This is a genomic window from Gelidibacter algens (assembly GCF_001678675.1).
In the GTDB taxonomy this organism is placed as follows: Bacteria; Bacteroidota; Bacteroidia; order Flavobacteriales; family Flavobacteriaceae; genus Gelidibacter; species Gelidibacter algens.
Window position 1 is genome coordinate 57,672 of record NZ_LZRN01000009.1, and the last position, 57,671, is coordinate 115,342.

Here is a 57,671-nt window from a genome sequence, read left to right on the forward strand (position 1 = left end):
ATATGGGACTCAGTTAGCATACAGCAAAAAAGCAGTCATTAAACCTCTCAAAACCCCTTATATCGACACCCAAAAAGATACTATTATTGGAGAAGTCCGCCATCTTCAGGTTTTTATTTCACCACAACGTGCGGCCAACACTTTAGAATTTTACGCAGAAGCATCCAACCAGTTTTTATCCTTTAATATCAACGGCTTGGAAATTGATAAAAATAAGGGCGACCATTTCGTTTTTAATGACCGAATCAAAAACAGATTGTTCAGTTATATGGTCACCGATCATAAAGCGATCGAATTGAATTTTACGGTTCCGGCAGCGCAAAAGACCACTTTTGAAATTTTTGAAGTTTCTTTTGACTTGTTGGACAATACCTTATTTCGAATCACTAAACGTCCAAACACGATGATTCCGAAACCCTTCGTCTTAAATGACGCCATCATCATAAAAAAAACCATGTCTTTTGAATAAACATATCAGCATTATTGGTTGTGGCTGGTTGGGATTGCCCCTTGCCTCAACATTGGTCAAAAATGGCCATACCGTGAAAGGCTCCACCACATCTGTGGACAAATTAGATCTTTTGAAACACGAAGGGATCCATCCATTTGTAGTGACCATTTCCGAAGAATACATCGAAGGAAATATTTCAGAATGTCTGAAAGGTTCCGAAATTCTGATTATCAACATTCCGCCAGGACTTAGGAAACATCCAAATGCTGATCTTGTAAAAAAAATGCAGCTGCTTTGTACCCATATCGAAAACTCTGAAATCAAGAACGTGCTCTATGTGAGCTCCACGTCTGTTTATGAAGAAACTATTGAAATGCCCATCATCACCGAAGATAGTCCTACAAATGGGCAATCGTCCTCATCAAAGCAATTGATTGCTGCTGAACAGATTTTTAAAATCAATCCTAATTTTAAAACTACCATCTTGAGGTTTGGCGGATTGATTGGTGATGATCGTTATCCGGCAAAATTTCTATCTGGCAAAAAAGACGTCAAAGACCCTAAGGGTCCAGTCAATTTAATCCATCAAAACGATTGTATTGGCATTATCAAAGCCATTCTCGAAAACGAACAATGGCAAACTGATTTTAACGCTGCAGCACCTCAGCATCCTACAAGGGAACATTACTACAACGCGGTTTGTGAAGCAAAGAATTTACCGCTTCCACAATTTGACCATGGAACTCCAAGCAAAGGAAAAATCATTTCAAGTGAAAAAGTGGAACACCTATTGAATTATGAGTTTCTGTATAAACTGTAACAATTAGCAAGCTTTTAAGAGTTTATTTTATTAATTTTTATAGATTTGGCGCAATTAATTTAATAATGTCCTGAGAAAAAGACACTGAATATCTAATTTAAAAATGAAAAAACTAATACTACTCGTGGTTGTGATGAGCTCCTTAAGCATCACTGCACAAACAAAAACAGAACTGCAAAAGCATTTTGAAAGCTATTATAAGCAAATGAAAAAACAAGGTGATATACAAGGCGTCATCAATGCCATGACTCACTTAGATGTGCTTGCACCAACACAAGCCAGAAAAGATACGTTAGCCTATATCTATGTTTCTGAAGGTAGAAATATGGAAGCTTTAAATACTATTGGTATTGAAAAAAGTGGTACAGATTCTGATTTGAATACTGAAATCAAAGCCATCGCTTTAAACGCTGTGGGTGAACGTAAGCGTGCTCTGGAATTTTACAATGTGCTTTTCAGCAAAAAACCGACACCAGCAATTGCTTATGAAATGGCTGACTTGATGTTGCAAACTGGCGATTTAACCGGAGCTAAAGAAAAAGTAGAATATGGTCTTGCTAATGCTACTGATGACATGAGACGTACCTATTATGAAACACAACAGCCTTATCAAACCTCATTAAAAGCTGGATTTTTATATTTAAAAGCGATTGTTACCTATAGTGAAGATAAAGATGCCAATCAAGAAATTGCCTTGGCAACTCTAAACCGAGCGTTAGCCATTGATCCTAATTTCAACATGGCCAAAATTAGTAAAGACGCCTTATTGACTCGTAAAAAAGGAACCGATTAAGTGTCATCTGGTTTTAAATAAAAAGACAGCCTATTTAAATTATAGGCTGCTTTTTTTATTATCATTGAACGGTTCCGGCTTTCTACCAAATTCTAACCCGCTTTTCAGGTGCCAAATACATTGGATCACCTTCTTTAATATCAAAAGCTTTGTAGAATGCATCCACATTTTTTAAAGGTTGTGTGGCTCTTTGAATACCAGGAGAATGCGGATCTGCTTTAATCTGCGTTCTTAAAGCATCTTCTCTGGTTAAGGTTCTCCAAACGGTTGCCCAACTCATAAAGAAACGCTGTTCTGGAGTATATCCGTCAATGTTTTCAGGACGTCCGTGTTTCTCAAAATGTAACTGTAAACCGTCATAAGCACCAAGCACACCACCAAGATCGCCAATGTTTTCACCTAAGGTAAATTTACCGTTGATGTACACACTGTCCATCACTTCAATATTGCTATACTGTTCTGCCAAAGCATCACCACGTTTGGTGAATTCTTCCAAATCTTTTTCTGTCCACCAGTTTTTCAAGTTTCCGTCGCCATCAAAACGCGCTCCAGAATCATCAAATGCATGAGAGATTTCATGACCAATTACAGCGCCAATTCCACCATAATTTACAGCAGCATCTGCTGTATAGTTATAGAAAGGCGGTTGTAGAATGGCAGCAGGGAATACAATCTCGTTGTTACGCGGATTGAAATAGGCGTTTACCGTTTGTGGTGGCATGCCCCATTCTGACTTATCTACTTTCTCATTGATTTCAGAAAAGTTTTTCTCTCTAGCCCAATTACCAACAGCCATCATATTTTCTGCATAACTGTTGCCCTCTTTAATTTGAAGTTTTGAGTAATCTTCCCATTCATCAGGATAAGCAATCTTTACTGTAAATTTAGCCAACTTCTCAATCGCTTTTTTCTTGGTTTCTTCAGTCATCCAATCCAACTTCGTAATTCTGTTTTGGAAAGCTTTGATCACATCAGCAATCATTTCTTCAGCTTTAGCTTTGGCTTCTGGCGGAAATTTTGCTTCCACATATAATTTGCCAATAGCCTCACCAAGAGAACCATCAACTGTACCTAGAGCACGCTCTTGAGCTGGGCGTTGTTTTTGAGCACCATTCAAGGTTTTAGCATAAAAGTCCCAGTTTGCTTTTTCAATTTCTGTGGTCAAATAGTTGGCATTCCCATTTAAAGTATTCCAAACCATCAAGGTTTTGATATCTTCAATAGGTGTTTGCTTCAGGAAGTTTTGCAATGCGGCCATATATTTAGGCTGCATGATATTTACGGTTTCAATCGTTTTATCAATACCCAAATCATCCACCATTTTTTTCCAATCGACAGCTGGCGTCATTTTTTGTAAATCGGCAAAAGGCATCGGGTTGTTATAATTACGTGCATCTCTCATGGCCACTTTATCCAAACGTGGTTCAGCCAATTTGGTTTCCATTTCTAGTACTTTCTTAGCAGCTGCTTTTGCTTTTGCTTCATCGTAATCAATAAACTGAAGCATTCTGGCAATATGATCCACATATTTTTGTCTGATTTCCTTTGACTTGGCATCTTGATCCAAATAGTAATCTCTTTGTAATCCAAGTCCGCCAGGAAATACCCAAGTCATGTTCATGCTACTATCATTGAGGTTTGGAGACGCTCCAATACCTGCAAAAGGCGCCCCAACTCCATCAACTGTGGCGTAAACAGTTTGCATGTCTTTCAGGTTTTTAATGCCCTCAATAGCGCTCAGTAAAGGTTTAAGTGGTTCAATACCGGCGTTATCTCTAGCCAGAGTATCCAATTCACTTTCAAAAAGCAACAAGGCTTTCTTTTGGTCGGTACCATCGGCGTAAGTACCCAACTCTTTTGAAGTTTTTACAATGTCAAGCACATCTTGACGGGTTGCTTTGCGCAATACCCCAAAACCGCCCCAACGAGTTTCATCATCAGGAATGGTTGTGTTTTTCTCCCAATTGCCATTCACGAATTTGTAAAAATCGTCCTTCGGACTTACTAGAGTGTCCATGTTTTCAAGGACAATTCCAGGTAATTTTTTCTTGTGCCATTGCAGTATCATTTTTAGGTTCTTCCTTACAGCCCACAAGGGTTGTAACGGCCAAACCAGTAACTGCCAATACATACTTAAGATTGGTGTTCATAGTGTTTAAAAAATTTTAGTTTGCCTAATTTAGGTACTTATGTGTAGCTTACCTGTTCAATTTGTTACATGTTAACAAAACATTAGGAGAATATTTGGGTTATAATTGCCGTTTCTTTTGTTTCTAGTTTCTAGTTTCTAGTTCAAGGAGGAGATTAAAACACTAAAGGCGTAATGCTGCCCCTTAAATCTCCTTCATACATCTAAACTCCTACTCTGTTCTCACGGGAATCTGAATTTGCTGTGCTTCTTTTTCAAACTTTTTATTCATTTGCAGTTTGAGATTCACATCTGCTAAAAGCAATTCTTTGATGGCTTCCAACAACACTTTTTTCTTAATGTTATCAAGATTGGAAAGGTCTTGCAATCTTAGGAGAGTGGTTTCTAGGACCGTCATTCTCGATCTGATGGCTGGGGTAACCACTATTGGAGGCTGCTGCGTGTTTAATTCTGTGATGAACGTTTGCATGATTTCTTTCTCAACTCTAAAAAAAGACAAGTTACCGCTTTTTAGGAGTTCAATTTGAGTTTGCAGTTCTTGGTAATTTTGCCAATCTAAAATAGCCTCTGCACTTTCAGGACTCAAAATATAGTCAGTATACTCTAATTTTTCAATATCCTCGGCTTTTATCGTATAGGACTTTTCTTGATTTTCGGAAATATTTTCTACAGATTCTGGTTCAGATTTACAGCCGATAAAAATTAAGACACTTAGTAACAACAGCTGTTTCATAACACAGGAACAATTAGGAATAAGAATTAAAGTTCAAAGGTAAATAAAAATTTTATTGAAATGAGGCATCCTTTAGGTTGAGGAATCGAGTTCTTTGCCCTTCTGTTTGAATGGAATTTCGAAAATCGAAAACTGATGGTTTAATTCATTACTTCTGGAAAGCTATATCAGTTTGAGATAGCGGTATTTTTTTCAGATAATAAAAATTAATATTCAACCTATCGCACGCATTTTTTATTCTTGCTTTGTCTTTACAATTATTTTTATGAAAGCCTCCAATAGAAAAATCACGTTTAAGGTCCTTTTTGGGTATATCGCACTCGGCATTTTAGCTGCAGTTTCAGGGTGGCTGGTGTTTTCTGAGCTGCGCAATTTCACATCGTCGCAAACTGATGACCTCAAAGAGCGGGATAAACTTATCAGAATTAGCGGTTTTGTGGCCGACATTTATGAAAACGAAAGCCTATCCAGAGCAGCACTGCAACTCAATACTGAAGAACAATTCAACGCCTATCTTTTACAGAATGATAGTTTGATCACCACCATTGACACGCTGAGCAATTTGGTCAATAACGAGTATCAAAAGGCACTATTGGATAGCGTTAAGGTAATTTTTGCGAAAAAACAACGCGATTTAAACGAATTGCGCCGCCTTAAAGACAACAACAGTTCTGAAAACGCCATTGAACAGACCATTACTAAACTAAAAACCATAGATCCTATTTTGGGAAAATTAACCCTAGAGGATTATGTAGAGAATCCAAAAACAGCCGATCCCAAAACCAAAGAAATATTAGAACGCGTTATTACACGCCTAAATGAAGCAAGGGCCAAGGATTCTGTCAACAAAGTTGATCAAAAGCAGATTGATTCCATTGTGACCTCATCACGCGACATGCTCAATAAAATTCAGAGAGAGGCCGCTGTACAAAAACAATCTTTGATGCTTCAAGAGCGTGAACTGGCTGAAAATGATTTGATCACCTCCAGACAATTACGAAACCTCCTCCGCACTTTGGAGCGTGAAATGGTGGCGTCTTCCCAAAGTATTATTGTACAACGTCAAGACGTTCTGGACAGGAGTACCGGCATAATTTACTTGGCAGCCTTAGTCAGCTTTATTTTAGTGGTGATTTTTTCAGTGGTCATTTTAAACGATTTTTGGAAAAGCCAGCAATACCGTGAAAAACTTGAAGCATCCAATGCCTATACCAATTCCCTATTAAAGAGCAGGGAGCAATTGATCAATATGGTAAGCCACGATTTGAGATCACCGTTGAGTACCATTACTGGTTACAGCGAATTGCTTCATAAAACAGCCCAAAACGCAAAAGAGGGCAATTACTTGGACCATATTAAAAATGCATCTGGTTATATGAGCCAATTGGTAGATGACCTTTTGGAATTCTCAAAACTGGAAGATGGTCATATTACAGTAGAAAGCATTCCCTTTAATCTTCGCTCTATTTTGGACGAAACAAGTTCGAATATTGAAGCGATTTATACAGATAAACCTATTGCGTTATACATTAAACACGACCCAAAGCTAGACCGGACTATTGTTTCAGACCCCTTCAGGATCAAGCAAGTTCTATATAACCTAATAGGAAACGCTTATAAGTTTACGGAGCAGGGGAGCATTACCATTAGCACCCAACTGCATTCCGTCAACAATAAACATACGGTGAGCATTATGGTATCAGATACGGGTATTGGGATCAGCAAGGAGAAACAGGAAGATATATTTAATGCGTTTACCCAAGTCAACAAAACCAGCACTTCAAAACATTCAGGATTTGGATTAGGCTTGGCCATTTCAAAAAAATTGGTGCATATTTTGAAAGGGAAATTGTTCTTAAAGAGCATCCCTGGAAAGGGGAGTACTTTTGAAATGTCATTCCCAGTTAAACTTTCTGATGTCATCTTGGAGACGAGCCCAATAGTTTCAGAAACTCCACTTTTTAAATTGAAAGCTGTTATTGTAGATGACGATGCCTCTTTACGACAGTTGATTACAGATGTTTTGGAGCAACATCACATTACCACTTATACTTTTGAAGATGCCAAAGCTGCACTTTCAGCAATGGAGACAGTGCCCTTTGATGTGATCATTACAGATATCCAACTCCCAAAAATGAACGGTTTTCATTTTATGGAAACTGTAAAAAAGAGTCCATTTTATAAAGAGCAGCCTATTATTGCGATGACTGGCAGAACCGATATCGGTGCCGAAAACTACATTGAAAGCGGCTTTTCAAAAGTGGTTTTTAAACCGTTTACCGCGCACATTTGGTTTGATATTTTGAGTGAGCTATTTCCTGAAAGCATCATAAAACCTGAACAAAATACGAATAAAAATACCTCCTACCGCTGTGATTATTTTGACACCAATTCTATTGCAGGATTTTTAAACCATGATGAAGAGGCATTGAAATCACTGCTCGATATATTTTTGGAAGACACCAAAAAACACATGGCCGAGTTAAAAACAGCACATCAGCAAAAGGACCTTAAAACCATCACCGATTTGAGCCATAGAATGCTGACCATGTTTAAACAACTTAATGCAACCACGGTAGTGCCGCATTTAGAAGTATTAGAGAATACCACCGTTGTGGACAACGCTATTTTTGAAGACTTAGAATTAGAGCTCCACACTTTTTGCAAAGCCATGGACGCCTATATTACTCCAAATTATATTCCTTGAGTTTGTTATAAAGCGTTTTTCGTGAAAAATTAAGAAGTTTTGCAGCTTTCGTTTTGTTGTTGTTGACCTCATGAAGGGCTTTGACAATCAATTCCTTTTCGTTTGTTTTGGCGGAAAAAGAATGTGTTTGGCCTTCTTTTGTAGGGGCGGACAATTCGCGAGGCAGCACCTCTTTTTGGATGACCTCTCCAGTGGTCAATAATGTGGCGCGTTTGATGACGTTTGAAAGTTCACGCAAATTTCCTGGCCAAGAGTAGTTTTGGAAAATTTTAAGGACTTCAGGTGAAAACCCGATAATGGATTTATTGAGCTGCTGATTTGCATTATCCAGAAAGAAATCGGCATAGAGGATCAAATCATCCCTACGTTCCTGCAAATTAGGAACTTTAATTGAAAACTCATTCAGTCTATGGTAAAGATCTTCCCTGAAATCACCTTGCTCAACGGCATTCAACAAATCTTCATTAGTGGCGGTCAACAACCTGATGTCAACTTCAATTTCGTCATTGCTTCCAATAGGTTTGATACGTCTTTCCTGAAGTGCCCGTAACAACTGTATTTGATTTTCATAGGTTAAATTTCCTACTTCATCCAAAAAAAGTGTCCCGTGATTGGCTGCTTCAAAGTGGCCAATTTTATCGTTGATGGCGCCTGTAAAAGAGCCTTTTTTATGTCCGAAAAACTCACTGGCAGCAATTTCTTTCGGAATGGCACCACAATCTACCGCTATAAAAGGCTGTTGCTTTCTTGAACTTTTTAAATGAATAGCTTTGGCTACCACTTCTTTACCGGTGCCGCTTTCACCAAAAATCAAAACAGACATATCTGTAGGTGCGACAAGGTTAATATGATCGTCTAGAACTTTGGAAGCGGCACTAATACCTTTTACAACATTAGAAGCCGATTTTGATGGCGTGGCAACAGCAGGATTTGTTGAAGCTGTGGGTTTGGCTTCCTCCTTATGTTCCTGAAGTGCATTTTTTACAACCTGTAGCACTTCTTCAGGATTAAATGGTTTTGAAATATAGTCAAAAGCACCCTGCTTCATGGCCTTTACGGCTGTAGACACCTCAGCATAACCTGTCATCAAAACCACAGGAATGGACGTATCCTTACTTTTAATATGGTTCAATAAGTCAATTCCATCACCATCAGGAAGCCTGAGATCTGTAAATACTAAATCGAACGGTGCATCTTTGAATTTTAATTTAGCATCTTCCAGTGTATAGGACAAGATCACTGAGTGCTGGTGACGTTCTAAAAAACGTTTCAACATCTCAGAAAAGCTAACATCATCTTCAACCAAAAGAATGGTACTCATGGGTTACTCATTTTTACAAAAATATTAAGTTAAACTCAGTAAACCCTCTAAAAAAAACAATAAAAAAAGGACGTCTTTAAAAAACGTCCTTTTTTCTGCTAAAATGTGGATGACTATTTCTTTTCGATCCAGTTTCCATCTTTATCAGCATATACAGTTGATGCCGCTCCATCAACAGTAATATCCAATTTATATTCTTGCTTAGCATTCACGTAAGCTTTATCTAGAGTGGCGGTCTGAAAATCTGCTGCTAAGGCATCTTTTACGGCTTGTGGAAGCTCTTCAATTTTGACTTCTTTAAATTCTTCCTGAGCTGTCATTATAACTCCATCTGCTTGGTTCAATGTCATTGCTGACGTTGCAAATGTTGACAATCCTCCTAGCACTATTGCTGCTGTTAAAACTACTTTTTTCATAATTTTTGAATTTTTGAATTCTTGTTAATTGTATGTTGTGAAAATATTGAGAGTGAAACCCTAATCTTTTTTGATCCAGTTTCCATCTTTATCAGCGTGCACTGCATAGGCCTTTCCATCAACAGTAATTTCTAATTTATATATTTCCTTAGCGTTTACGGAAGCTTTATCAAGAGTGGCTGCCTTAAAATCTTTTGCTAACGCATCTTTCACGGCTTGTGGAAGCTCTTCAACTTTAACTTCTTTAAATTCTTCCTGAGCTGTCATGATAACTTTATCTGTTTGGTTCATCGCAAATGCTGATGATGCAAACGTTGATAATCCTCCTAATACTATTGCTGCTGTTAAAACTACTTTTTTCATAATATAATTATTTAATGTTTATTTGTTAATAGGTTGCGCTACTAGTTAAAGTAAAACCTTATTTTTTTTCAATCCAGTTACCTTCCTTATCAGCATATACTGTTGATGCTGTTCCGTCAATGGTAACGTCCAATTTGTATTCTTGCTCCGCATTTACGTAAGCTTTATCAAGAGTGGCGGTCTCAAAGTCTGATGCCAATGCATCTTTCACTGCTTGTGGAAGTGCTTCTAACTTGATTTCTTTATATTCTTCTTGTGCAATTATTTCAATTTTCTCTGTTTGGTTCATCGCAAATGCTGATGCTGCAAATGTTGATAATCCTCCTAATATGATTGCTGCTGTTAAAACTACTTTTTTCAAAATATAATTATTTAATGTTTATTAGTTATTTCTTGTGTTGTTTTACTAATTAGGTATTTAGTATGGAACCTTATTCTTTAACAATCCAGTTTCCATATTCTTTTTCTTTAACAATCCAGTTTCCGTCCTTGTCAGCATATACCTTGTCAGCGTATACATTGGATGTTACTTCTTGAACGGTAATGTCCAATTTGTATTCTTGCTTAGCATTTACATAAGCTTTGTCTAGAGTGGCGGTCACAAAATCTGAGGCCAATGCATCTGTAACGGCTTTAGGAAGTTCTGATGTTTTGATTTCCTTATACTCTTCCTGTACTGCTATTGCGATTTCATCCAATTGGTTCATTACAAATGATGTTGCATGTGTTGATAATCCCACAAATATCATCGCTGCTGTAAAAACTACTTTTTCCATAATCTTGCACTTGATTAATTTTAAAATATATTTATTATTATACGTTTTTCTAATGTGTTAAAAGAAATAAACATGCCATTGAGATAATTAAAACGATATTAAGTATTATAAGATTGATCTTCAGGATATTAAAAATTTATTCTGATTCTTTGAATTTTTATAGAGTGTGTAAATATTCCATTTCTAGGGTACATACCGGGTAAAGATTATACGATTATCCATTAAAAGAGCGGTTTTTGAAAATTGTCACGTTATGAAAATGGAGACGGTCATTCTGCCAAATTCTATTTCCTTCAGAAAAAAACTTTGTATTTTTGCAGCTAAATCAAACAACAATGGCTCAAAAGATTTTAATTATTGGTGCATGTGGTCAAATTGGCTCAGAACTAACCTATAAATTACGCAGTATTCATGGTGATGAAAATGTGATTGCATCTGACATCAACTATAATAATCTCGACGTAGTCAATTCAGGTCTTTTTGAAATTGTTGATGCCCAAGATTATGGCTCTATCTTACTTTGTGTAGAAAAACACCAGATAGACACCATCTACTTAATGGCTGCCATGTTGAGCGCCACTGGCGAAAAATATCCTATGAAAGCTTGGGATTTGAATATGGACTCCTTATTTCATGTCTTGAATCTGGCAAAAGCCAAATTTATAAGCAAGGTATTTTGGCCCTCCAGCATTGCTGTTTTTGGACCAACAACACCTAAAGATGATACGCCACAACATACCATTATGGCGCCTACCACAGTTTACGGCATTACCAAACAGGTGGGAGAACGGTGGTGTGAATATTACTTTGACAAATATGGTGTAGACGTGCGCAGTATACGCTATCCCGGAATTATCAGTTGGAAAACAATGCCAGGAGGTGGCACTACGGATTATGCCGTAGAAATTTTTCACAAGGCGATCACTGATGGACGGTATGAGAGTTTCCTTTCTGAAGACACACAACTCCCTATGATGTATATGGATGACGCTATTGATGCGACCATTCAGCTTATGAATGCGCCAGCCAACAAGCTGACGATACGGTCTTCTTATAATTTGGCCTCCCTTAGTTTTACACCTAAAGATATTGCCAATGAAATTCAGAAGCATGTCAAGGATTTTATCATTTCGTACAACCCTGATTTCAGACAGCAAATTGCAGATACTTGGCCAAAATCTATTGATGATAGCGTAGCCAAGAAAGATTGGAATTGGAGCCCTAAGTTTAACCTTAAAAAGATGAGTGATGTCATGATGACTGAATTAGGCAAGAAATACGCGACTTCAGAAAAATAAGTCTTCAAAAAGATGCTATTCTCAGGTTTGAGATAGTTGCCCATGTTGCTTTTAAATAATGGCAAAAAGAAATCATAAAAAAAGGTTATACCAAAACGGGTAACCTTTTTTGTGTTTTCAAAGGCTCATTCAAACATACTTAAAAAATCAGGAGAAGGTTGCAGAAGCTTGAAATAAAATAAGATTAACCTGATTAGCAGTTTATTAACACTTATTAAGAGAATCCTATTAGAAAGTTAATGCTATCCCAAATAAGAATTCTTTAAGATAATATGGTGCCTGTTGCTTGTATCTTAGTAATCAACTTAAAAATCAAAACATATGAAAACCTCATTAGAAGAAGCCAGAGAACAAACACATAAAGACACTGTCAACGTTTTGCAAAACATTATAGAAAAGAATTATGATGCTGAAAAAGGTTATAAGAAGGCGATGACGGACGCAAAAACACCAGCCTTAAAAAACTTTTTAAAAGAACAAGCGTTGCAAAGAAGTCATTTTGCTACTGCAATTGACAAAGAACTGCGTCAGTTAGGGGAAGCGCCAAAAGAAAGTGGAAGCGTTACAGGATCATTGCACCGTGCATGGATTGATATCAAAAGTTCACTCACCGGTGATGATGATGAAGCCGTACTTGAAGAAGTGATCCGTGGTGAGAAAGCAAGTGTTGATGAATATCAAGATGTGATAAAAAACAACACATTGGAGCCGCACATCAATAGTGTGTTGGAATCACAATTAAGAGACATTCAAAGGACATTGGGCCGTGTAAAAACGCTTGAAGATATTGCCTAATTTTTGATTCATATAAATTATTAGAAAGCCTCCTTTTAGGGAGGTTTTTTTATGTTATAAAAGGTCTCAGCAGTACTCGCATTTTTTATAATTTGAGCTACTAAAACTCACCTTATCCTTAATATATAGGAATATCAAAATAGCGAGACTAAAATTTTCTTGAGGGTTTGACTACTAATAACACGTAGTATAAAAAAACACTCGGTATCATTACCAGCTCCCGCCTCCGCCTCCGCCAAAACCTCCTCCCGAAGAGCCACCTCCTGATGACCCACTACTACTGGGCGAACTGACCATTGTTGATGTGGCAGTAGACATTGTGTTTGCAAAAGAATTGGTGAAACTGCTCATCGTAAAATTAGTATGCGCCGCTGAACTATACCAACTGGGTGGTGGTATGTTTAACGCATCAAATTTATTAGCCCACTTGTCAAATAGGCCGAAGGCAAGCGCATAACCCATGGTCGTCTCAAAATAGGAAGGATCTTCAATAATGAGCATTTTCAATTTATTGATTTCTGCCACTTTTATAAACTGCTTAAATCCCTTCAATTCAGAAAAGGCTGCGTTCCCTTTTGGATTCTTTTTAACCATAAACCTATTCATAATAAGCAAAAGAACATTTAAAATGACTAGGGCGAACGTCGCAATAAATCCCCAGACAAACAACAGCACAGGTACCAATACAATGGTCACTAAAATAATGCTCCCATAAGTGATATTCCGCACACGTTTGGAACCTCCTTCATAATAAGGCTGCGCCTGCTTCTTTAAAACACTGCGTGCGCTGCTCATCTTGGTATAGAATTTATCTTTTAAACTACTGATAAGCACTTCAGTATCATCTGGGCTAATAGAACTCCCAAACAATCCGCTAAAGATGGTCCTTTCATAACTTGAGGCCTCATCAGGCAAGGCCTTTAGTGCTACCAGCTTCGTGTCAGAAGATGAGAACCATCCTTTTTTTGGAATCTCTTCAATTCTTAAAATCCCTTTCGAACCCCAATATGGAATCAAGGAAATTAGATCAGACGTGTCATCTGCATCATTCATTAAAAATCCCGCCATGGCAGGATCCATCCCTTTGGGTGGAAAATAACTAGTACTACTAATCACTTCATCATCCTTACCATAACTTTTCCAAGTCATATAAAATCCTCCAAGGAGCGCAAGCAATACAAACACCCACCCATAATCCGTCCAAAAAGGCCAAAGGGGTTTTATTTCAGCAATAGCATTCGGCGGCAGATTAATGAGAATGGTCACACTTTGCCCTTCCTCAGACTCAAAGCCGGGTTGGCTCTTACCTTCCACGACGCCATTCGCGATGGTAACGTCAAAGTTTCGACTCAAATCGGTCGTCGCACTTAATCCAGAATACACAAACACATCACTAGTATCCGCCGCTATTGAAGTTGGTAGATGTACGCTAAACACAATACTATTAAAAGTTGCCCGCCAGTTACTAGGCTTCAAATTCCAATAGAATTTAACCCCATCAGCTTCATATAAAAAGGCATTCCATACCCGGTATCTGATTTTATAATGTTGCGCACCTGTAATGGACTTGTCGGCATCCCCTATTTTTATTTGAAAGGTTTCACTTAACTTTTGTTCAAAGTTAGAAGGTGTTATAAACGTGCGTCCAGGCACCTCAACATTGCTGATCATAATTTTTCGAGTCTCCTGCTTCACTTCTTCGGTTACTACATCATAACTGGTTTGGATATCCCTATAAATTCCGTGCTTTGGAAATGCAAAGGTAAGATCATAGCTTTCCACCACATCAAAATAACCTTCCTCATGGATGGTAATATCTACAGCGTACTTATCAACCGTAAAGTCTTGAGCATACCCAAAACTAAGGCTCAAAAAAGCAAGGAGTAAAATTGGTATATGTTTCATTAGCCCATAAATTGGAGGAGATGGCGCATCACAAATTAATCAATGGAAGGGTTTAAGTAGTGAAATAGACACGGTATTTACGAAAAATCAACTTTCACGTTCTCTCTGCTGCCAGCATCCGCTTCAAAAAAGTCAAAGTGCTGATAACGTAGCATTCCAGCAAACAAGGCACCCGGTAGACTTTCACCATACGTATTATTTTCCCTTACCGTACCATTATAATAACGGCGACTCCGTTCAAGGTTTTCTTCAATTTCGCTTAGTTTGGCCTGTAAATCGAGGAAGTTGGTATTCGCTTTCAAATCAGGATAGGCCTCACCCAAGGCAAAAATGCTCCTTAAACTATGCTGCAATTGGCTCTCTGCTTTTATCTGCGCATTGATATCGCCCTCTGGCACTTGCATTGCGGTATTGCGCGCCTGAATGACTTTTTCTAAAGTTTCCTTTTCGTGCGTGGCATAGCCTTTTACGGTTTCTACTAAGTTTGGAATCAAATCATAGCGCCGCTTGAGCGCCACATCAATATTGCCCCAGGCATCCTTTACCAAATTTCTGTTTTTGGCAAAGCGGTTGAACGCACTTACCATCAAAACGCCAAGAAGGACAATAATGCCCAAAAGAATATAAATAATCATAAACTGTTGATTTTTAAGATGAACCTGCTTTTAAAATAGGAAATTCATTCATTATAACACCCCAAGATAGTCATTTTTGGAGTATCTTTATCAAGCAATCAAGCGTTCTATTGTCTATCAAAATCATACCTAAAAAACGGTTCGATCACGATACATCCCTACACCGACAAAGCAGCGCATAGTTTTCATCTTCAAACTAATCATTATGTTACAACCCACCTCACCCGGTGTTTATGTGGAAGAAGTTTCCACCACCACCCCAATTGTTGTTCAAGTAAATGGCAGCATTCCTGCCTTTGTGGGCATTACGGCACTTATTCCTCCAATTGGCTTCAACACCCCTTTACGGATAACTTCACTTTTGGAATACGAAGCTCATTTTGGCAAAGCAAAATATCCCAATAATTTTCAGATTGAACTGGTCAATAATTCTGGCACCCTAAAAATAAAACAGATCTCTCAAGAACCCGCGGCGCAACAAGCCATACTCTTTTATGCCATGCAACTCTATTTTATGAATGGTGGTGGCCCGTGTTATATCGTTCCAATTGAAACACCCATCAAGGCGCATTACATCCTAGGCATTGATGCGCTGGCCGCTGTTGATGAAGTCAGCTTGCTGGTTTTGCCAGATGCATGTTTGCTACTCAATACAGCAGACTACCATGAGATCTGTAATAGTGCATTGCAACATTGTGGTAGCATTACCAACCGTTTTGCTATTTTAGATGTGCTTGACACCGCTAATGGTGTAAGGCAGTTTCGGAATCAGGTGGTGACCAATTTAAGAGATGGCGCTGCGTATACACCACATTTAAAAACCAACTTCAGTTTTGACTATGATGAAAATGAAGTGCTAGTAACAATTGACGCTGCAGCTCCCGTGAATATGAGTACGCTTGCCAGCAGTAGCAATTTGCATTACCGTTTTTTAAAAACAGCTTTGGAAAATAGTCCAAAAGTGACCTTGCCACCAAGTGCTGCCTTAGCAGGTATTTATGTGCGCACAGATAAAGAACGAGGCGTTTGGAAAGCCCCAGCCAATGCAAGTATCATCGGTATTACGGGAATTACAAGAGCGATAGCAGAGGACGAACAGACCACTTTGAATGTAGATCCTATTTCTGGAAAATCAATCAATGCCATTAGGAGTTTTCCTGGAAGGGGCATATTGGTTTGGGGCGCTCGCACTTTGGCCGGTAATGATAATGAGTATCGTTATGTTTCAGTACGAAGGTTTTTAAACGTTGTAGAGGCATCCGTTTACAAGGCTTCTCGTTTTGTTGCGTTTGAAGTTAATGAGCAATCCACATGGAACCGTTTAAAAGTGATGACAGAAAACTATCTTCAAACCTTATGGCGGGCAGGAGCACTACAAGGAACCTCAGCAGAAAAGGCCTATTTTGTACAGGTCGGATTGGGATCAACGATGACGGAACAGGACATTTCAGACGGAAACGTGATCATCCAGATTGGTTTGGCTGTTGTAAGATCTGCGGAATTTGTGATGATCAAAATCATACATCATCAAAAGAACCCATCACCAACGGACATCACGCCGCCAGAAACAAAGTCTCTCACGTCAATTCAAACCAACATGGAATGGTCTGATTTGATTATAAATCCTGAGACGAAGCATCAATTGATGGATATTAGCCAATGGATTTCTCACAACAATACCTTGTTGAATGAATGGGGATTGGCCGGAAAGGTTCGGCAGAGTTTTAGCGCCCTATTTTATGGCCCGTCAGGCACCGGGAAGACTTTATCAGCTGCCCTCATTGGGAAATCTGCAAAACGCTCTATTTACAAAGTAAAACTTTATGAAATATTAGGCAAATACATAGGTGAAACGGAGAAGAATCTGGATCAATTATTTCAGCGAGCTGAATTACAAGGCTCAATTTTATTCTTTGACGAGGCTGATGCACTTTTTGGCAAACGCACTGAAGTTAGAGATGCACATGACCGTTATGCCAACGTAGAGGTTTCCTATTTACTTCAGCTGCTTGAAAAGCATTCAGGCCTCATTTTATTTGCCACCAACCATAAAGCTAATATTGATCCCGGTTTTACACGTCGTTTGGATATGCTTGTAGAATTCCCTATGCCTACGATAGACGAGCGCCTGCAGTTATGGAAACAAAATATCCCGACCAAAGCAATACTGGCCGATACTATTGATTTAAAAACCTTAGCCGAAGCACATGAACTTACTGGTGGCGCTATATTGAATGTCATTTACTACGCTTGTTTGCAAGCACTGAAAAAAGCAACACATAGGATTGAGGAGTCGGACGTTTTAGAAGGCATTAGGAAGGAGCTTTCCAAACAGGAGACGGATTGAATGTAAGTTTTACCATTCTGGCGTTCTAAAACCAACCAATAAGACTCCTTGGGTACTTTCTGCTGTTTACTGTTCCATCCCAGCCAAAATCATTTGGTTTTAATTGAGTTATCAAATATCCATAATTAGAGCAATTTCCAATCGCACGGCTATTGTATGTGGTTCTTATGTCAATGGGTTTGATAAGCCTGTCCATGCTATTAATAACAGTATTTATAAGTATGACCAACTCATTAAGTCCTATTTGCAATTTTATTCTACCAATCTAAGCCAATTACATACTCTAAATTAATGTGTGTTTCCTTAACGGTAATGGTACCTGGTTTCGAATTTATATAATTTGACAATGGAATCAAACTTTGAAAAGGTGGACCCAACATGATATCTTGGGCTATGTTGCCGCCATCATCATCTGCAAAGGCAATATATGCTGTTAGTTCTGAAACATTGATGAATAATTCTTCATTTTGTAAATTCCAACTAAGGTCATTTTCATTTTCTCGAGTTTGAGATCTATACCAGAGCCATGAACTTGATGGCACTCTACTTCTTGTACCATCTAAGAAATTCAGCCTTGGTTTGAGGACACCAAAAAACACGTCTGCTAAATGATTTGGGTCTGTTGTTGCGTACTCACTATCCCAAGTGTTTCCCATATCAAAAAAAGAGTTGAGTTTTACACTTAGTAGTTGCACGGCATTACCTCTTTCAACAGTTACGCTTACAATATTATCCACAACATCGCCTGCGCTATTTTTAACTCTATAAATAATAGTTTTAGGACCAAGCGTATCAAAATCTAAATATAAATTAACTGTTGTATCGAAGGTTGAAGATGAAAATTCTGAGTCAAATGTTTCCCCGCCATCTTTAGAAAAGCTAATTTGATTTATCTTCTCGTTGGCAGTTGCAGTTAAGGTTAGTATTTGGTCAACTACGAGTGAAGTAGTACTTTGTGTCACTGAAACTTCAAAAGTTGAAGTGTCGGCGTCATCTGATGAATTGCAGGCAAAGCATAAAAACAAAAGGATGTAAGTTAGTTTTTTCATTTTTTTTAAATAAAATTTCGTGATATGTCTCTAAACTTTCAGCAATTTACAAAGCTTTACCAGATAAATGCATAATAGCTTTTTAGAGAAATGATTCTCCCTTATAAATAGGTTGAAAAATTTGAGTAACAATAACATCTTCAGCTCCTTTTCCAAAAGCACGATTTATGAATTTGAATACTGTTTTACTTAGTACCTCATTACCGATATACCATCATTTTTCTCCAAAACGGATTTAAATTTAAGGACTATTTTAATCACGTCTTTGTTGATGCAGTTACAATAATCGTTTTCGTTAATTTGAACGGGCCTCAAGCAACTATAGGAATTGAAAATGTAATCACCGCTCAAGACAAACTTATCAAGAATTATATGCTTAATCAGCTAAACCTGATGTTGCAACAAAAGAGGTTTTGCGTTACAGAGAGGCTTTAAAAATGGGTACTCAATTATTTAAGGATAAATGGTTTCTTAATACAAACGGAATTATTGCTATCCAAAAAGAATTAGAAGAAAATAACGCTGGATTGAGAAAGCTTACCGGAACGGCATTTTCAGTTACTCCACAACTTTTTGACTTGATCCTATAAACCCTTGTAAACACCGAGTAAAACCTAAAACTTCCCCAAAACAAAAAAGAGCTACATTTTCATGTAACTCTTTGTTTGCTCCTCCTCTTGGGCTCGAACCAAGGACCCTCTGATTAACAGACTCTCAAATTCAGTTTTCATTTATTTACTTTTAGCTTCTTATAATCTCATTATCAGTGTTTTATGACTTTTTATTTTGTTTCTGTTTGCATTTGATTTACCTTTAAAAGGCAATTTGTTGTACATATGTTGTACTGATTTTAGGCTATCTAAAGTAACATCATTGTTGAGATTGTGAAGATATAATGCATAAATGTTGTACTAATTTATTCAAAACCTATGGCAACCGTAAAAACCGTATTAAGAAAAAGAAAACTAGCTGAAGGAAGTTACCCCATCTCTTTGAGGGTGTGTAAAGATAGAAAATCGAAATATTTTCAAACAATATTTAGAGCATTCCCGATGGAGTGGAATCAAGCAAAGGGTAACTTCACTGGCAAGAATTCCAATAATATCCAAAATAACAGATTACTACTTAAATTCAAGGATAGGGCTTTGAAAATCCTTTCGGATTTGGAAATGGAGAAAAGTGATTTCACGCTAAAGGATTTTGAAAATCGTTTTAGAATAATCCACAATCCGGTACAACAAAACGTTTTCTACTTCTGGAATGAGATTATGGAAGAATTTATTTTTGCAGGGAGAACAGGAAATGCCAGAGCTAATAAAGGCTGTTATAATTCCTTAAAAAAATTTAATAAAAGCACCCAACTTAACTTTAAAGAAATTACCCCATCTTTTTTATTATAAGTATGAAGCTTTTTTAAGGTCTCGAGGGGGAAGCGACGGTGGTATAGGTGTGCGGATGAGGACCATTAGAGCATTATACAACTTTGCCATTGAAAGAAAAATAGCCAAAGAACTGGAATATCCCTTTAAAATCTATAAGGTCTCAAAACTAAAAGGTAGAAGTCTCAAAAAGGCATTAACATTAGAGGAAGTGCTCAAAATTAGAAATCTGGACTTGAAAAAATATCCATGGTTGGTGAATACACGACACTATTTCATCTTTAGTTTTTACACTAGAGGTATGAATTTTGCGGATATGATGAAACTTGAGTGGAAAGATACTGACCAGGACAAAATTTATTATAAGAGATCCAAAACGAAGGGTAATTTTAAAATTAAAATTGTACTCCCTGTTCAGGAGATATTGAATCATTATAAGGAGTTTGCCATTGATACAAAATATGTGTTTCCTATTCTATTAAATAACAATATGACGCCACCACAATTAGAAAACAGAAAACATAAAACGCTTATACGCTATAATAAAGAATTAAAAGAAATTGCAGTTATATGTGGTATTGATAAAAACCTAACCAGTTATGTCGCCCGACATAGTTTTGCAAACTGCTTAAAACAAAAAGGAGTTGCTACGGATATAATTAGCGAATCTATGGGACATCAAAATCTTGCTGTAACGCAAGCTTATCTCAAAGAATTTGACAATTCCGTTTTGGATGATGCGATTGAAATATTGGTTTAACATTACTGTATGCATGGTACTTTTGCATTTTCTTATTTGTTGTTAGGTAATGTTCTATACAGGAGATAAGTGTCTAAAGTTTAACTAAATTATTTAAATTTTATTTTCCCAATCACTTGATGTCACTTGGTTTCCAAAGGATGAATGTCTAAAACCGATTTGGTTTAGCTAAACTTCCATCTAAACAGATTTTTTATTAAGAGGTATAAAGATTCAAATAGTCTTTAAACACGTAAATTTTTCCGCGTTTTGCACCAGTAACTTCTTTTAATATTTCTAAATTTTCTAAATCAGCTATTAAACTATAGGCAGTACGTTGCGAAACCTCTGTAATTTCGATGACTTTGTTAACCTCTATCATTGGATGTTTTAATAAATAGTGCAATATTTTTTGAGCATTATTTGCTCTAGACCCTAAAGTTTGAATTTTAAGTTCTGAATTTTGCTTCAATTTTAAAACTTCGTCAAATGTGTCCACTCCCTTTTTAGCCGTCTCTATAATGCCCACTAGAAAAAACTTAAGCCATTGCTTTAAATTGTCATGAGTTCTAACACGCATTAAATTATCGTAATACAAGGTTTTATTGCGTTCAAAAAAATCTGAAAGGTATAATATGGGTTTTTTTAAAATCCCTTTATTTACTAAATATAAGGTTATTAATAATCTCCCAACTCTGCCATTACCATCCAAAAAGGGATGAATGGTTTCAAACTGATAATGGATAATTCCAATCTTGAGTAAATCTGGAAAAAAAAGTTCTTCGTTATGGGTAAATTTTTCTAAATCACTCATCAAATCTCCTATACTGTTATGCACAGGCGGTATAAAAACGGCATCGTTGATAGATGCGCCTCCGATCCAATTTTGACTTGTACGGAATTGACCTGGCATTTTATATTCACCTCGCACGCCTTGCAATAGCATTTTATGCGTTTCCTTAATCAAACGACTTGAAAATGGTATTTGCTCTAACATACCAATAGCCTTTTGCAAGGCTGTTATATAGTTTTGAACTTCTTCCCAGTCATCTCTTTTTTCATTACTAACATCTTCTTTGTTTAATAACGCCTCTTCCATATTTGTTTGCGTACCCTCAATTTTACTACTTTGTGTAGCTTCTTTAAGTACATGCATACTAATAAACAACTCAATATCAGGTATATGTTCACTATACATATCTAGCCGTCCCACTTGTCTATCTGCCTTTGAAAGCAACGCTATCAATTCCATATCAGTTAATAACCATTGCTTATTTATTTCTTCTGGTTGGAAACTTTTATAATAACCTTGATTTATATATTTTCCGGCTTTAAAGTCTTGCATTTTTTTTCAAGAATTTTAGTTTAAAACTTTTCTTATTGCAAATTAAAGATAAAATTTACAATAGAGCACGTGTTATTGTAATTTTTTGTATTTTTTTGCAATAGTGTTCGGTCTATTGCAAAACTCCAAGATTTTTTTGATTTCTTTTTTTCTGCCCGTCCTGCCAAACGGAGTCAAACAGTCGGGCGACAGAAAGGTTAATAGCCTTTTTTAAAAATGTATTCTTTTGTCTATATGCCGAATGGTAAAATAGATTATTCTTTTTAAAACTCAATAATAAAATGACAAAATCACAATACTGGATTTAGCACATGTACTCATTCATATTGAACCGAAGGAATAAAGATTAAAGCGATCCATTCAAAAAATTTATAGTTGCTTATTTCCCACTCTTGATTAATACAAACAACACTCAAATCACAAAGCAGCACTATAAATATATAGCTAAGATTTAATAGTTAGGTAAAATGAATCCAATTCACTATTCCTTAAAGATTTAAACAATAATCTATCAATCAATAGTCACGAAATATTCTAAAAACTTAAAAAACAACGTAAAGCAAATCAAAAGAATAACAACCACTAGAATACTAATCCATAGTATTTTATCCCTTTTAGTAATGGCCGTTTTTTCAGTTTGCTCTTTCTTTTTTTCCTTCTGACGTCTTTCCCGTCTATTTTCTGGCATATTATGGTTTTTTAGTTATAAATCTGTCTAGTTCTTCCAATCCATCTTCTGCAACCGAACCGCATTCAAAATAGCCAACAAAGCTACGCCAACATCAGCAAAGACTGCTTCCCACATTGTGGCAAGACCACCTGCACCCAAGACCAAAACCACCGCTTTCACACCAAATGCCAATCCAATATTTTGCCAAATTATTCTACGTGTGGAACGTCCTATTTTTATTGCTTTTGCAATCTTGCTCGGTTGATCGGTTTGTATAATAACGTCAGCGGTTTCAATGGCCACATCACTACCTAAACCACCCATTGCTATACCGACATCACTTGCTGCCAACACTGGAGCATCGTTGATACCATCGCCAATAAAAGCTACTTTATTATCGGTTTCGGACATCAATTTTTCAACTTCGGCCAATTTATCTTCTGGCAACAAACCACCTTTAGCCCAATCGACGCCCATTTCTTTTGCGACTTGTTGCGTAATAGAATCTTTATCACCAGAAAGCATTATGATTGTTTTAATGCCAGATTCACGTATTTGTTTTATCGCCTCGTGAGCATCATCCTTTAATTCATCTGCAATGATTACATAACCAGCGAATTTACCTTCTATGGCAACCATTACAATAGATTCCACAATAGTATCAGTTTCAGATGGCACTTCCATGTTGTTTGAAGTCATCAAAGGTTTATTTCCAACTAAAACGGTTTTACCATTGACGGTGCCTTTCAATCCCTTTCCTGCAATTTCAGATACATTGGTCGCCGAAAAATCTTCACCATCGGCTTTATATGCCATAATCGCCTTGGCAATAGGATGGGTAGATTGTTCTTCCATCGCCATTAAGTATTTCATCATTTCGGCTTCGCTCAAGGACCTATTTTCTTTATCGCTTATAACAATAGATTTAATTTTAAAAACACCTTTAGTGACGGTTCCGGTTTTATCCATTACGACAGTAGTCACTTTGGTCATTTCATCTAAAAATGAAGCACCTTTAAAGAGGATTCCATTTTTTGAAGCGGCTCCCAATCCGCCGAAATAACCTAACGGAATGGAGATAACTAAAGCACACGGACAGGAAATAACCAAGAAAATCAAGGCTCGGTACAACCATTCCTGAAATATATAGTCATCTACAAAAAAGTATGGTAAAAATGTCAACGCAATTGCAAGGAATACGACAATTGGGGTGTAAACCCTCGCAAATTTCCTGATAAACAATTCGGTTTTTGATTTCCTCGCGGTGGCGTTCTGCACCATATCAAGAATTCTGGCAATAGAGCTGTCCTTGAATTCTTTGGTAGTTTCGATTTCGACAACGCCATCCATATTGATGCTTCCCGCAAATACTTTTTCACCTTTTGCAATAGTATCTGGTTTGCTTTCACCCGTTAAGGCAGCTGTATTGAAAGAGCCTTTTTCAGAAAGTAAAATACCATCTAAAGGTATTTTTTCTCCCACGCGGACTTGCACTTTCTCGCCAATGTTGACGGTTTCTGGATTCACTGAAATGTAATCATTGTCGCGATATACCAACGCCTCATTCGGCCTTACATCCAACAACGCTTTGATGTTTGATTTTGCCCTGTTAACGGCTGCGTTTTGAAACAGTTCTCCAACGGCATAAAACAGCATTACTGCAACACCTTCAGGATATTGACCAATGGCAAACGCACCTATTGTGGCTATGGACATCAAAAGAAATTCAGTAAAGAACTCGCCTTTCATAATGCTTTGCAATCCCTCTTTTACAACTGGTAATCCAACAGGAATATAAGCAATCCCATACCAAACGATGCGAACCCAATCTTTAAAAAATGGAACCTCATAGTAATCCATCGCAATTCCAGCAATGAGCATTACAAAGCTGAAAATTGCTGGTAAATATGTTTTGAAGGTGGCTTTCTCTGTTCCGTGGGAATGCCCATCATCGTGGGAATGTTCACCTTTAAGTTTTTGGGTATCTAAATCCCGAAGGTTTTCTTTTTTCTTCATTATCTATTTATTTATTTAACCAAATTAATGCTTCGTCTTTCTCGGTTAACTCAAAATATTTTACTTCAGAACCTGTGAAGAAATTGGTTGCCTTAGCGGCCCATTCCTGCCATTTCTTTTCGCCAACTTATGCTATTTTCCCATAATCTGAGAGGTGCGAAGCATCAACTTTCAACTCTGCCCATAAACCTTTGAGATCGTATCCGTGAAAATCGTGCATCTCAAAATAGAAATCTGTCTTTTTTCCTTGTTTAGTAATTTTGTCGGTAAGTGGATGTATTTTTTCAACATCACTTTTCGATATTTTGCCTTCCAATTTTACGGCAATTAGAGTGTATTTCTGTGTTTCAAAAAGATGTATTATAACCTTAGATTTTTAAATAATCTAATGATTTTATAGATGCAATGGAAGTGCATTTAGTGTCCGCTACACTTTTCACATAACCCTTTGATTACCAAATTTACATTTTCTGCCAAATAGCCTTCTGGTAAATTGATGTGTGGGATTTTGTATTCCGTTAAACAAACGGTTTCATCACAGTTATTACAGTAAAAATGTAAATGCAGGTCTTGTTCTAATTCACAATTGCAATTTTCTTCACAAACAGCATATTTAATTGTTCCTGTGCCATCGTCAATTTGGTGGACAATCCCGTTTTCCTCAAAGGTCTTTAAGGTTCTATATAAAGTAGTCCTTTCAGAATTGTCGAAATATTCCTCGATGTTTGTGAGGCTTACTGCAACTTTCTTTTGCAACAGGAATTTTAAAACCAACAATCGCATAGCAGTTGGCCTAACAGTTCTTGATTCAAGAGTTTTCTCCAATTTGTCCATTTTTCACAAGGTATTGCCTTTTAAGGATTCTCCCGTTTTAATCTGAAACGCATCTTCAATGTTGGCAACGTAGATGATTCCGTCTCCTGGCTCTTCAGTTTTGCCATTTTTTATAATGATATCAATTGCGGTTTGGGCTTCTTCATTTTGGCAAACCAATTCCAATTTTACTACGGGACTTTCTGTTATATGAAAATCCAAGGATGGTCTTGCACCTTTCGCCTTAAAAGCTCCTGTCCCTTCTGATTGTGATAAGGTCATACTCTTGAAACCATTATCGGTAAGGGCATCGATTACTTTCTGAATCCTGTTTGGTTTTATAAATGCTTTTATTTCTTTCATAATTCTGATTTTCTGTTTATTTAGACCTCACAGGCTTTAAAAACCTGTGAGGTCTTTATTTTCTTTTCAGTGATTAGAGAACTTAATGGCTGTGTTCCAATTCGCCTTTCATCATTTCTGACGATAGCGTATAGGCGCCCTTGGTAACCACTTTTACGTCTGCTGCAATTTCTTTTGGAAGATTGACTTCCACATACCCCAAATCGGAAATCCCAATGGTTACAGGTATCATTTTAAATTTCATTCTATTTGCTTCCTTCTCGCCACTTTCATCTAAAATAAAAATAAACGCTTGCGCCCTCTCTTTGATTATCGCATCTTCAGGAACCGCGAATGCCATTTTTTCATCTTGGATTATCCGGCCTTCCACATACATTCCGGGAAGCAACTCTTTATCTTCGTTGTGAACGTCTGCGTGTACGTGCAACGCTTTTGGGTCGGTTTCAAATGTTTTACCTACGGCGTGGATTTTTGCCTTTAAAAGCTCGTCTGGTTTTGAGGCCACCGTAAAATAAATTTCCTGTCCCTTCTTGACCTTTCTGATATCCTTTTCATAGACTTTAAAATCTGCGTGTATTTCAGAATTATCGCTCACCGTAAACATTTTGGTCTGTGGTGCCACGTAATCTCCAATGCTCACCATCACTTCATCTACATACCCACTTATCGGTGTTGTAATAGCGATTGCAGAAAAAATCTGCCCTTGCAAAACCTTATCGGTGTTTATCCCCAATAATTTCAACTTTGAACGCAACCCATTTACCGACGACGTGGTGGAACGAAATTTTGATTGTGCCATTTGAAAATCTTTACCAGAGGAAACGCCTTTGTCAAAAAGGATTTGTTTACGTTCAAAATCCTGTTTCAAGAACGCGAGCTCGTTATTTTTTTCCTGATATTCCTGCTGCATTGTTATAATATCTGGATGCTCCAAATATGCCATTACTTGACCTTTGTTTACTTTATCACCTTCAATAACCTTAATGGAACGCACGTTGCCGCCCACAAAAGGACTGATATTTGCTCGGTCTTGCGGAAACAATTCCAACTGCCCTGTCACTTTTATGGTATTGCCCAAACTCTTTTTTTCCAAAGGTTTCATTTCAAGACCAATTGTTTCGGCCTGTTGTTCTGTAATTTCCACGACACTTTCTTCATCACTATGGCCTTCTTCGTGGTGAGAATCTTCGCCGTTTTCCGTAGATTCGGAAGTAGTTTCATTGTGTCCCATTTCTCCCTTCGCTTTCTCATTACAAGAAGCGAGTACCAAAGTCAAGGCCAAAAATAGGGTTACTGCTATTGCTTTATTTTTCATTTCTATAGTTTTTTATATTATAAATTGCCCAATTGGTACTGCACCTCAATGGCCTGTTGGTTATATTGATTGATATATTGTAAATGTGTTTGTTTAATCCTAATGGCACTATTTAGGATAGTGATATAGTTTACATAATCTATTTCGCCTTCCTTTGATGCTAATTGCGCGGTGGCTATTTGTTCTTCCGCCAAAAGCAAAGCCCCTTCTTCGTAATACGTTAATGTCTTTTGCGTTTTTTCGAGGGATTTGAGCAGTTGCGAAACATGGCTTTCGGTAATCGCCTTATGTTCCAAATATTGATTTTCTGCGACCATAACATCTGCCTTGGCTGCTTTTACCCTTGATTTCTGCGGAAAAAACCACAAGGGAATACTAATTCCTGCCTGATAGGTATTAAAGCCTGAAACATCTGCTACCACTTGCCGTCCGTATGAAAAGTTAAGTTTTGGTAAAAACTCCGATTTTTCAACGCCTACATTGGCTTTGCTGACTTCCACATTTTGCAGTGAATATTGCAAAATCGGATTGTTTGCTACAGAAGTTGAATCCATCAACGTATTCAAATTCAATGGCTCATAGCGAACTGAAACCGTTTCAATAGAACCATCCGTTCCCAAAAATTGCTTTAAGGCACGTTTAGTAATTTCAATATCATCATAAGCCTGTTGCCGTAATACTTGAACCTGTTGGTATTCCGAAGAAGCAGAAATAAATTCCAACTTGCCCGTTTCTCCAGTATCATAGCGCAACTGTGCAGCGTTTTTAAAATTGCCATACACACTGTCCAATTGTTCCGCAAAAAGTAATTGTGCCTTGTTGTAGTTTATTTGGTCGTAGGCTTGCATCACATTGCGCACCAATTCTTGCTCATTTACGGCATAGAACTTTTCGCCCAGAGCCACACGTTGTTTATGGAACTTCGATTTTGAAAAACCCGAAAGCAAATCGATATTCGCTTGCTGAACACCAATGGTGGTTTGAACCCCTGGAAGGTTATTTCCATATTCCTCCTTTCCTGTATAAATATGCGTACTTCCCAAGTCAAAACTTGTGCCTTTCAGTGCTTTTTCACGCGCTATAAAGGCTTGGCCTTCTTTAAGGGACGGATAATTCAGCTTTGCCATTGCAATGGCTTCTTCCAAAGTAATTGTTTTTGAAATTGTCTTTTCCCGATTTACTTCTTGTGCAAAAGTATTTCCAGATGTGAACACACCTCCCAACAATAATACTATAGTAATTATTGTAGTGCTTTTATTGATATAGCTTACAGTACCACCATTACTTTTCCGCTCTTTTCGTGATTCCAGCCAATAATATAAAATAGGAATAACCACCAATGTCAAAAATGTTGCCGTGAGCATTCCTCCAATAACTACCGTTGCCAACGGGCGTTGGACTTCGGCACCTCCAGAAGTGGAAACCGCCATTGGAATAAAGCCCATAATTGTTGTAATGGCGGTCAATAAAATGGGACGCAAACGTTCATGTGTCGCTTCGTAAATACGTTTTTTTAAATCTGTCATGCCACTTTCTTTTAATTCGTTGAATTTATTGATAAGAATTAATCCATTTAGAACAGCGACTCCGAAGAGGACGATAAACCCGACTCCCGCTGAAATACTGAAAGGCATCCCACGAAGCCATAAAACGAGAATGCCCCCAATGATGGCCAAAGGCACTGCGATATAAATCATTAAGGCTTGTGTAAATGAGTTTAAAGCAAAGTATAGCAGAATAAGGATTAATAAAAGAACGATTGGTACCACTATAATTAATCGGTCTGTGGCGCGTTCTAAATTTTCGAAAGACCCACCGTAAGTGACGTAATAACCAGCTGGCAATTTAACTTCGGTTTCCAATTTCTGCTGAATTTCTTCCACCATCGTCTTTACATCGCGTCCACGTACATTTACCCCAACCGAAACGCGACGGTAGGTATTGTCCCTTGAAATTTGCATAGGGCCAGGTTTGTAGCTGATATCAGCTACTTCCTTTAATGGCACTTGTGCACCGTTTGGCAAATCAATAAAAAGATTCTTAAGACTGTTGATGTCTGTTCTAAATGCTTTGTCTAAACGGATGACCAGATCGAATCTTTTTTCGCCTTCAAAAATTACCCCAGCTTTTTCTCCAGCAAAAGCGGCACTTACATAATCGTTCAATTTATCGACGGTTACGCCATATTGTGCCATTTTTGCCCGATTGTATACCACCGTCATTTGAGGCAAACCGCTAGTAGCTTCCACATTGAGATCTGCCGCTCCTGGAACCGTTCTGATGACTGCTGCGATTTCCTCAATCTTCTCAGCCAAAACTCCCAAATCCTCTCCATATAATTTTATGGCAACATCTTCCCGCACGCCGGTTAACAATTCATTAAAACGAAGTTCTACAGGTTGCGTGAATACAAAGTTAACCCCTGGAATGACTGAAATTTTCTCTTGAATTTTTTCTATGAGTTCTTCTTTACTGCTTGCCGAAGTCCATTTGCTTTTATCCTTCTCCAATATTATATAACAGTCGGCTATATCCATTGGCATTGGGTCAGTGGGAATTTCGGCAACCCCAAATCTTGATACCATCGTTTTTACCTCTGGAAACTGTTTAACTAAATTTTCAATTTTTTTTGAAGTTTCGATGGATTGGGTAAGACTGCTTCCGGGTTTCATCAATGCCTGCATGGCGATATCACCCTCATCAAATTTGGGTATAAATTCGGCTCCCATAGTGCTAAAGATATATGCGGCAAGCAAGAATAGCGCGACTGTCCCAATAATGACCCCTGCTTTAAAACGCAGTGCAAAATTCAATAAGGGTACGTAGGCACGATTTAAAACGCGCATAATTTTATCACTGAACCTATCAATTCCGTTTTCGAGTTTGACAAACCAACCATTTTGATTTTTTGCTGGTTTTAGGACTAAAGCGGAAACCATTGGCACATAAGTAAGACAAAGAATAATGGCTCCCAAGACGGCAAATCCAAAAGTGAATGCCATTGGGCGAAACATTTTTCCTTCCACACCTGTTAAGAACAGTATAGGCGTAAAAACAATGAGAATGATCAATTGTCCGAAAAAAGCCGAATTCATCATCTTACTTGCTGAATTGTATGCTATTTCATCCATTTCTGTCTGGTCAATAACTGATGTGCTTTTTTTCATTCGTTGATGGATATGGAACACCATTCCTTCCACGACGATGACCGCACCATCCACAATAATCCCAAAGTCAATTGCACCCAAGGACATGAGGTTGGCCCAAACACCAAATTGTTTCATTAAAATAAAGGCAAACAATAAACATAAAGGGATAACCGAAGCTGTGATCAAGCCCCCACGGACACTCCCCAAGAGAAGCACCAATACGAAAATCACAATCAAAGCCCCTTCTATTAGATTTTTTGCAACGGTACTGGTCGTTCTTTCTATGAGGTCACTTCGTTTTAAAAAAGGTTCAATGTAAACCCCATCAGGTAACGATTTCTGTATAGAAATCAAACGTTTCTCTACATTTTTAACCACATTGCTGGCACTTTCACCTTTTAACATAAATATTTGTCCACCTACAGCTTCCTGGCCATCTTGTGTAAAAGCACCATAACGTACTTGACTGCCGTAGCCAACTTTTTCAGCCACATCACGTATTAAAACAGGACTCCCGTTTTGCGTAGTAACAACCGTGTTTTCTATATCGGAAATGCTACGTGCCAAGCCTTCCCCTCGGATAAAATTGGCCTGGTGATTTTTCTCGATATAGGCACCACCAGTATTCGCATTATTGGCTTTCAAGGCTTCAAAAACTTGATGCATTGTAATCCCAAAACTTTTAAGTTTATTTGGATTGATCGCAACTTCATATTGTTTTACAAATCCTCCCAACGCATTGACCTCAACAACACCGGGCACCAAAGCCATTTGTCGTTTTACAATCCAATCTTGGATGGTACGAAGTTCCATGGCATCATATTTATCTTCGTAACCTTCTTTTACTTTCAGGGTGTATTGGTAGATTTCTCCCAAGCCCGTAGTAATGGGTGCCATAAAAGGTTTGCCAAATCCTTCGGGAATTTCCTCACTTACTTCTGATAGTTTCTCTTGCACAAGCTGACGCGGTAGATACGTTCCGGCTTCGTCTTTAAAAACAATGGTAACCACGGAAAGACCAAAACGGGAAACGGAACGCAACTCAATAACATCGGGCAAATTGGCCATTGCCAATTCCACAGGATAGGTAACAAATTGTTCAATATCCTCCGTTCCCAAATTCGGGGCGGTTGTTATAACTTGTACTTGATTGTTAGTAATATCGGGTACAGAACCCAAGTTTATCGTAGCCATAGAATAAATGCCTGTGCCAATAAGCGCCACGATAAATAGCCCAATAATAAATTTGTTATTAATGGAAAATGAAATGATTTTATTAATCATAAATAGAGTGTTAATTCAGTTGAAATGATTAATCCACGCGAAAACGTGAACTAAAATTAAAGCAATGCTTAAATTAAAAAACATCACATTAGGATATAGCTATCCCTTAAAAAAACTGAATTATGCTCTTGGGGGTTGGAAAAGAGATTCCAGATATCTGGAATTTAATTGAAAAGTGTAAGAATTAAATTGTTTTCCCTCTTCAATCTTTAATCGATCGAGTAGAATAGAATTGGCTTCTATAATAAATACTAAAGGATGACAACATTGCTGATGAGCATGAACAGGCATATTCTCCTTATCCTGATTGTTATGATGCCCTTCATTTTTTGCATCATTATCAACGTAATCTTCCACTACATAGTCAAAGAAAGAGTCACCATAAATTTTATGGTCTTGATAGTGGGTAATAAAATTTGAAATTTTCTGAATTGGCTCGCATAGGTCCACATCTTGGCTAATTCCTTGAAAAAGGAATAGAAATGACATGGATATGGAAAGGAGTATTTTCATTAATTTTGACAAAGATACAAATTAATGAATGCAATGGTTGTGCAAAACTCAAGCTAAAAATAGATACACTTTCGTCTTTAATTGAAAAATTCAACTCAAAAAGATAACCTGCAATAACTTCAATATTTTGGTTTTTAGATCAGACTGTAATTAATAGCGAGCAACCAATAAGGTCTCGTATCCCAATTCGAAATCTATAGACATATATCAATACCAAAGTAATTTACTTTACTTACTAATTTTTAACTTACAAAATTCATTAAATATTCCTCTATTTAACAAATTCCGAGCAATCGTCAGTCGGTTTATAAGTTCCCGCACCTTGCTGGTACACCAAGGATGCTCCCAAATGCCCTGTATAAAGCAAACCTAAAAGTGCAATAATTAATAAGCAGAAGTTGATTGGTTTAATTACATTTAAATATTTGAGAGTAATAAATTTAGGAATTATTTTAAGGCTCAATGCAACTGAATAAACAATCAAAGTGGCATAAGACCACCATTGATGCTCTTGAAGAACTTTCGGGTCGCAAATTTTTCTAACTTCTATTGAATAAGCCAATTCGCCTGTATAAATAGCAAGCCAACCACTAAACACGCCAATAATCAACATTACAAAAGTCATCTGTTTTACAAACAGATGATAGACCTTATTTTTAACAGCTAAACATAAGATAGCTGCAACAGAAGCCAAAAGCAGTGCGACTATTGGTAAGTGTACAGAAAGTGGATGCCATACTTCTTCTCTCCAGAGTGAAGGAATTTCAGCAGTCATTTAGTTAATCTAAAGTTTTCACTGATATAGGCACATTTTTATTACCTTTTTTCTCAACTGTTATTTCAACTTTACCATTTTCTTTTAATGCATCAAAAGTGGAAGCTTGTCCATCATTTGTCATCACTTTGGTCTCATTTGTAAAATACAATTCAATGAGTTTATCATCCGCAGTTCTAACATAAATTTCTTTTTCACCCGCTTCTACTTTTTCTGCAACGCCTTGATAAGTTCCTGAATCTACAACATCAGTTTTTTTATTTTCACCACAAGAATTTAGCAAGAATGCAAATCCTAATACTAGTCCTAATACTAATTTTTTCATTTTTAAGGTTCTTCAAATTTAAAAAATATAATTTGTCTTTTCGAGTTAAACCGTTTTTAACTTGCTGGCAACTGCGATTATTTCAATGTTTTTTTATGCTATTTACACGCTTTTATCAATCTACTATTATAAAATGTTCTAAAAATTGAAGAGAAAGTAATGAACTGAATAGCAAGACGGAAATAACTATAATCCCTATCCAAATTATCTTACTTCGTTTAGAAATAGTGCTTTTTTCGGATTGATTTATATTTCGATTTTTAATACGTCTGTTTCTACGCTTTTCTGACATAATTGTTTCTATTTAATTAGAACCTTATTTCTTCTCTTTAATTCATATAATTTTTAATCACCATTACAATTACCTTTTTTATTCATTCGGTTCAATATGAATCAATACGTGTCCCAAACTCGGTATGTTATTTCGTAAATGATCCTTTAGGTTATGAGAAATATCATGCCCAACCTTTACTGTAATCTCACTATTAACAATGACGTGTAAATCCACATGAAATTTCATGCCAGATTTTCTAATAAAACATTTCTCGGTTCCCAGAACACCTTGTACTTCCAAAGATTTTTCTCTAATTTCAATGATCAGGTCATCATAAAGCTGCTCGTCCATAACTTCACCTAAAGCTGGTCTTAAAATTAAGTAGCTATTGTATAGAATAAAAGCAGAAGCAAATAAGGCTGCCCAATCATCAGCAGTTTCATACCCTTTTCCAAATATAATGGCAATAGTAATTCCTATAAATGCCATAACCGAAGTTATGGCATCACTTCTATGATGCCAAGCATCTGCTTTAAGTGAAGAACTATTTGTTTGTTTGCTTTTTTTAATTACAATTTGAAACGAAATTTCTTTCCAAACTATTATTAGACCTAACACAATCAAAGTCCAAGATTTTGGGGTTTTATGTGGTGTCTGAATATTTTGAATACTTTCGTATGCAATTATTGTAGCAGAAACAACAAGAAAAGCAACTACGCCAAACGTGATTAAGGGTTCAATTTTCCCGTGTCCGTAAGGATGATTTTCATCTGCTGGACGTTTCGCGTATTTAAAACCTAATAAAACTAAAAATGAAGCGAAAATATCTGTTGTGGATTCAATAGCGTCTGCAATTAAAGCATAAGAATTACCAAAAAAACCGGCAAGTCCTTTTATAAGGGCTAAAACAGTATTTCCAATGATGCTGAAATATGTTGTTCGTATGGCAGTTTGTTCGTTATTCATTCTATTTTAATGTAATACCCATAAAAGTAGTATTATTAAATTTTAAAGTGTAATTATGAAATCTACAAGAATTGAAATGCCTATTTATTCAAAATATGCTTTTTAACTATGGTTCCTAAATCTTTCTCCGAAAACCAAATATCCTCTGGATGCAAATGAAGAACAGGCGCTTGTTCACATTTATTGTTGCAATCCATTTGTTCAACGTCAATTTTATTTTTTAGTTTGTATTTTTTTATATAGTAATCTAAAAGCTTTCCTTTTTTCTTTCTGCAGTTTGCACCGTCACATCTGTAAATGATGGATTTATTATTTTTAGAATCTTCCATAGTGTTATTGTTGATGATTTTTGTGAGTTCAGGATTTAATTTTCAGATAAGGTGTTAATTGGTTGTTTTGTTTTTGGTCTTAAAAAACCAACCACCAGAATCAGCAATACTATTGAAATTATACCTCCATACAAAAAACTTTGGTCTGGGAATGTTGTTCCCAAAAAGCCAGCTAGTGGATACGCAAATGCCCACCATAGGTGTGAAAATGCAAAATGCGACCCATAAACTTTCCCCTGTTCTTTAATCGGAACGGTTTCGCCGATAAGGGTTTCGGAAGGAATTTCCGCGAGACTTTGTCCGAGTCCTGCAACTATCCACACTAAAAATAGCATTGAAAAATTGAGATAATTAGCAAAGCTGATGGCGATTCCTAAAATTAATACCCCCAAAATTAGTGAGATGCGTCTTGATTTGGATTTGTCAACTGCTCCAGAAACGAATGCTGCAATGGTGGCACCTATGGCAAAAGCTGCCATTATGATTCCATAATCTCTATCTGTAAGCTGTAATCCTCCTTTTACCAAAACAATGGTATTAACCAAAATCATTGCGCCTGCAACCGCAGACACCAATTCAATAAGTAATGCAAAGCGCACATAATGATTTGAAAACAACAAGCGTATGCCTTTCAAAACATCTTGCCAAGTGGACTGTGCAACGGTATCGTCATCTTTCTTTTGTGTTACATCCAATGCACTTTTGGGAAGGCTCACTAATAAAATTCCTGCGATAACAAAGGTTGCGGCATCAACAAGAAATATTTCCCTCGCACCTAACCAAATTGCCATTATACCTGCGAGTCCTGGACCCAAAACTCCTAATAATTGATAGGTCGCTGCGGATAGTCCGATAGCTTGTCTGTATAATGATTTCTCCACAATTTGCGGAATTATGGAACGGTAGGTTGGACTAAAAAATGCATTAAATACATTCATAAGAAAAACAAGCACATAAATTTGCCACTCTTCTGTTACAAAGGGTAAGCATCCTACAATTCCCATTCTTATAAAATGTGTGATGTACAATATTTTCTTTCGGGACACTCTATCTGCCAAAACCCCTGCAAAAGGCGAAAAAATAATAAATGCCGTGACCCTTAACGTTAGAGCTGTCGCCAATATGATGGCAGCTTTTTCTTCTCCAAATTGATATGCCAAAAGTGCCAAACCAACCCATGTAAAAGCATCTCCCAATAAACTGATGGTTTGCGCCAAATATAGTTTTGCAAATAATTTGTTGCGAAGGGCTTGGAATGGTTCTAATAATTTTGACAGTGTCATCTTTTTTTAAGAAATAGGTTTTTTTAATTATAAGTTAACTCTTATCATGAACTAATTAGTGCCTACCCAATGGAAGCTAATTTCAATTGGGCGTAGAAATTTACCTTCCATTTCAAGACATATTGTTATAATGCATATTGACCTTTAAGTCTCAAATTTACTACTACGTCCTTGTCACTCGTATTTCTAAAAAACCATCCGTGCTTCCCTTCATAAGGTGCATAAAAAGTGCCTACCATATTATTGGAATTGGCAATGGTGTAACTTTCAAAGTAAACTTCCTTTACCTCTTCTTCCTGTTTTACCTCGCCGTGAAAATCGAAATAGAGAACCTCCCCATTCGAGGTAGTCCATTCGTATTTCATTTTTCCGTGTTTGAGCATATCTATTTTGAATTCGATTCCTTTTCCAGCAGGAACAATCACTTTGGTTTCATCTTCACGTGAACTTAATTGTGTGGTTGGAGGTGGATTATCGGCCTCTTCAGGTCTTTCTACATCAGGCCCAGAACCTGCTTTTTCGAGTTTGATTGTTTGAGTTGAAGAATTTGACACCATAGCTCCCAGACCCGTATCCCCTGCTTCTTCTGGAACATAAAGTTTGCTAAATCCAAACAATTCTCCTGCACCCGTTGGGTCCATTCCGTATTCTGCTGGCAATACTGCTACTACCAATAATATCCCACCTACAATAAATGATATGATGGTTGCTTTTATAATTTTACTTTTTTCCAATATTGGATGTTTCATTTCTGACATAATAATTCTTTTTTTAAGATGTAAAATAGCCTGTTAATTGGAAGCCGAGCAATAAAAACCCAGCGGCCATAAGTGCTGTATTTGTAATTGTTGAAAATTTCATAAAACTGGGTTGCCTTCTCCAAATAGTTATGAGGATTAACACAACTGCTAAAGCAATAAATTGTCCTATTTCGACTCCTATATTGAAACCAATTAGGTTAGTAAAAAGGCCGTCTTTATCAAATTTGAATTCCTGCAATTTACTGGCAAGACCAAAACCGTGGAACAGTCCGAATATTAAAACTGCTGCTTTCGTATTAGGCTGTTTACCAAAGAAACGTTTAAAGCCACCCAAATTATCGAATCCCTTATAAACGATAGATAGCGCAATGATAGCATCTATTAAATATGCATTTATATTTATATCGGCCAAAACACCTAATAGCAACGTGGTACTATGGCCAATGGTAAAAAAGCTAACATATAAAAGCACCTCTTTCGGTTTATACAAAAAGAAAATAACACCAACCAAAAACAGTAGATGGTCATAACCGGTAATCATATGTTTTGCTCCTATATAAAGAAAGGGACCAAATGCAACACCGCTATTTCCTAAAAGGAATGTTTGCGTGTCTTCATCTACTCCGTGCGCATACGCCATTGAATCAAATGCTCCGCAAAGAAACAGAATTAGAAAGGCATATATATTTTTGATTTTCATATTTTATTTGTTTAAGTCCCATTGGACATTGTAGTACAATGGGACTTTGATTATTAATGGGCGTGCCCGTGAGATTTGACCTGTTGGATGCTATCCATTACGCGATTTTCTTCTCTTACTATTTTCAAGCTATCTTCCCTTTGGCGCATTTCTTCAGGGCTTAAGGTAGTTTCAGTATTTTGCTCCTCCATATTTTCAACTTTCTTGTTTTCTCTACAAGATGCTAATAACGTTAAGCTAATGGTTGCGATAAAAAGTACTTTTTTCATAATGTTTGATTTATATAGTTATTAATTTTAAATTATTCTTCTTCTTCGGAATTCCGTAATGCAGATAAGATGGAATACGCGTTTTTGACCACAGGTTTAAAATTTTGAATAGTAGCACCTTCAGCAAAAGTTATAGCGGTGTATCCTTCCTGTTCGATTCCTTTTTTAACCTGTTCAAACTTGAATGTATAGCCGCCTTCAGTTTCTTCTGTTTGTAGGATTACGAAATCTTTTCCTTGATATTGAACGATAGCTTCTGAAGGGATTGCATTTTGCTTATTTGTACCGCTTTCTACCCAAGCCTTAACGTACATACCTGGCAAAAGACCTTTTTCGTTCTCTTTGTTTATATGGCAATGAACTGGCGTCATACGGTCACTTCCTGTGGCTTTTCCAATTAGGAAAATCTCGGCAGTACGATTGAAGGTATTGTCGTCGGAAAGCGAAAATTTAACGGTTTGACCAATCTCCAACTTTTCCAAATCTTTTTCAAAGGCATTCAATGCCAAATGAATATCGTTTAAATCGACAATTTCAAAAAGCACATCCTGTGGCGAAACATAATCGCCAATATTTACATTACTCTCTTTTATAAAACCTGAAATTGGCGCATAAAGATTCGCGGTTCGGGTTATATTGCCATTTTGGACAGAACTCCTACTGATTCCCGCAAGGGCAAGTTGTTGTTCGTATGCCTTCACGCTACCTTGTGTAATCTTATAATCAGAAGAGACCTGTTGAAATGTTTTTGCTGAATTGATGTCTTGCTCTCTCAATTTTTTCTGGCGATTAAATTCTTGTTCTAGAAATTGAAGTCTGCTTAAACTTTCCAAATAGCCTTGTTGGATTTGGATAAATTCAGGATTCTCAATGGTTGCCAAGATTTGCCCTTTTTTAATCTCTTCACCAGGAAGCCGCCCGGCCGTTTTTAAGTACCCTCCTAAAGGTGCAGATACCGATGCCATACTTTCAGGCTCTACGTCTACGGTTCCATTTAGTTTTATGATGTTACTTAAATTTCTCATTTCAATCGCACCGGTTTCAATTCCCGCAAGATTGTATTGGTCTCTGGTAAAAGTGATTTGTTTGGTTCCAGTTGCAACTGGTTGTTCTTCTTTCATCGAACTTTCTTCGGAAGCTTCCGTTTTTTCGGAATCCTTATTGCCACAAGCCACCATAAATAAGGCGGATAAAATGAGCAGCGAACTTTTTTTATTGAATTGAATTTTCATCTTTTTATATTTTAATTTGAAATCAATAGTTTTTTATAGACCCAATAAGGCTTCAATCACTATGATAGACTGGTTATATTGATATAGTGTATTTAAATACTCCGTTTGAATGCTGTTCGCCAAAGTGAGGTTTTGTAAATATTGCGTATAAGAAACATCTCCGCTTTTAAAGCTCTTTTCCGAATTATCAATAATAAGTTCCGCTTGTGGCAAGGCTTCATTTTGATAGTAATCTAAAGTACCTTGAAGTTTATAATATTCTTGTAGCAAATTTTGTAGTTCCCCTTGCAATTGCGTCTGGTTCAACTCAATTCGAGATTGGGCGATATCCTCTTCAATTTTTGCCGCTTCAATTTTGGCACGATGCCCACCCGGAAAAATGGGTATTGCAACACCTACCTGAAAGAATGAAAACCGGTCATCATCATTAAAATTTTGGTTTGCTATACCGCTATTTTGAGCCCCATTAAATGTTTGGGTATTATAGCCGAACATTATATCTGGCAACACATTATTCCTCTCTACATTGGTCTCCCGTTTCCTAACTTCCAACTGTTGTTTTAAATAAACGAAAAACGGACTTTGCTCTAAAGACTGACTTTCAATATCTAAATCTATTTCGCGACGAACAAGTTCACTATCTACAATACTAATGTCATCATTTGTGTTCAAAACTACCTGAAGCTTCTTTTTGGCGATTCTCATATCGGCTTCGTTTTGTTGAAGCTTGTTTTTTATTTGCATCGATTGGGTTGCAGAGGTTACACTTTCCAGTTTTGTGGATTCTCCAGATTCATAACGCATAGAACTTGAACGGTTGAGATTGCCATATAGGCTATCTTGACGTTGCAACAATTGTTTGTTCTGCAATAAAAACACATATCTGGAATAGGCAGCTTTTACATCAGCAATCAGGTTATTTTCTTCTATAACCTTTAGCTGTTCACTGCTACTAACTCTTGCTTTTGCCAGTTTGAACTGACTGGTATAAACTGTAGGAAAATTTATCCTTTGGGTCACTCCGTATTGATTATCCCTTACCGTAGGTGTATTAAATTCGCCACTTTGATATGAAAATTCTGTTCTCGGAATAGTTATAGCACCGTACTTTCCTTTTTCTTCAACCTCTATTTCATATTGGGCAATCTTAATACGGTTATTGTTCTGAAGTGCCATTTCAATAGCCTGCTGCAAAGTAATTGTACGCTCCTGCACCAGATTTGTTTCTTGTGCTTGAAGTTGCATCGCCGGAAAGAATAAACCACCAATCACTATTAAAGTGGTAACAATTTTCTTTTTTCCTAAATTGAATTTTACTTTTCCTTCAGTAAAATAGATATACAAGATTGGTAGGACAATAAGCGTTAATGCAGTCGCTGTAATCAAGCCACCAATAACTACTGTAGCCAATGGTCGTTGTACCTCTGCACCTGATGAATTTGACAATGCCATAGGTAAAAAACCTAAAGCAGCCACAGTCGCGGTCATTAATACAGGTCTCAATCTCACACGAGTTCCTTTGATGACACGTTCATAGATATTTGTAACACCTTCTTTATCCAGCCTATTGAATTCTGCCACCAATACAATTCCATTCAAAACCGCCACACCAAATAAGGCAATAAATCCAATTCCTGCTGAAATACTAAATGGTATGTCTCTTATGATTAGTGCAAAAACACCACCAATGGCAGATAAAGGGATTGCCGTAAAAATGAGCAAACTTTGTTTCATTGAACCAAAAGTGAAATAAAGAAGTACTAAAATAAGCAACAAAGCTACGGGCAAAGCAATCATTAATCGTTGGTTAGCCTCTTGCAAGTTCTGAAATTGACCGCCATAGGTTACATAATAACCTGCTGGCATATCAACTTTCGAATTCATAATTTGCTTTATGTCCTCAATAATACTTTGTACATCCCTGTCACGCACGTTGAAACCGACAATAATTCGCCGCTTTGCATTGTCACGCTGAATTTGTACAGGTCCCGGTTCAAATGAAATGCTCGCCACCTGACTTAACGGAATTTGATTGCCTTGTGGTGTGCTAACATATAGATTCTGAACATCTGTAATATCGGTTCGGAAATCTTTGGCCAGTCTCACTACAAGATCAAATCTGCGCTCTCCTTCATAAACAAGTCCTGCCGAAGTGCCAGCAAAGGCAGTTTCGATCGTATTATTTATATCCTCGATATTCATTCCATATTGAGAAATCTTATCACGGTTCATTTGAATATTAATCTGTGGTAGTCCAGTCACTTCTTCCACGTACAAATCTTCAACACCTTCTACCGATTTTATTTTGCTCCCCACATTACCAGCCAAATCTGAAAGAATATTGAGGTCTTCGCCATAAATTTTAATTACAACATCTTGTTTAGCACCGGTTAAAAGTTCATTAAAACGCATTTGTATTGGTTGTTGAAAACTAAAAGTAGCATTCGGTATTATTGACAGGGATTCTTTCATCACCGCAGCCAGTTCTTCTCTTCCGCCAGCTTTTGTCCATTCCGATTTTGGGCTTAAAATAACCATCATATCGCCAGCTTCAATGGGCATAGGGTCTGTTGGAATTTCCCCTGAACCGATTTTATTAACAACTTGCAATACTTCATCTGGATATTCATTTAATAAGATGGTCTGCGCCTTTTGAGAAACATCAATCATCTGGTCGATGGAGCTTCCGACGGGCACTCGGGTTTCAACCGCAAAATCCCCTTCGTCCAATTGGGGAATAAACTCACCACCCATATTTGCAAAAACTATCAGCGTTATTACAAATAATCCTACTGCCAATCCAAGTACCAATAGTTTTGCGTGTAGGGCAGCTTCTAAAATAGGTTGGTAGATACGCTGAAAGAAATCCATCATTTTATCTGAAAAATTCCGTTTATGTTCCGTCTTGCGACCCAGTGCAAGGGCAGACATCATTGGAACGTAGGTAAGTGATAAAATTAATGCTCCCAAAATAGCGAACATTACCGTTTGAGCCATTGGATGGAACATTTTTCCTGCAACGCCGGTCAAAGCCAAAATAGGCACGTAAACGATTAATATTATGATTTGTCCAAAGGCAGCGGAATTCATCATTTTTCCGGCAGAGTGCCTTACCTCGATATCCATTTGTGCAGACGATAGTTTTGCAACGCCTGCGTACTTCTTTTTACTGGTATGAATCCCGAACATTACAGATTCTACAACAATTACCGCCCCATCTACAATAAGACCAAAATCTATGGCGCCCAGACTCATTAGATTGCCAGAAACACCAAAGAGGTTCATCATCGCGATTGCAAAAAGCATTGAGAGCGGAATGACCGAAGCCACTATCAATCCACCTCTTAAATTTCCGAGAAATAGGATTAGCACAAAAATGACTATTAAAGCACCTTCCGTAAGATTTGTGGTTACAGTTCCTATTGCACGGTCTACCAAACCTTTCCTATCCAGATATGGCTCAATGGTTACGCCTTCGGGCAAAGTTTCTTTAATTTGCTCAATTTTAGCTTTTACATCATTGATTACCGCGGAAGAGTTTGCTCCTTTTAGCATCATTACAATGCCCGTAACAACTTCGCCTTCACCATTTCGCGTAGCCGCTCCATAGCGTACACCGTGACCAAACTGTACTTTGGCAACGTCCCTTACAAGTACTGGTGTCCCATTATTTAATTTAACAGCTATCTTTTCCAGCTCTTGTAGATTGTTAACCAGACCTTCGCTACGGATGAAATAGGCATTAGGACCTTTATCTATATAAGCGCCACCCGTGTTTTGATTGTTTTTTTCCAGCGCACTAAAAATATCTTCAATAGTAACATTCAAACTTTGAAGTTTATCTGGGTCTATGGCAATTTCATATTGTTTGACCAAACCACCAAAACCACTTACTTCTGCAACACCAGGTGTTCCCAATAGTTGTCTTTTGATAATCCAGTCCTGAATAGTTCTTAATTCGGTGGCATCATATTCATCTTCATAACCTTTTTCGGTATGAATTACATATTGATAAATTTCACCCAAGCCTGTAGTAACGGGTCCCATTTCGGGTTTTCCGATGCCTTCAGGAATGTCTTTGGAAGCTATTGACAAGCGTTCTTGAACTTGTTGTCTTGCCCAATATAAATCGACACTTTCCTCAAAAACAATAGTTACAATGGAAAGTCCGAAACGAGAAAAGGAACGCATATCCTTAATTCCTGGAATGCTTACCATTGTTTGTTCTACTGGAAACGTAACTAATTGTTCTACTTCTTGTGCCGCTAAAGTGGGTGATATGGTAATAACCATAACTTGATTGTCTGTGATGTCTGGCACTGCATCAATGGGTAACTGTGTTAGCGAATAAGCTCCCCACCCAATTAAAGCCAGCGTAAATAATCCGATAACAAGTTTATTGTTAATCGAAAATGCGATGATTTTGTCTAACATTCTGTTTAAAATATTTTTAGTCGTAATTACTGAAATTGAAAATACCATACAGGTTATCAATGAGTTTGAATGATACAAAACCAGTGATTAATTTTTAAAAAATATATATGGTAAAATGGTAATTATAGCGAAGCTTGCTATTACCAAGGCTTAATAAAATTGTAGATACTATTATTGTATCTATAACAATTTATTAAACTAAAGAAAATTTAACAGGTAGGTGGGCCTCGCGAATCGAGGTCTGAGAGATAAGAATTGAAATAATTATTGGGTGAATTATAAACCGCTACTTTTTCAGAATCTTCATCATCATAGTTTATACAAATGCTATAACGATTAAGAAAAACGGGCGTTTTTACGTCTTTTTTAACCTTTAATTGCTTGACACTACTTTCGTGAGCTGCTAATATTTCATTAGAAACAACAGAATGAACGTGAACCTCCAAAAATAAATCAAAAAGCCCTTTTTTAGAATTTTCTTTCTCTGGAACATCGTGATGTTGGCTGTGACTGTCGCTATTGGCGACAGCTTTATGCGAGTGCTCAATTTCGTGTAAATGATGTAAATGAGGCATTACCTGATGCAAAAGCAATAGGCTGAATATACCTAAAAAGAAAAGTGCTTTTATGTTGTTGTGTTTTTGCATAGTCCACGAAAATAAATAATTTAAAGACCAAAAGAAAACTTTTTATTGAATTTCGTCTGTACCGATTCCAAAAGGAAGTAAATTATAATTTAAACCCCATAAAATAAAATATAAGCTATAATTGAAATACTTTTTCGTAAACAACCTTTTCAGAAATACAATAAAAGTAATAATTACATTAATTTTTAAACAAGTGTAAATTTTGCCAATAATTACTATTATTTGCGTAAAGATTACTTTATTGATTAATTTGAAATCGATGACATAATTTAAATAGCGATTATTATTTAAATCATGCTTTTTATCTCAATAAAAATAGTAACACACATACAAACCCAAAAATCAAACTCACAATAAAAACTATTACAGCCCAATTGGGATAAATCTTTGCCTGCTTTATCTTGCTCTCAAACCGACTTTCAAAACTCTCAATATTTTTTATACAGCATTTCATTTGTTGCTGATGGGTTTCGATGCTAGCTTTATATTCGGTTAAATCCATCTTGATTTTCGTATCCGCTAAATGGGCATTAATCTTCTCCAGTTTTTCTACGGCACTTTTAAAGTCATTGATCTCATTGACCAATAATGCAGTGAGTTCTTCAAGTTTTGTCATGATCCATGTGTTTAATAAGAGAGTCCATGTTGTATTGTTTTTTTGATAATGAACTTGGTCAGCTTTAAGGCTAATTGTGGCGCCAGACCTACTGTTTTACCTGCAAGCGTTACGCCCACCGTATTATTCTTTAGAATCTTTGCCCCTTCAAGACTACTCATTTGTTTGCCTATATTTCCTATCGACATGCTACGGTGCACTTCACTGCCCTTTAAATTATGTCCATCAAATTGAAACCGAAACCCTTGCAAATTATTCTGATTATTTATTGCAGGAATCACTTTAACACCATTGGTCTCCATGTATTTTATATAGTCCTCAAATGATTTTGGCTTAAATTGATTCATGGTCAGGTCATGCCTACGCTTGATTTCGATTCGTATTTCCTTCAGATTGAATTCCTTTTCAAACTGAACTTGTTTAACAGTGGTCAGTCCCATTTGTTCTGCTACTCTTTCTGCAGCCAACTGGCTCCGCTTTCCTATAAAACTGTCATTATAGGCCACGCCCTTAAAATCAATCCGATTGACATATAAATGGATGTGCTTATGTTCTTTGTCCTTATGGACAAAGGCAACGGCCTGACGTGCGCCCAATTTCATTTCATGGATGAAGCGTTTTGATATTTCTTCCAGTTTGCTTTTGTCCAACCGCTTGCCGTCCTCTATCGTTGGGCTTATAATAAATGACAAGGTGTTTTTGGTACAATTGAAATTCTGGTCCTGGAGCATTTTAAATTCTTGGGTGATTTCAGCAGGGGAATCCCCATGCAAAAATTCCTTCAGCACAATTTCAGCATCTTTTTCTTGATCCCAACCATAGGACATCGACACCTTTGTATGTGATATACTTTTGCCCTTTCCTATCATGATTGAAAATTTTTAAGATGCGACTTGATTTCATTGGCAATGTCGTAAACAGCCTCGGTCAGTTTAGGATCTCGTTTTCGGTACATGTTGCCGATCGCCTTAAAATTGTTATGGTATTTGATCAGCATTTTGTAAAGTTGAATATGCTCTTCCGTAAAACGTTCCGTGATTTCCTTTTCAAATACGCTACGTCTTATGTATGCGCTTAGACTCAATCCACAGCGTGATGCTTTAATGTTCAAAAGCTTCTTTTCATAGATGGAACATCTAAACTTAACCAGATCACTTTTCCCCTTAAACACTCCTTTTTTTTCTTTGCGACCTTCGGGAGCAAACAAGAATGTGTCCACAGACACACATCTTGAATTCCTACCCAGAATAATTTTCGTTCCAGTTGAATCTGTTTCCAAATCCAATTCCAGACTATCGGAATTAATCAGTAATTCAGTAGAAATCTTTAGATACTGCTTCGGATTAACCTCTGCCTTAAAATTTTCATTTTCTTTCATCGCACAAATAATCGTTTAAGTCTTTATGGTTTTTATAGCTACCACTTTCATCCATGACATGACTAAATTTTTTTGTCAGATACAGTGTTGCATTTTGACCAGCTGAATCTTGGTCTAAATAGAGATGTACCAATTGATAATTCGAAATAAGTAATTCAATATTTTTTATAAATGAAATGGAATTTAAAATCAAGACATCTGAATTTTTCAATAACGTTTCGTTTAAGACCGCCAAGGACAACAAATCAAACATGCCTTCGAGAATTATTAATTGGCTACAATTCCTTTGAATTTGCGTATACGATTTCGGACTGCTACTATTCTTGAAAATCTTGTTGCGCAATTCCCAACCGTTTCTGTTATTCTGCAAACCAACAGCGAAAAATTGTTTATCCTTAAAAGTGTACCAAACTTCGCTACAATAAGAATTGGCAATCTGTAATGGAATCTCTCTAAAGTTTAGGTATTGAACCAATGCGGGATGGATGATGTTTTTAATTTTGGTAATGATTATTCCTGTTTCATTTTTACTGAAAAGTCGCTGCTGATGAAAAGAAAAACAGTCACTTTCTGTTTCCAAATAGATCAATGCTTCCTTTACATGGCAATTTAAAATCCTACAGACCAAATCGATTACATTACCTCCAACACCTTCGCCATGGTCATACCATCGGTTTTTGTTTTTAGAGACTTTAAAAGAGGCTTGGGTTTCTGACCTGAAAGGACTCATAAACCAAGCTTCTTTTTCCGCTGTTTTAGTTGGAAAGTGCCCGAGTGTTGCCAGCGCTTTTTCGATGGGAAAAGCTTTGGCTCTTTCGCACGACAGCCTGATTGTTCTTTCTACTTTCATATCCTATTATTTTATCCGAATTTTTGTCATCGTTTTTATTTTGATGACAGAATGATGACAAAACGATGACGGTTCAAATCCTTATTCTCATTGGTCTTAACGCTATCTGTCATCATTTCATCAAAAAAAGTATGAGTTGTAAGTTGTTTTTTCTTTTCATCAGCGATTTTTTTTTACCGAATGATGAGAATTGGTCGTACTCCCTGTAAACATTAGGTTTCTGTGTCATCGCTTTATCATCGTTTCATCGTTTGGTTATTCTTCCCCGAAATGTTCCATCAGAAAATCTCTTTTTATGGAATAGTACCTTCCCTTCGCATCAGTCAGCCCCATTCCGCCTTCTTGCCAAATCATCAATTTACTATACATCATAGAGTTATCCTGATTTCGAAGCTTCCAGTCCTTTTTAAATATATGCCGCAGTTGGGTAAGATCCGTTTTGATCCGAGTTCGATTTAATAAGTGAAGTGCATCTAGGGGACATATTTGAACCTCCTCCAAGTCCAAGGTTTCCATGGCACTGAGAATGACACTCGCAAGTTCTTTTTCTACGCGGTTTCGATTGTTCTGCATCAAGTTCTCCAAGGCTTGTGTTCTGATTTGGGATGGCGAGAACCACATTCGGGTACTTTGGAGGCTTTTCAGTTTTCGGTGTTGTAAGTGATAGAGGAATGCCGGCACTTCTGCTTCCAAATATTCCAGAAATCGTGTTTCCTCCTTTTTCAGGGAAGGAATCTTCAAAACCCAAAAACGTGTTTCGTTAGTATCAATTTTTATAAAGTTGTCCTCATTGTTACTACAAAGAATGAACTTTCCAAAGAATTCCACCTCTCTTTTATCTTTGCCCTTGGCTTCAAGTTTATTGAAATTGGTCGTACTTAAGTATTTGATCCGTTCGGTCAATTCTTCTTTGTTGAACAGAACCTCGTCGATACAGATCAAAAGCTTGTTGGCCCAATCTGCATTAAATTGGCTACTGAAACTATCATTGGTCAGATAAGTTAAATTATTGTCGAAAACCATTTTTAACCATTTAAGAAAAGTAGTCTTTCCTGTAGATCGTTCCTTGGACACCAAACACAGAATTGGCAATATCTGGATTGGTTTTAAATACAGTAGCTGTAAATAATCCATACCTAAATTAAGCTGCTCACCGAAAATATGTTCCAATAGTTGTGAAGTGGATGGAAAGTCGCCTTCTTTAAGTTTATGAGGTAATGGCGCATAGGTATTATAGAAACCATGGCAATCTCTTTTAAAGTCGACATGGCTTGGGAGACAGGTAAAGCCATCAAATCTTTTGATTGATCCAATAAAACTCCTGCCATGATCATTGCGTATCGTTTCCAATGTCCATAGCACAATGATTTCGTTGAATTGTCCAGCAATAGTTGGAACTTGGACCAATTTATAATAAGAGGTACCCACCCGAATGTAAATTGCGTCTTTCATTATCCAGATTTTTTATTCATCAGCAACTGTTCATTGAATTGTCGCTCTAAAAATTCATCAGATACATTAGGTTCTCCCAGAAGCCAAGCATCGATTTCTTCTTTGTTGAAGAACAGTTGACGGATATGCCTGTTGTTTCCTGTAGGTATCAGTTTTAATTGGGAGAGTTTGTAAATCTTGCTTTTGGATAAGCCTGTGTATTTGACAAGGTCGTCGATGTTAAATACTTTTTTGGTGAGGGACAGCAGGCCTCTGATATCCTGAAGTAATTCCACAACATTTTCTTGCTCATTCATAATCTTTATATTTTAAGAATTAGTAATGAGTAAAAGGCCTTTTACTTTTATTGAACGTGACAAACATATGACGTTACATACAACAGAAACAATAGAGCAATGACGATTGCTTTAGGATTGCCCTAAATTTTCTTTATAAATATTGACTTTGAAGAATTATTTGGAAATACCAAGAGCTTTTAAGACATCTTTTCGCACGTCGTCATAAGTACCGTCGTGAGTCGATGAACACCATTTAGAATAACTTGAAGGAAGTGTTCCTGAATTGATTTCGGAATTCTGAAACGTAAACCGTTCCGATATAAGCATATTTAATGATTCTTTGGGTTTTGTATCCATCCTAAATATTCCTCCACGAACAATCAAATCCAATAAGGTAAATAGGAATCGGATATTTCCTGTTTGTTTGTTTTTAGGGGTTTCCCTAATTACGATCTTTTGCTGTTTGGGCAACCCATTAATCAGCCTAAGAAGATTTTCTACATCTTTACTATCAAAACCGAAAAAGACGGTATCGATTCTGGACGACGACAACAGCAAGAAAGAAAAACCCTGAACATTATTCTTGAATAGTTCTTCGGACTTGAACCATGTAATCACCAGCAATAAGGACAAACTGAACAATAACGTAACAAATATATAGGTTGCTACGATTTGAGTAACGGAATAACTAGTACCTGAAATTAAATAATAAAGGGTCAGCGGTACTATCCCGAAAATTACGACTACTAAGAAAGAAAGTCTGTTGGTGGTCAAAGCGGTATGCTTCAACCATAATAGTTTCAACTCTCTTCTACTTTGATATAGCCAACTCGCAAATATTTCAGCTAAGCGTTCCATATCTTAAAGATAAGAATAAATGAAAGGAAAAGAAAGATGAATTGTTGTACAGATGTTGTACTGATGTAAAAAACAAAAGCCACTCAATTTCTTGAATGGCTTTGTCTCACTGTGCTCCTCCTCTTGGGCTCGAACCAAGGACCCTCTGATTAACAGTCAGATGCTCTAACCAACTGAGCTAAGGAGGAAGGTATAATGCCTTTTTTGAGGATGCAAATATATTCTATTTTTTATCTTGAACAAAACTATTTTCAACTATTTTTAATCCGTTATTGCTTTAAAAATATCATTCCCATTGGCGAACAACACTAACATAATGAGAATCACGAATCCAACCAATTGTGCACCTTCCAAAAACTTTTCTGAAGGCTTGCGTCCCGATATCATTTCGTACAATAAGAACATCACATGGCCGCCGTCTAACGCTGGTATTGGCAATAAATTTAGCACGCCCAACATGATTGATAAAAATGCTGTAATGCCCCAGAAATATTCCCAGCTCCAATTACTTGGGAAGACATCAAATATGGCCTTAAAACCACCAACACCTTTATAGGCGCCCGTACTCGGACTAAAAATTAATTTTAACTGTGTAAAATAACCCGTTATTTGACTAGTGAACCTTTCATAACCAACACCAAAGCTTTCACTAAGTGTATACTTTTTTGTTATAATGTCAAAATAACCTAACTCTGCAATATCTTTATATGACCCACCAAGTTCAACACCTAATTTGCCCCTATCATCAACTTGTAGATTAATAATTTTGATTTCACCATCTCTTACAATTTCAGTTGCAACGGTTTGTCCTTTAAATGATTCTAGAACTCCTTCAGCTTGGTCAAAATATTCTATGGATTTGCCGTTAATGGATTTTAAAAGATCTCCTTTTTTTAAATCTGCCGATTTATTTAATGAACTATCACTTACTGCACTGACTATAAATGGCGTTCTTATATCGAAAAGTGTTCTGTCTTTACTTGTAGACAATTGCCCTAAAAAATCTTCAGGTAAGGTTATTGTTTGTTCAACCCCATCGCGATTAATCGTCACCGTTTCAGCCCCTATGATATTCGTCCTCACATCAGAATAGTTGACAACATTGGCATTTCCAACCTTTACGATGTCATCCCCCGTTTGGAACCCTAAATCGGTTAACAATGGGTTGTCAATTAAATAACCATCTTTTATACTTTCTGCTGAAATATCTGTATCCCCATATGCAAATGCCATAATAATATAAATGACTAGGGCCAAAATAAAATTAACCGTAACCCCACCCAACATAATAATCAAACGTTGCCATGTAGGTTTGGCACGAAACTCCCATGGCTGCGGTGGCAGAGCCATTTGCTCCTTGTCCATGCTTTCATCAATCATTCCTGCTATTTTCACGTAGCCACCAAGAGGCAACCACCCAATACCATAGACGGTATCGCCAATTTTTTTCTTAAATAAGCTATACTTGATATCAAAAAATAAATAGAATTTTTCAACACGTGTTTTAAATAACCTTGCCGGTATAAAGTGCCCTAGTTCGTGCAGCACGATTAGTAGGGACAAACTCAATAAAAATTGAGAAATTTTAATTACAAACTCCATTGATCTCTTTTCAAAAAAAATTATAAGGCACAAAAGTAACGTTTTAACCTCATTTAGAAAACTAATACGATTCTATTCGCTAGTTTTTTAACAGCGATTTATTAAGGCGGCCCTTATTGGTTTGGAGTTCTATAAAAAACAGACCGGAAGAAAATGAAGACACATCAATAGATGTAGTCCAACCAGAAGTATAGATAAGCTGACCAAGCGTATTATATATGTTTATGCCATCAACAGTAATCTGGTCTGGTTTTCTTATGGTAATGCTATGTGAAGCTGGGTTGGGATACATCAATACTTCAGCATCCAAATTGGGTTCATCTGCACTCAAGACCACCACATTGTTCTTTGACACGATATCAAATTCAGGATTTATCACCACCTCAGCAACTGTAAAATTTACTGACTTTATGAAATTTTCCTGATTGACGGTATGATCTAAAACCACATCCATAGTTTCTCCTATAGTACCAATAAGCCTTACAGGCAATAGCGTCTCAAAAAATGACACTGCAGGATGACTCTGGGTTTGTTTCAAAATGAATTTTATTTCTTTTGGATTGGGTTGGTACCATTGTAAGTCAAAACTTGGATATCCTTCGCCATACACCCAATCTTCAAAAAACTCAGTTAAATCTTGGTTGCTCACAGATTCCATAATCGCCCTAAAATCTTCTGTTTTGGCATAGCCATAAGCATGTTCAGGATCATTTAGATAGGACTTCAAACCATCAAAGAACACGGTATTTCCTAATTTTTTTCTCAACATATGCAAAACCATTGCCCCTTTGTTATAAGACAAGCGGTTATTAAAAACACGATTCACACTCAGCGTATCTGCATCTTTTATATAAACAGAACCGCCATTAGCCGAAGTTATCGAATTAATTGTCTGTTGCTTCCAGGTTTTAAATGGCGTATTCCCATCTAAGTTTTCTACAACCAGTCCTGACAGATACGTTGCAAAACCTTCATTGAGCCAAATATCCTTCCAACTGCCGCACGTCACTTTATTTCCAAACCATTGATGGGCCAGTTCGTGTGCAATTAAGTTCCGGCCAAAGCTTCCCATAAAAGACACCGTGGTATGTTCCATGCCGCCATTCCAACCAAATTGTGCATGGCCATACTTTTCATCAGCAAACGGATACTCTCCAAATAGGTTGCTGTAAAGATTCATAACATCAACCGTTACTGGTGTAGCTGCTTGTATAACAGCCAAATTTTCTGGATACACATAATTGACAATTTCAAAAGGCTTGCCATTATTGGGTACGGTATCGGAATATACTGCATAATTGGTAACCGCAATGGCGACCAAATATGCTGGAATGGGGTACCTATGTTTAAAATGGGTTGTTTTATTGGCGCCATTCACAGCTTGGGATTGCTCCAATCCGTTAGAAACGGCTACATACAAATCGCCATCAGGATTTATTAATGGTGCTGTAATAAATACATCAATACTATCAATTTTATCAATGAGATCTTGTTTACACGGCCACCATCCTTTGGCACCATAGGGTTCAGAAAGTGTCCATAATACTGGTTTTCCATTGTGTTTATTCACCTCGAAAGATCCAAAACCGGAACTAACAGGATTTCCTGAGTACCTTATGGTTAAGGAATCCAAAACCCCCGAAGGTTGTTCTTGAGCTAGCGTAATCACTAGTTCATCTGTATTGTTATGTGTAAACACTAAAGGAGTGCCACGTTGTAAAACTTGTGACACACTCATGTTTTTTGCTAAATCGAAAGTAATTTGACTCAAGGGTGATTTCGCTTCAAAATAGGTAGTCACTGCGCCATTTATTCGCGCTACTGATGGGTCTACTTCCAATTCAAGACGATGGTATTTCACATCATAATTACCGGTATTGACATTAGTACGGAACGCCATGCGCTTTACACCTGATTTCAGTTCTGCTTCTTTGAGGGTATTCAGTTGCTCATCTTGGGCATGTAAGAAAGAAAAAACAAACAACGTAAGTAGAAATACAATGTTTTTCATAGAACGCAATTTTAGGATTAAAAATACCTTTTTTGACGCTTATCTATCGTATTTTTGCAAACAAATCGCACAAAGATCCTCAAAATCATTAAAAATGCTCTCATTTTTTAAGGAATATAAGTATTTCGGAATCGTTCTACTCATCCTATCCGCTATTATTATTACCATTATTTATAGCATTCTGAAACCTGAAAAAGTACTGCCCATATACCAACCCTCTATGGTGAATTTTGAAATGGTGGACAGCACCGTGCAGTATAAAAGTAAGTATCATAAGATTGCCGATTTTAGTTTGATCAACCAAAACGGCGAAACCATTACACAAAAAGATTATCAAGATAAGATTTACGTGGCCGATTTTTTCTTTACGACCTGTCAAACCATTTGCCCTATCATGACAGACCATATGGTGCAAATTCAAAAAGAAATCATGAATGATGATGAGCTCATGCTCCTCTCCCATTCCGTGACCCCCGGTATTGACGATGTGGCGCAATTGAAGCGTTATGCTATTGAAAAAGGTGTGAATGACACCAAGTGGAATCTGGTCACTGGCGATAAAAAACAAATTTATGAGTTGGCCAGAAAAAGCTATTTAGCTGTCAAAACAGACGGTAACGGAGACGAATATGACATGATCCATACTGAAAATTTTATGCTAATTGACAAGAAGCGCCAAATTAGAGGGTATTATGACGGCACCAAACCTGAAGATATTGAGCAATTATTGAAAGACATAAAGGTGTTGAAAAAAGATTAAATCGCCATCTGAAATTGAAGTCAAATAGCTATTAAACAATAGAAACTTACAGCAATAAATCCTGATATTGCTTAAAAAGCAAAGTTTGAACCCTAAACTTTGAACCTGAAATATATTTCCCTTACTTTTGCTTCTTTAAAATCAATCTAAATAAGCTTGCAACTTACAGTCGCACATTTAAAACGAGGGCAACGCGGTATTATTACTGACGTATCGTCTATTTATATCCCGTTAAAACTTTTAGAAATGGGCTGTTTACCGGGCAATTATGTGGAGCTAGTGCAAGTAGCACATTTTTCTGATCCGATGTATCTCAACATCAATGGCACCCACTTGGCCATCAGAAAGGAAACTGCACTTCATATTTTTATAGAGATCTTATAAATGAGTAAACAAATCAATGTTGCCTTAATAGGAAATCCCAATACAGGTAAAACTTCAGTTTTTAATGCACTCACCGGATTGAACCAAAAGGTAGGAAACTACCCGGGTATTACCGTTGAAAAAAAAGAAGGCATCTGTAAACTTCCTCGTGGTGTAAAGGCTCATATAATTGATTTGCCCGGAACTTATAGTTTGAATGCCTCTTCTTTAGATGAAAATGTGGTCATAGAATTATTGCTTAATAAAAACGATAAGGATTTTCCAGATGTGGCCGTTGTGGTGAGTGATGTAGAAAACCTGAAACGTAATCTACTCCTTTTTACACAAATTAAAGATTTAGAGATTCCGGCTATTTTGGTCATCAACATGGCTGACAGGATGCGCTACAAGGGTATTTCTTTAGATATTCCTCATTTGGAAGAACAGCTAAACACTAAAATTGCACTCGTAAGCACCCGTAAAAAAAATGGAATTGTTGAATTAAAAGAACTGATTTCCAATTATAAAGACTTATCCACAACGCCTTGTATGAATGCGTCTGAAATTGATAGGGAATATTTTGACAATTTACGAAAAGCGTTTCCTAACCAATTGCTGTACAAACTTTGGTTGGTTATTACCCAAGATGTCAATTTTGGAAAGACCGATAGAAATGAAATTGATGCCGTTGCCAATTTTAAGACCAAAACCAAAGCCGATTTAAAACGCCTACAGCAAAAGGAAACCATTAAGCGGTATCAATTTATAAACAACACGCTTAAAAAAGGGCAAACCATAGATTTAAATACGGCCAAGGACCTACGGATTAAATTGGACCGTATTTTAACACACAAAGTTTGGGGCTATGTTATTTTCTTTGTCATTTTATTGACCATTTTTCAAGCCATTTATGATTGGTCGAGCGTGCCAATGGATTTCATTGATTCTTCATTCGTATCATTGAGTGAATGGACCAAGAACGGACTTCCTGAAGGCGCTTTTACCAGTTTATTAGCTGAAGGGATTATTCCAGGATTGGGTGGGATTGTTATTTTTATACCACAAATCGCATTTTTGTTCCTTTTTATTTCAGTACTAGAGGAAAGCGGGTATATGAGCCGCGTCGTTTTTTTAATGGACAGAGGCATGCGACGGTTTGGACTGAGCGGAAAAAGTATTGTACCCCTAATTTCTGGGACGGCTTGTGCCATTCCCGCTATTATGGCTACCCGAAATATTGAAAACTGGAAAGAGCGCCTAATTACCATTCTTGTCACGCCCTTTACCACGTGTTCCGCACGCTTGCCTGTGTATCTGATTATTATTTCGTTGGTCATTCCTGAGGGTCGGTTTTTAGGATTAGGCTATCAGGCCATGACCCTGATGCTCTTGTATTTAATTGGTTTTGGAGCCGCTTTAGTATCAGCCATGATCTTAAACAAAATCCTCAAAATCAAAAGCAAAACCTTTTTTGTGGTAGAAATGCCAAATTATAAGCTGCCATTGTTCAAAAATGTCGTGCTGACCGTTATTGAAAAAACAAAAGCTTTCGTTTTTGGTGCCGGAAAGATCATTTTGGCAATTTCCATTATCCTATGGTTCTTGGCATCTTATGGTCCGGGAGATGATTTTAACAAAGCGGAGGAAATTATCAGTACTGAATACGCCAACCAAAACCTAACCGAAGATGAGGTAAATGAACATGTCGCTTCCTATAAATTAGAGCACTCCTTTCTTGGCATTACGGGTCGCGCCATTGAACCAGCTATCAGACCTTTGGGGTACGATTGGAAAATTGGCATCGCCCTTGTGAGCTCTTTTGCTGCCCGCGAAGTATTTGTAGGCACCTTGGCAACAATTTACAGTGTTGGTAGTGATGATGAAGAAACCATTAAAAACCGAATGGCCGGAGAGGTAAATCCTATTTTGGGCGGACCTTTGTTTACATTTGCCTCAGGAATTTCTTTGTTGCTATTTTACGCCTTTGCCATGCAGTGCATGAGTACGCTAGCCATTGTACAACGGGAAACAAATTCATGGAAATGGCCGATACTACAGCTTGTTATTATGAGTGGTTTTGCGTATCTTATAGCATTGATTGCCTTCCAGCTTTTGAAGTAGTATAAGAGTGACTGGCGACCGATCATTAGGGCTGAAATTGAATGATTAAAATAGAGAAGAAATGAATGAGATAATTCAAACCATACTAGTTTTTATAGCGCTCGGACTTGCAGTAAGTTTCATGATCAAGAAATTCTCTTGGAAAAAACCGAAAACAAAAAAGGCCTTTAGTGATGCTCATGATTGTGATAAGTGCCATTAGCGCTTTTTGAACAAATTAAAATTTCTATCGCTATCTGACATTTCCTATCCTTTTCAAACCTAGCCAAAATATGCGCTACCTTACTAATGTAATTGTTAAGTTTCTTTTCTATACCATGAGAGGCTCCAGGAATTTCCACCAATACCGGTTCATTTTTTGAACTTTAAGCGTTGAACCCTTAAACCTCTTTCAAAAACAAATTTTTACCTACAGTTTGAGAGACCATCAGCTCTCTTCCATTTAATCTAATTTTAATGGAATGGTCAAAAGGCTCCTTATGCACAATTTCCATCCTTGTTCCTAAAGAAATCGCATTGTTATCTAAATATTTTAGAAAATCAACCGAACTGTCATTAACACCAACGCACATATACACGATACCTACTTTTGCACTGGCCAAACTTAATTTTTCAATGTGAATGAACTTACCAGATTTGTCCGGAATGGGATCGCCGTGAGGGTCATGTGTTGGAAAGCCCAAAAACGCATCCAATTCATCGATGAGTTTTTGAGACTTGATGTGCTCCAATTGCTCGGCTACATCATGAACCTGATCCCAAGTAAAGTTCAGTTTCTCAACCAAAAAGACTTCCCATAAACGGTGCTTTCTAATAATATTAACGGCCACACGCTTTCCATCCTCGGTTAAACTGACCCCTTGATACTTTTTGTAGTTGGCATAGTTTTTTTCTGCCAGTTTCTTTATCATATCAGTTGCAGATGAGGCTTTGGTGCTCATAGCCTCGGCCAATGCATTGGTATTGACCGTCTCTGATCCTTGTTTTCCCAAGTGAAAAATGGCCTTTATGTAATTTTCTTCTGTTAGTGTGATCATGGTTTTGCAATCTAAAACAAATATAACGATATAAACAAATTAAATATATTTTTAGACTTATCTAAATATATATTTATATTTGTATAAAAATTATTTCAATTGAAACTAATAACTACTCTTCTTTTAATTTCTTTTGTAGCTCAGGGGCAACAAACTTACGAGGTGAGTGGTCAGGTGACTTCTGAAAAAAAATCACTTCCCTTTGC

General features: G+C 37.1%; 54 protein-coding genes, 1 tRNA gene and 1 pseudogene (2 of these 56 cut by a window edge). 14 read left to right on the top strand and 42 right to left on the bottom strand.

From position 1 onward, the window contains the following. From A9996_RS06220 to A9996_RS06230, 3 genes are all read left to right on the top strand, one after another. Positions 1–469, top strand: the 3' end of a protein-coding gene (locus A9996_RS06220; protein WP_066432333.1) for a M28 family peptidase. Its footprint begins 1,832 nt before the window's first position; 469 of the gene's 2,301 nt are visible here — the last part of the coding sequence; its start codon lies off the left edge, out of view; the stop codon is at positions 467–469. After that, the gene (locus A9996_RS06225; RefSeq protein WP_066432335.1) at positions 462–1,271 is read left to right on the top strand and encodes an NAD(P)-binding domain-containing protein; all 810 of its coding nucleotides are present in this window, start codon (positions 462–464) and stop codon (positions 1,269–1,271) included. The genes A9996_RS06220 and A9996_RS06225 overlap by 8 nt, the downstream gene beginning before the upstream one ends. A gap of 103 nt (positions 1,272–1,374) precedes the next feature. Further along, on the top strand, positions 1,375–2,064 hold the full coding sequence (locus A9996_RS06230) for a tetratricopeptide repeat protein (protein ID WP_066432337.1): 690 nt from the start codon (positions 1,375–1,377) through the stop codon (positions 2,062–2,064). An 82-nt stretch (positions 2,065–2,146) separates the two neighbouring features. Here A9996_RS06230 and A9996_RS06235 read toward each other — a convergent pair whose 3' ends face one another. The 3 genes from A9996_RS06235 to A9996_RS06240 form a co-directional block, all read right to left on the bottom strand. Next, positions 2,147–4,081, bottom strand: coding sequence for a M13-type metalloendopeptidase (locus A9996_RS06235; protein ID WP_157487186.1), 1,935 nt, complete (start codon positions 4,079–4,081; stop codon positions 2,147–2,149). Positions 4,082–4,085: 4 nt separating this feature from the next. Next, complete coding sequence (locus A9996_RS20940; RefSeq protein ID WP_346210590.1) at positions 4,086–4,214, bottom strand: hypothetical protein; 129 nt, start codon at positions 4,212–4,214, stop codon at positions 4,086–4,088. A gap of 210 nt (positions 4,215–4,424) precedes the next feature. Continuing rightward, a complete protein-coding gene (locus A9996_RS06240; protein WP_066432339.1) occupies positions 4,425–4,946 on the bottom strand; it encodes a hypothetical protein in 522 nt (173 codons plus the stop codon). 265 nt (positions 4,947–5,211) lie between these two features. Here A9996_RS06240 and A9996_RS06245 point away from each other — a divergent pair, with 265 nt between their 5' ends. Next, entirely contained in the window at positions 5,212–7,653 is a 2,442-nt protein-coding gene (locus A9996_RS06245) for a hybrid sensor histidine kinase/response regulator (RefSeq protein ID WP_066432341.1), read from the top strand. Here A9996_RS06245 and A9996_RS06250 read toward each other — a convergent pair. From A9996_RS06250 to A9996_RS06270, 5 genes are all read right to left on the bottom strand, one after another. Then, the gene (locus A9996_RS06250; protein ID WP_066432343.1) at positions 7,631–8,974 is read right to left on the bottom strand and encodes a sigma-54-dependent transcriptional regulator; all 1,344 of its coding nucleotides are present in this window, start codon (positions 8,972–8,974) and stop codon (positions 7,631–7,633) included. The genes A9996_RS06245 and A9996_RS06250 overlap by 23 nt on opposite strands. A gap of 113 nt (positions 8,975–9,087) precedes the next feature. Next, positions 9,088–9,390: a hypothetical protein gene (locus tag A9996_RS06255; protein ID WP_066432345.1), complete on the bottom strand. Its 303-nt coding sequence runs from the start codon at positions 9,388–9,390 to the stop codon at positions 9,088–9,090. 60 nt (positions 9,391–9,450) lie between these two features. Further along, positions 9,451–9,753, bottom strand: a complete 303-nt coding sequence (locus A9996_RS06260; RefSeq protein ID WP_066432346.1) for a hypothetical protein — start codon at positions 9,751–9,753, stop codon at positions 9,451–9,453. Positions 9,754–9,811: 58 nt separating this feature from the next. After that, the gene (locus A9996_RS06265; RefSeq protein WP_066432347.1) at positions 9,812–10,114 is read right to left on the bottom strand and encodes a hypothetical protein; all 303 of its coding nucleotides are present in this window, start codon (positions 10,112–10,114) and stop codon (positions 9,812–9,814) included. 70 nt (positions 10,115–10,184) lie between these two features. Beyond that, positions 10,185–10,529 (bottom strand): hypothetical protein, encoded by a 345-nt coding sequence (locus A9996_RS06270; RefSeq protein ID WP_066432349.1) that lies wholly within the window; start codon positions 10,527–10,529, stop codon positions 10,185–10,187. A gap of 335 nt (positions 10,530–10,864) precedes the next feature. Here A9996_RS06270 and A9996_RS06275 point away from each other — a divergent pair, with 335 nt between their 5' ends. Then, positions 10,865–11,827, top strand: coding sequence for an NAD-dependent epimerase/dehydratase family protein (locus A9996_RS06275; protein ID WP_066432351.1), 963 nt, complete (start codon positions 10,865–10,867; stop codon positions 11,825–11,827). A gap of 321 nt (positions 11,828–12,148) precedes the next feature. Beyond that, positions 12,149–12,622 carry a ferritin-like domain-containing protein gene (locus A9996_RS06280; RefSeq protein ID WP_066432352.1) on the top strand — a complete coding sequence of 158 codons (474 nt, stop codon included), beginning with the start codon at positions 12,149–12,151 and terminating at the stop codon, positions 12,620–12,622. Between the two features lie 210 nt (positions 12,623–12,832). Here A9996_RS06280 and A9996_RS06285 read toward each other — a convergent pair whose 3' ends face one another. Then, positions 12,833–14,527, bottom strand: coding sequence for a DUF2207 domain-containing protein (locus A9996_RS06285; RefSeq protein ID WP_066432353.1), 1,695 nt, complete (start codon positions 14,525–14,527; stop codon positions 12,833–12,835). A gap of 77 nt (positions 14,528–14,604) precedes the next feature. Continuing rightward, positions 14,605–15,162: a LemA family protein gene (locus tag A9996_RS06290; RefSeq protein WP_066432354.1), complete on the bottom strand. Its 558-nt coding sequence runs from the start codon at positions 15,160–15,162 to the stop codon at positions 14,605–14,607. A gap of 205 nt (positions 15,163–15,367) precedes the next feature. Here A9996_RS06290 and A9996_RS20080 point away from each other — a divergent pair, with 205 nt between their 5' ends. Further along, complete coding sequence (locus A9996_RS20080) at positions 15,368–17,509, top strand: AAA family ATPase (RefSeq protein ID WP_066432358.1); 2,142 nt, start codon at positions 15,368–15,370, stop codon at positions 17,507–17,509. 257 nt (positions 17,510–17,766) lie between these two features. Here the strand turns inward: A9996_RS20080 and A9996_RS06300 are convergent, their stop codons facing one another. Further along, on the bottom strand, positions 17,767–18,558 hold the full coding sequence (locus A9996_RS06300) for a hypothetical protein (protein WP_066432359.1): 792 nt from the start codon (positions 18,556–18,558) through the stop codon (positions 17,767–17,769). 437 nt (positions 18,559–18,995) lie between these two features. On the opposite strand from A9996_RS06300, the gene A9996_RS19835 reads away from it, so the two are divergent. The 3 genes from A9996_RS19835 (at position 18,996) to A9996_RS20815 (ending at position 20,697) form a co-directional block, all read left to right on the top strand. Beyond that, a complete protein-coding gene (locus A9996_RS19835) occupies positions 18,996–19,148 on the top strand; it encodes a hypothetical protein (protein WP_157487187.1) in 153 nt (50 codons plus the stop codon). Between the two features lie 339 nt (positions 19,149–19,487). After that, positions 19,488–19,958 (top strand): phage integrase SAM-like domain-containing protein, encoded by a 471-nt coding sequence (locus A9996_RS20455; RefSeq protein WP_066432361.1) that lies wholly within the window; start codon positions 19,488–19,490, stop codon positions 19,956–19,958. Beyond that, on the top strand, positions 19,906–20,697 hold the full coding sequence (locus A9996_RS20815) for a site-specific integrase (protein WP_282955921.1): 792 nt from the start codon (positions 19,906–19,908) through the stop codon (positions 20,695–20,697). The genes A9996_RS20455 and A9996_RS20815 overlap by 53 nt, the downstream gene beginning before the upstream one ends. A 196-nt stretch (positions 20,698–20,893) precedes the next feature. Here A9996_RS20815 and A9996_RS06315 read toward each other — a convergent pair whose 3' ends face one another. The 30 genes and pseudogenes from A9996_RS06315 to A9996_RS06455 form a co-directional block, all read right to left on the bottom strand. After that, positions 20,894–22,021 carry a Fic family protein gene (locus A9996_RS06315; protein ID WP_066432364.1) on the bottom strand — a complete coding sequence of 376 codons (1,128 nt, stop codon included), beginning with the start codon at positions 22,019–22,021 and terminating at the stop codon, positions 20,894–20,896. Positions 22,022–22,532: 511 nt separating this feature from the next. Continuing rightward, positions 22,533–22,709, bottom strand: a complete 177-nt coding sequence (locus A9996_RS20090) for a hypothetical protein (protein WP_169817241.1) — start codon at positions 22,707–22,709, stop codon at positions 22,533–22,535. 27 nt (positions 22,710–22,736) lie between these two features. Continuing rightward, positions 22,737–24,707: a heavy metal translocating P-type ATPase gene (locus A9996_RS06320; RefSeq protein WP_111625881.1), complete on the bottom strand. Its 1,971-nt coding sequence runs from the start codon at positions 24,705–24,707 to the stop codon at positions 22,737–22,739. Between the two features lie 7 nt (positions 24,708–24,714). Further along, positions 24,715–25,071, bottom strand: a pseudogene (locus A9996_RS20945) (SpoIIAA family protein). A 53-nt stretch (positions 25,072–25,124) separates the two neighbouring features. Next, positions 25,125–25,541 carry a Fur family transcriptional regulator gene (locus tag A9996_RS06330; protein WP_066432368.1) on the bottom strand — a complete coding sequence of 139 codons (417 nt, stop codon included), beginning with the start codon at positions 25,539–25,541 and terminating at the stop codon, positions 25,125–25,127. Positions 25,542–25,544: 3 nt separating this feature from the next. After that, positions 25,545–25,883 carry a P-II family nitrogen regulator gene (locus A9996_RS06335; RefSeq protein ID WP_066432370.1) on the bottom strand — a complete coding sequence of 113 codons (339 nt, stop codon included), beginning with the start codon at positions 25,881–25,883 and terminating at the stop codon, positions 25,545–25,547. 82 nt (positions 25,884–25,965) lie between these two features. Continuing rightward, positions 25,966–27,198: an efflux RND transporter periplasmic adaptor subunit gene (locus tag A9996_RS06340; RefSeq protein ID WP_066432372.1), complete on the bottom strand. Its 1,233-nt coding sequence runs from the start codon at positions 27,196–27,198 to the stop codon at positions 25,966–25,968. A 17-nt stretch (positions 27,199–27,215) separates the two neighbouring features. Beyond that, a complete protein-coding gene (locus tag A9996_RS06345) occupies positions 27,216–31,631 on the bottom strand; it encodes a CusA/CzcA family heavy metal efflux RND transporter (RefSeq protein WP_066432373.1) in 4,416 nt (1,471 codons plus the stop codon). A gap of 120 nt (positions 31,632–31,751) precedes the next feature. After that, positions 31,752–32,144 carry a hypothetical protein gene (locus A9996_RS06350; protein ID WP_245905302.1) on the bottom strand — a complete coding sequence of 131 codons (393 nt, stop codon included), beginning with the start codon at positions 32,142–32,144 and terminating at the stop codon, positions 31,752–31,754. 271 nt (positions 32,145–32,415) lie between these two features. Then, positions 32,416–32,919, bottom strand: coding sequence for a DUF2231 domain-containing protein (locus A9996_RS06355; protein ID WP_066432375.1), 504 nt, complete (start codon positions 32,917–32,919; stop codon positions 32,416–32,418). A 4-nt stretch (positions 32,920–32,923) separates the two neighbouring features. Beyond that, positions 32,924–33,244: a hypothetical protein gene (locus A9996_RS06360; RefSeq protein WP_066432377.1), complete on the bottom strand. Its 321-nt coding sequence runs from the start codon at positions 33,242–33,244 to the stop codon at positions 32,924–32,926. A 370-nt stretch (positions 33,245–33,614) separates the two neighbouring features. After that, positions 33,615–34,484, bottom strand: a complete 870-nt coding sequence (locus A9996_RS06365) for a cation diffusion facilitator family transporter (RefSeq protein WP_066432379.1) — start codon at positions 34,482–34,484, stop codon at positions 33,615–33,617. Between the two features lie 80 nt (positions 34,485–34,564). Further along, positions 34,565–34,813, bottom strand: coding sequence for a (2Fe-2S) ferredoxin domain-containing protein (locus A9996_RS06370; RefSeq protein WP_066432380.1), 249 nt, complete (start codon positions 34,811–34,813; stop codon positions 34,565–34,567). A 35-nt stretch (positions 34,814–34,848) separates the two neighbouring features. Then, on the bottom strand, positions 34,849–36,096 hold the full coding sequence (locus tag A9996_RS06375) for an MFS transporter (RefSeq protein ID WP_066432382.1): 1,248 nt from the start codon (positions 36,094–36,096) through the stop codon (positions 34,849–34,851). A 125-nt stretch (positions 36,097–36,221) separates the two neighbouring features. After that, positions 36,222–36,854, bottom strand: coding sequence for a hypothetical protein (locus A9996_RS06380; RefSeq protein ID WP_066432386.1), 633 nt, complete (start codon positions 36,852–36,854; stop codon positions 36,222–36,224). A gap of 13 nt (positions 36,855–36,867) precedes the next feature. Beyond that, on the bottom strand, positions 36,868–37,557 hold the full coding sequence (locus tag A9996_RS06385; RefSeq protein ID WP_066432388.1) for a HupE/UreJ family protein: 690 nt from the start codon (positions 37,555–37,557) through the stop codon (positions 36,868–36,870). 53 nt (positions 37,558–37,610) lie between these two features. Beyond that, positions 37,611–37,826 carry a hypothetical protein gene (locus A9996_RS06390; RefSeq protein ID WP_066432390.1) on the bottom strand — a complete coding sequence of 72 codons (216 nt, stop codon included), beginning with the start codon at positions 37,824–37,826 and terminating at the stop codon, positions 37,611–37,613. A 32-nt stretch (positions 37,827–37,858) separates the two neighbouring features. Further along, a complete protein-coding gene (locus A9996_RS06395; protein ID WP_066432393.1) occupies positions 37,859–39,058 on the bottom strand; it encodes an efflux RND transporter periplasmic adaptor subunit in 1,200 nt (399 codons plus the stop codon). 33 nt (positions 39,059–39,091) lie between these two features. After that, the gene (locus A9996_RS06400) at positions 39,092–43,492 is read right to left on the bottom strand and encodes a CusA/CzcA family heavy metal efflux RND transporter (protein ID WP_066432474.1); all 4,401 of its coding nucleotides are present in this window, start codon (positions 43,490–43,492) and stop codon (positions 39,092–39,094) included. Between the two features lie 209 nt (positions 43,493–43,701). Beyond that, positions 43,702–44,139: a hypothetical protein gene (locus A9996_RS06405; RefSeq protein ID WP_066432395.1), complete on the bottom strand. Its 438-nt coding sequence runs from the start codon at positions 44,137–44,139 to the stop codon at positions 43,702–43,704. A 301-nt stretch (positions 44,140–44,440) separates the two neighbouring features. After that, positions 44,441–44,755: a DUF6730 family protein gene (locus tag A9996_RS06410; RefSeq protein ID WP_066432396.1), complete on the bottom strand. Its 315-nt coding sequence runs from the start codon at positions 44,753–44,755 to the stop codon at positions 44,441–44,443. Positions 44,756–44,766: 11 nt separating this feature from the next. Beyond that, a complete protein-coding gene (locus tag A9996_RS06415) occupies positions 44,767–45,624 on the bottom strand; it encodes a relaxase/mobilization nuclease domain-containing protein (RefSeq protein ID WP_066432398.1) in 858 nt (285 codons plus the stop codon). Then, the gene (gene mbpA / locus A9996_RS20465) at positions 45,621–46,133 is read right to left on the bottom strand and encodes a mobilization protein MbpA (RefSeq protein WP_245905301.1); all 513 of its coding nucleotides are present in this window, start codon (positions 46,131–46,133) and stop codon (positions 45,621–45,623) included. Before mbpA ends, A9996_RS06415 begins: the two co-directional genes overlap by 4 nt. After that, positions 46,120–46,983, bottom strand: a complete 864-nt coding sequence (locus A9996_RS06425) for a toprim domain-containing protein (protein ID WP_066432400.1) — start codon at positions 46,981–46,983, stop codon at positions 46,120–46,122. The genes mbpA and A9996_RS06425 overlap by 14 nt, the downstream gene beginning before the upstream one ends. Positions 46,984–47,238: 255 nt before the next feature. Further along, a complete protein-coding gene (locus tag A9996_RS06430; protein ID WP_066432405.1) occupies positions 47,239–48,435 on the bottom strand; it encodes a primase-helicase family protein in 1,197 nt (398 codons plus the stop codon). Further along, positions 48,435–48,731: a helix-turn-helix transcriptional regulator gene (locus tag A9996_RS06435; protein WP_066432406.1), complete on the bottom strand. Its 297-nt coding sequence runs from the start codon at positions 48,729–48,731 to the stop codon at positions 48,435–48,437. Before A9996_RS06435 ends, A9996_RS06430 begins: the two co-directional genes overlap by 1 nt. Positions 48,732–48,887: 156 nt before the next feature. Beyond that, positions 48,888–49,571, bottom strand: a complete 684-nt coding sequence (locus A9996_RS06440; protein WP_066432408.1) for a G protein-coupled receptor family protein — start codon at positions 49,569–49,571, stop codon at positions 48,888–48,890. A 114-nt stretch (positions 49,572–49,685) separates the two neighbouring features. After that, a tRNA-Asn gene (locus A9996_RS06445) sits at positions 49,686–49,759 on the bottom strand. A 73-nt stretch (positions 49,760–49,832) separates the two neighbouring features. Next, positions 49,833–51,173, bottom strand: a complete 1,341-nt coding sequence (gene rseP / locus A9996_RS06450; protein WP_066432411.1) for an RIP metalloprotease RseP — start codon at positions 51,171–51,173, stop codon at positions 49,833–49,835. Between the two features lie 79 nt (positions 51,174–51,252). Further along, the gene (locus A9996_RS06455) at positions 51,253–53,184 is read right to left on the bottom strand and encodes a M1 family metallopeptidase (RefSeq protein ID WP_066432412.1); all 1,932 of its coding nucleotides are present in this window, start codon (positions 53,182–53,184) and stop codon (positions 51,253–51,255) included. Between the two features lie 94 nt (positions 53,185–53,278). Between A9996_RS06455 and A9996_RS06460 the strand changes: the two genes are divergently transcribed. The 3 genes from A9996_RS06460 (at position 53,279) to feoB (ending at position 56,428) form a co-directional block, all read left to right on the top strand. Next, on the top strand, positions 53,279–53,944 hold the full coding sequence (locus A9996_RS06460) for an SCO family protein (protein ID WP_066432478.1): 666 nt from the start codon (positions 53,279–53,281) through the stop codon (positions 53,942–53,944). Between the two features lie 156 nt (positions 53,945–54,100). Next, the gene (locus A9996_RS06465) at positions 54,101–54,328 is read left to right on the top strand and encodes a FeoA family protein (RefSeq protein WP_066432413.1); all 228 of its coding nucleotides are present in this window, start codon (positions 54,101–54,103) and stop codon (positions 54,326–54,328) included. After that, positions 54,329–56,428 carry a ferrous iron transport protein B gene (gene feoB / locus A9996_RS06470; protein ID WP_066432415.1) on the top strand — a complete coding sequence of 700 codons (2,100 nt, stop codon included), beginning with the start codon at positions 54,329–54,331 and terminating at the stop codon, positions 56,426–56,428. It begins immediately after the preceding gene. Between the two features lie 380 nt (positions 56,429–56,808). Here feoB and A9996_RS06475 read toward each other — a convergent pair whose 3' ends face one another. Further along, positions 56,809–57,465 carry a metal-dependent transcriptional regulator gene (locus A9996_RS06475; protein ID WP_066432417.1) on the bottom strand — a complete coding sequence of 219 codons (657 nt, stop codon included), beginning with the start codon at positions 57,463–57,465 and terminating at the stop codon, positions 56,809–56,811. Positions 57,466–57,564: 99 nt separating this feature from the next. Between A9996_RS06475 and A9996_RS20820 the strand changes: the two genes are divergently transcribed. After that, on the top strand, positions 57,565–57,671 hold the 5' end (the start) of the coding sequence (locus A9996_RS20820) for a TonB-dependent receptor (protein ID WP_066432419.1). It continues 2,188 nt past the right edge of the window; 107 of the gene's 2,295 nt are visible here — the first part of the coding sequence; its start codon is at positions 57,565–57,567; the stop codon falls past the right edge of the window.

What these genes read in the sequence shown, in the direction of transcription:
- A9996_RS06230 (WP_066432337.1), top strand. Translation starts at nt 1,375, where the DNA reads ATGAAAAAACTAATACTACTCGTGGTTGTGATGAGCTCCTTAAGCATC.
- A9996_RS06235 (WP_157487186.1), bottom strand. Translation starts at nt 4,081, where the DNA reads ATGGACACTCTAGTAAGTCCGAAGGACGATTTTTACAAATTCGTGAAT.
- A9996_RS20940 (WP_346210590.1), bottom strand. Translation starts at nt 4,214, where the DNA reads ATGAACACCAATCTTAAGTATGTATTGGCAGTTACTGGTTTGGCCGTT.
- A9996_RS06240 (WP_066432339.1), bottom strand. Translation starts at nt 4,946, where the DNA reads ATGAAACAGCTGTTGTTACTAAGTGTCTTAATTTTTATCGGCTGTAAA.
- A9996_RS06245 (WP_066432341.1), top strand. Translation starts at nt 5,212, where the DNA reads ATGAAAGCCTCCAATAGAAAAATCACGTTTAAGGTCCTTTTTGGGTAT.
- A9996_RS06250 (WP_066432343.1), bottom strand. Translation starts at nt 8,974, where the DNA reads ATGAGTACCATTCTTTTGGTTGAAGATGATGTTAGCTTTTCTGAGATG.
- A9996_RS06255 (WP_066432345.1), bottom strand. Translation starts at nt 9,390, where the DNA reads ATGAAAAAAGTAGTTTTAACAGCAGCAATAGTGCTAGGAGGATTGTCA.
- A9996_RS06260 (WP_066432346.1), bottom strand. Translation starts at nt 9,753, where the DNA reads ATGAAAAAAGTAGTTTTAACAGCAGCAATAGTATTAGGAGGATTATCA.
- A9996_RS06270 (WP_066432349.1), bottom strand. Translation starts at nt 10,529, where the DNA reads ATGGAAAAAGTAGTTTTTACAGCAGCGATGATATTTGTGGGATTATCA.
- A9996_RS06275 (WP_066432351.1), top strand. Translation starts at nt 10,865, where the DNA reads ATGGCTCAAAAGATTTTAATTATTGGTGCATGTGGTCAAATTGGCTCA.
- A9996_RS06280 (WP_066432352.1), top strand. Translation starts at nt 12,149, where the DNA reads ATGAAAACCTCATTAGAAGAAGCCAGAGAACAAACACATAAAGACACT.
- A9996_RS06285 (WP_066432353.1), bottom strand. Translation starts at nt 14,527, where the DNA reads ATGAAACATATACCAATTTTACTCCTTGCTTTTTTGAGCCTTAGTTTT.
- A9996_RS06290 (WP_066432354.1), bottom strand. Translation starts at nt 15,162, where the DNA reads ATGATTATTTATATTCTTTTGGGCATTATTGTCCTTCTTGGCGTTTTG.
- A9996_RS20080 (WP_066432358.1), top strand. Translation starts at nt 15,368, where the DNA reads ATGTTACAACCCACCTCACCCGGTGTTTATGTGGAAGAAGTTTCCACC.
- A9996_RS06300 (WP_066432359.1), bottom strand. Translation starts at nt 18,558, where the DNA reads ATGAAAAAACTAACTTACATCCTTTTGTTTTTATGCTTTGCCTGCAAT.
- A9996_RS19835 (WP_157487187.1), top strand. Translation starts at nt 18,996, where the DNA reads ATGGGTACTCAATTATTTAAGGATAAATGGTTTCTTAATACAAACGGA.
- A9996_RS20455 (WP_066432361.1), top strand. Translation starts at nt 19,488, where the DNA reads ATGGCAACCGTAAAAACCGTATTAAGAAAAAGAAAACTAGCTGAAGGA.
- A9996_RS06315 (WP_066432364.1), bottom strand. Translation starts at nt 22,021, where the DNA reads ATGCAAGACTTTAAAGCCGGAAAATATATAAATCAAGGTTATTATAAA.
- A9996_RS20090 (WP_169817241.1), bottom strand. Translation starts at nt 22,709, where the DNA reads ATGCCAGAAAATAGACGGGAAAGACGTCAGAAGGAAAAAAAGAAAGAG.
- A9996_RS06320 (WP_111625881.1), bottom strand. Translation starts at nt 24,707, where the DNA reads ATGAAGAAAAAAGAAAACCTTCGGGATTTAGATACCCAAAAACTTAAA.
- A9996_RS06330 (WP_066432368.1), bottom strand. Translation starts at nt 25,541, where the DNA reads ATGGACAAATTGGAGAAAACTCTTGAATCAAGAACTGTTAGGCCAACT.
- A9996_RS06335 (WP_066432370.1), bottom strand. Translation starts at nt 25,883, where the DNA reads ATGAAAGAAATAAAAGCATTTATAAAACCAAACAGGATTCAGAAAGTA.
- A9996_RS06340 (WP_066432372.1), bottom strand. Translation starts at nt 27,198, where the DNA reads ATGAAAAATAAAGCAATAGCAGTAACCCTATTTTTGGCCTTGACTTTG.
- A9996_RS06345 (WP_066432373.1), bottom strand. Translation starts at nt 31,631, where the DNA reads ATGATTAATAAAATCATTTCATTTTCCATTAATAACAAATTTATTATT.
- A9996_RS06350 (WP_245905302.1), bottom strand. Translation starts at nt 32,144, where the DNA reads ATGAAAATACTCCTTTCCATATCCATGTCATTTCTATTCCTTTTTCAA.
- A9996_RS06355 (WP_066432375.1), bottom strand. Translation starts at nt 32,919, where the DNA reads ATGACTGCTGAAATTCCTTCACTCTGGAGAGAAGAAGTATGGCATCCA.
- A9996_RS06360 (WP_066432377.1), bottom strand. Translation starts at nt 33,244, where the DNA reads ATGAAAAAATTAGTATTAGGACTAGTATTAGGATTTGCATTCTTGCTA.
- A9996_RS06365 (WP_066432379.1), bottom strand. Translation starts at nt 34,484, where the DNA reads ATGAATAACGAACAAACTGCCATACGAACAACATATTTCAGCATCATT.
- A9996_RS06370 (WP_066432380.1), bottom strand. Translation starts at nt 34,813, where the DNA reads ATGGAAGATTCTAAAAATAATAAATCCATCATTTACAGATGTGACGGT.
- A9996_RS06375 (WP_066432382.1), bottom strand. Translation starts at nt 36,096, where the DNA reads ATGACACTGTCAAAATTATTAGAACCATTCCAAGCCCTTCGCAACAAA.
- A9996_RS06380 (WP_066432386.1), bottom strand. Translation starts at nt 36,854, where the DNA reads ATGTCAGAAATGAAACATCCAATATTGGAAAAAAGTAAAATTATAAAA.
- A9996_RS06385 (WP_066432388.1), bottom strand. Translation starts at nt 37,557, where the DNA reads ATGAAAATCAAAAATATATATGCCTTTCTAATTCTGTTTCTTTGCGGA.
- A9996_RS06390 (WP_066432390.1), bottom strand. Translation starts at nt 37,826, where the DNA reads ATGAAAAAAGTACTTTTTATCGCAACCATTAGCTTAACGTTATTAGCA.
- A9996_RS06395 (WP_066432393.1), bottom strand. Translation starts at nt 39,058, where the DNA reads ATGAAAATTCAATTCAATAAAAAAAGTTCGCTGCTCATTTTATCCGCC.
- A9996_RS06400 (WP_066432474.1), bottom strand. Translation starts at nt 43,492, where the DNA reads ATGTTAGACAAAATCATCGCATTTTCGATTAACAATAAACTTGTTATC.
- A9996_RS06405 (WP_066432395.1), bottom strand. Translation starts at nt 44,139, where the DNA reads ATGCAAAAACACAACAACATAAAAGCACTTTTCTTTTTAGGTATATTC.
- A9996_RS06410 (WP_066432396.1), bottom strand. Translation starts at nt 44,755, where the DNA reads ATGACAAAACTTGAAGAACTCACTGCATTATTGGTCAATGAGATCAAT.
- A9996_RS06415 (WP_066432398.1), bottom strand. Translation starts at nt 45,624, where the DNA reads ATGATAGGAAAGGGCAAAAGTATATCACATACAAAGGTGTCGATGTCC.
- mbpA (WP_245905301.1), bottom strand. Translation starts at nt 46,133, where the DNA reads ATGAAAGAAAATGAAAATTTTAAGGCAGAGGTTAATCCGAAGCAGTAT.
- A9996_RS06425 (WP_066432400.1), bottom strand. Translation starts at nt 46,983, where the DNA reads ATGAAAGTAGAAAGAACAATCAGGCTGTCGTGCGAAAGAGCCAAAGCT.
- A9996_RS06430 (WP_066432405.1), bottom strand. Translation starts at nt 48,435, where the DNA reads ATGAAAGACGCAATTTACATTCGGGTGGGTACCTCTTATTATAAATTG.
- A9996_RS06435 (WP_066432406.1), bottom strand. Translation starts at nt 48,731, where the DNA reads ATGAATGAGCAAGAAAATGTTGTGGAATTACTTCAGGATATCAGAGGC.
- A9996_RS06440 (WP_066432408.1), bottom strand. Translation starts at nt 49,571, where the DNA reads ATGGAACGCTTAGCTGAAATATTTGCGAGTTGGCTATATCAAAGTAGA.
- rseP (WP_066432411.1), bottom strand. Translation starts at nt 51,173, where the DNA reads ATGGAGTTTGTAATTAAAATTTCTCAATTTTTATTGAGTTTGTCCCTA.
- A9996_RS06455 (WP_066432412.1), bottom strand. Translation starts at nt 53,184, where the DNA reads ATGAAAAACATTGTATTTCTACTTACGTTGTTTGTTTTTTCTTTCTTA.
- A9996_RS06460 (WP_066432478.1), top strand. Translation starts at nt 53,279, where the DNA reads ATGCTCTCATTTTTTAAGGAATATAAGTATTTCGGAATCGTTCTACTC.
- feoB (WP_066432415.1), top strand. Translation starts at nt 54,329, where the DNA reads ATGAGTAAACAAATCAATGTTGCCTTAATAGGAAATCCCAATACAGGT.
- A9996_RS06475 (WP_066432417.1), bottom strand. Translation starts at nt 57,465, where the DNA reads ATGATCACACTAACAGAAGAAAATTACATAAAGGCCATTTTTCACTTG.